Origin of the sequence: Bilifractor sp. LCP21S3_F8 (assembly GCF_052117805.1) — a bacterium.
In the GTDB taxonomy this organism is placed as follows: Bacteria; Bacillota; Clostridia; order Lachnospirales; family Lachnospiraceae; genus Bilifractor.
In genome coordinates this window covers 1-57671 of the sequence record NZ_JBQKIK010000013.1, presented here as the reverse complement: position 1 = coordinate 57671, position 57671 = coordinate 1, and the positions used below count along the sequence as shown (strand labels likewise).

At 48.7% G+C, this 57671-nt stretch carries 57 protein-coding genes, 2 pseudogenes and 1 riboswitch (1 of these 60 running past the window's edge); of the genes and pseudogenes, 52 read left to right on the top strand and 7 right to left on the bottom strand.

Annotated elements, in window-relative coordinates:
• The 33 genes and pseudogenes from rsmD to ACTQ3A_RS07665 all read left to right on the top strand — a co-directional run.
• Positions 1-347 carry the 3' portion of a 16S rRNA (guanine(966)-N(2))-methyltransferase RsmD gene (rsmD, locus tag ACTQ3A_RS07825; protein ID WP_441100345.1) on the top strand. The gene continues 217 nt to the left of window position 1, outside the view, so only the last 347 of its 564 coding nucleotides appear in the window; its start codon lies beyond the left edge, outside the window; it ends in the stop codon at positions 345-347.
• 3 nt (positions 348-350) lie between these two features.
• Entirely contained in the window at positions 351-854 is a 504-nt protein-coding gene (coaD, locus tag ACTQ3A_RS07820) for a pantetheine-phosphate adenylyltransferase (RefSeq protein WP_441100343.1), read from the top strand.
• A gap of 146 nt (positions 855-1000) precedes the next feature.
• Positions 1001-1666, top strand: a complete 666-nt coding sequence (locus ACTQ3A_RS07815) for an ATPase (protein WP_441100342.1) — start codon at positions 1001-1003, stop codon at positions 1664-1666.
• Positions 1667-1736: 70 nt separating this feature from the next.
• Positions 1737-2570 carry a GTP pyrophosphokinase gene (locus ACTQ3A_RS07810; RefSeq protein WP_441486057.1) on the top strand — a complete coding sequence of 278 codons (834 nt, stop codon included), beginning with the start codon at positions 1737-1739 and terminating at the stop codon, positions 2568-2570.
• A gap of 87 nt (positions 2571-2657) precedes the next feature.
• The gene (locus tag ACTQ3A_RS07805) at positions 2658-3230 is read left to right on the top strand and encodes a hypothetical protein (protein ID WP_441100340.1); all 573 of its coding nucleotides are present in this window, start codon (positions 2658-2660) and stop codon (positions 3228-3230) included.
• A gap of 101 nt (positions 3231-3331) precedes the next feature.
• Complete coding sequence (locus tag ACTQ3A_RS07800; RefSeq protein WP_441494493.1) at positions 3332-4477, top strand: RluA family pseudouridine synthase; 1146 nt, start codon at positions 3332-3334, stop codon at positions 4475-4477.
• A 251-nt stretch (positions 4478-4728) separates the two neighbouring features.
• Positions 4729-5481 carry a signal peptidase I gene (gene lepB, locus ACTQ3A_RS07795; protein WP_441494494.1) on the top strand — a complete coding sequence of 251 codons (753 nt, stop codon included), beginning with the start codon at positions 4729-4731 and terminating at the stop codon, positions 5479-5481.
• A 12-nt stretch (positions 5482-5493) separates the two neighbouring features.
• Positions 5494-6063, top strand: a complete 570-nt coding sequence (locus tag ACTQ3A_RS07790; protein WP_441494495.1) for a Holliday junction resolvase RecU — start codon at positions 5494-5496, stop codon at positions 6061-6063.
• 251 nt (positions 6064-6314) lie between these two features.
• Positions 6315-7583, top strand: coding sequence for an ATP phosphoribosyltransferase regulatory subunit (hisZ, locus tag ACTQ3A_RS07785; protein WP_441494496.1), 1269 nt, complete (start codon positions 6315-6317; stop codon positions 7581-7583).
• Entirely contained in the window at positions 7580-8230 is a 651-nt protein-coding gene (gene hisG, locus ACTQ3A_RS07780) for an ATP phosphoribosyltransferase (RefSeq protein WP_441494497.1), read from the top strand. The genes hisZ and hisG overlap by 4 nt, the downstream gene beginning before the upstream one ends.
• 100 nt (positions 8231-8330) lie before the next feature.
• Positions 8331-9632 carry a histidinol dehydrogenase gene (hisD, locus tag ACTQ3A_RS07775; protein ID WP_441494498.1) on the top strand — a complete coding sequence of 434 codons (1302 nt, stop codon included), beginning with the start codon at positions 8331-8333 and terminating at the stop codon, positions 9630-9632.
• Positions 9633-9635: 3 nt separating this feature from the next.
• The gene (gene hisB / locus ACTQ3A_RS07770) at positions 9636-10223 is read left to right on the top strand and encodes an imidazoleglycerol-phosphate dehydratase HisB (RefSeq protein ID WP_441494499.1); all 588 of its coding nucleotides are present in this window, start codon (positions 9636-9638) and stop codon (positions 10221-10223) included.
• A gap of 204 nt (positions 10224-10427) precedes the next feature.
• Positions 10428-10772 (top strand): annotated as a pseudogene (gene hisI, locus ACTQ3A_RS07765) (phosphoribosyl-AMP cyclohydrolase); the annotation flags it as partial.
• A 156-nt stretch (positions 10773-10928) separates the two neighbouring features.
• A riboswitch (cobalamin riboswitch) is annotated at positions 10929-11047 on the top strand.
• Between the two features lie 110 nt (positions 11048-11157).
• Complete coding sequence (gene cobI / locus ACTQ3A_RS07760; RefSeq protein WP_441494500.1) at positions 11158-11841, top strand: precorrin-2 C(20)-methyltransferase; 684 nt, start codon at positions 11158-11160, stop codon at positions 11839-11841.
• Positions 11838-13079: a hypothetical protein gene (locus ACTQ3A_RS07755; protein WP_441494501.1), complete on the top strand. Its 1242-nt coding sequence runs from the start codon at positions 11838-11840 to the stop codon at positions 13077-13079. The genes cobI and ACTQ3A_RS07755 overlap by 4 nt, the downstream gene beginning before the upstream one ends.
• A 173-nt stretch (positions 13080-13252) precedes the next feature.
• Positions 13253-14098 (top strand): ABC transporter ATP-binding protein, encoded by an 846-nt coding sequence (locus ACTQ3A_RS07750; protein ID WP_441494502.1) that lies wholly within the window; start codon positions 13253-13255, stop codon positions 14096-14098.
• A gap of 81 nt (positions 14099-14179) precedes the next feature.
• A complete protein-coding gene (locus tag ACTQ3A_RS07745) occupies positions 14180-14911 on the top strand; it encodes an ABC transporter permease (RefSeq protein WP_441100327.1) in 732 nt (243 codons plus the stop codon).
• Between the two features lie 26 nt (positions 14912-14937).
• Positions 14938-15768: a sirohydrochlorin cobaltochelatase gene (locus tag ACTQ3A_RS07740; RefSeq protein WP_441494503.1), complete on the top strand. Its 831-nt coding sequence runs from the start codon at positions 14938-14940 to the stop codon at positions 15766-15768.
• A 12-nt stretch (positions 15769-15780) separates the two neighbouring features.
• The gene (gene hemA / locus ACTQ3A_RS07735; RefSeq protein ID WP_441494504.1) at positions 15781-17028 is read left to right on the top strand and encodes a glutamyl-tRNA reductase; all 1248 of its coding nucleotides are present in this window, start codon (positions 15781-15783) and stop codon (positions 17026-17028) included.
• Positions 17025-17537, top strand: coding sequence for a precorrin-2 dehydrogenase/sirohydrochlorin ferrochelatase family protein (locus ACTQ3A_RS07730; RefSeq protein ID WP_441494505.1), 513 nt, complete (start codon positions 17025-17027; stop codon positions 17535-17537). Before hemA ends, ACTQ3A_RS07730 begins: the two co-directional genes overlap by 4 nt.
• A 249-nt stretch (positions 17538-17786) precedes the next feature.
• On the top strand, positions 17787-18773 hold the full coding sequence (gene hemC / locus ACTQ3A_RS07725; protein ID WP_441494506.1) for a hydroxymethylbilane synthase: 987 nt from the start codon (positions 17787-17789) through the stop codon (positions 18771-18773).
• A gap of 105 nt (positions 18774-18878) precedes the next feature.
• Positions 18879-20390, top strand: coding sequence for a uroporphyrinogen-III C-methyltransferase (cobA, locus tag ACTQ3A_RS07720; RefSeq protein WP_441494507.1), 1512 nt, complete (start codon positions 18879-18881; stop codon positions 20388-20390).
• 106 nt (positions 20391-20496) lie between these two features.
• Positions 20497-21480, top strand: coding sequence for a porphobilinogen synthase (gene hemB / locus ACTQ3A_RS07715; RefSeq protein ID WP_441100321.1), 984 nt, complete (start codon positions 20497-20499; stop codon positions 21478-21480).
• A gap of 81 nt (positions 21481-21561) precedes the next feature.
• The gene (gene hemL, locus ACTQ3A_RS07710; RefSeq protein WP_441494508.1) at positions 21562-22881 is read left to right on the top strand and encodes a glutamate-1-semialdehyde 2,1-aminomutase; all 1320 of its coding nucleotides are present in this window, start codon (positions 21562-21564) and stop codon (positions 22879-22881) included.
• Between the two features lie 246 nt (positions 22882-23127).
• A complete protein-coding gene (gene rnhA, locus ACTQ3A_RS07705) occupies positions 23128-23604 on the top strand; it encodes a ribonuclease HI (protein WP_441494509.1) in 477 nt (158 codons plus the stop codon).
• A gap of 347 nt (positions 23605-23951) precedes the next feature.
• Positions 23952-25178, top strand: coding sequence for an O-acetylhomoserine aminocarboxypropyltransferase/cysteine synthase family protein (locus tag ACTQ3A_RS07700; RefSeq protein WP_441494510.1), 1227 nt, complete (start codon positions 23952-23954; stop codon positions 25176-25178).
• 216 nt (positions 25179-25394) lie between these two features.
• Positions 25395-25604: a sulfur carrier protein ThiS gene (gene thiS, locus ACTQ3A_RS07695; protein ID WP_441494511.1), complete on the top strand. Its 210-nt coding sequence runs from the start codon at positions 25395-25397 to the stop codon at positions 25602-25604.
• An 18-nt stretch (positions 25605-25622) separates the two neighbouring features.
• Entirely contained in the window at positions 25623-26441 is an 819-nt protein-coding gene (gene thiF, locus ACTQ3A_RS07690) for a thiazole biosynthesis adenylyltransferase ThiF (RefSeq protein WP_441494512.1), read from the top strand.
• Positions 26442-26571: 130 nt separating this feature from the next.
• Positions 26572-26985: a M67 family metallopeptidase gene (locus tag ACTQ3A_RS07685; protein ID WP_441486080.1), complete on the top strand. Its 414-nt coding sequence runs from the start codon at positions 26572-26574 to the stop codon at positions 26983-26985.
• 120 nt (positions 26986-27105) lie between these two features.
• A complete protein-coding gene (locus tag ACTQ3A_RS07680) occupies positions 27106-28044 on the top strand; it encodes a 4Fe-4S binding protein (protein WP_441494513.1) in 939 nt (312 codons plus the stop codon).
• A gap of 60 nt (positions 28045-28104) precedes the next feature.
• Positions 28105-28362: a sulfurtransferase TusA family protein gene (locus tag ACTQ3A_RS07675; RefSeq protein WP_441100314.1), complete on the top strand. Its 258-nt coding sequence runs from the start codon at positions 28105-28107 to the stop codon at positions 28360-28362.
• A gap of 529 nt (positions 28363-28891) precedes the next feature.
• On the top strand, positions 28892-31399 hold the full coding sequence (locus ACTQ3A_RS07670; protein ID WP_441494514.1) for an excinuclease ABC subunit UvrA: 2508 nt from the start codon (positions 28892-28894) through the stop codon (positions 31397-31399).
• Positions 31400-31531: 132 nt separating this feature from the next.
• The gene (locus tag ACTQ3A_RS07665) at positions 31532-34498 is read left to right on the top strand and encodes a TOTE conflict system archaeo-eukaryotic primase domain-containing protein (RefSeq protein WP_441494515.1); all 2967 of its coding nucleotides are present in this window, start codon (positions 31532-31534) and stop codon (positions 34496-34498) included.
• A 148-nt stretch (positions 34499-34646) separates the two neighbouring features.
• Here ACTQ3A_RS07665 and ACTQ3A_RS07660 read toward each other — a convergent pair whose 3' ends face one another.
• Positions 34647-35033, bottom strand: coding sequence for a hypothetical protein (locus ACTQ3A_RS07660; RefSeq protein WP_441494516.1), 387 nt, complete (start codon positions 35031-35033; stop codon positions 34647-34649).
• A 72-nt stretch (positions 35034-35105) separates the two neighbouring features.
• On the opposite strand from ACTQ3A_RS07660, the gene tyrS reads away from it, so the two are divergent.
• Together tyrS and alaS are read left to right on the top strand one after the other, a co-directional pair.
• Positions 35106-36338, top strand: a complete 1233-nt coding sequence (tyrS, locus tag ACTQ3A_RS07655) for a tyrosine--tRNA ligase (protein WP_441494517.1) — start codon at positions 35106-35108, stop codon at positions 36336-36338.
• 249 nt (positions 36339-36587) lie between these two features.
• Positions 36588-39314, top strand: a complete 2727-nt coding sequence (gene alaS, locus ACTQ3A_RS07650; RefSeq protein ID WP_441494518.1) for an alanine--tRNA ligase — start codon at positions 36588-36590, stop codon at positions 39312-39314.
• 80 nt (positions 39315-39394) lie between these two features.
• On the opposite strand, the gene ACTQ3A_RS07645 is transcribed toward alaS, so the two are convergent.
• A complete protein-coding gene (locus ACTQ3A_RS07645; protein ID WP_441494519.1) occupies positions 39395-39625 on the bottom strand; it encodes a DUF5058 family protein in 231 nt (76 codons plus the stop codon).
• A gap of 142 nt (positions 39626-39767) precedes the next feature.
• Here ACTQ3A_RS07645 and ACTQ3A_RS07640 point away from each other — a divergent pair, with 142 nt between their 5' ends.
• Positions 39768-40250, top strand: a complete 483-nt coding sequence (locus tag ACTQ3A_RS07640; RefSeq protein WP_441494520.1) for a pyridoxamine 5'-phosphate oxidase family protein — start codon at positions 39768-39770, stop codon at positions 40248-40250.
• Positions 40251-40359: 109 nt separating this feature from the next.
• On the opposite strand, the gene ACTQ3A_RS07635 is transcribed toward ACTQ3A_RS07640, so the two are convergent.
• On the bottom strand, positions 40360-41298 hold the full coding sequence (locus tag ACTQ3A_RS07635; protein ID WP_441494521.1) for an Abi family protein: 939 nt from the start codon (positions 41296-41298) through the stop codon (positions 40360-40362).
• Positions 41299-41586: 288 nt separating this feature from the next.
• Here ACTQ3A_RS07635 and ACTQ3A_RS07630 point away from each other — a divergent pair, with 288 nt between their 5' ends.
• On the top strand, positions 41587-41916 hold the full coding sequence (locus ACTQ3A_RS07630) for a hypothetical protein (protein ID WP_441494522.1): 330 nt from the start codon (positions 41587-41589) through the stop codon (positions 41914-41916).
• A gap of 12 nt (positions 41917-41928) precedes the next feature.
• Positions 41929-42420: a phospholipase D-like domain-containing protein gene (locus tag ACTQ3A_RS07625; RefSeq protein WP_441495284.1), complete on the top strand. Its 492-nt coding sequence runs from the start codon at positions 41929-41931 to the stop codon at positions 42418-42420.
• Between the two features lie 293 nt (positions 42421-42713).
• Here ACTQ3A_RS07625 and ACTQ3A_RS07620 read toward each other — a convergent pair whose 3' ends face one another.
• On the bottom strand, positions 42714-43688 hold the full coding sequence (locus ACTQ3A_RS07620; RefSeq protein WP_441494523.1) for an Abi family protein: 975 nt from the start codon (positions 43686-43688) through the stop codon (positions 42714-42716).
• A gap of 469 nt (positions 43689-44157) precedes the next feature.
• On the opposite strand from ACTQ3A_RS07620, the gene ACTQ3A_RS07615 reads away from it, so the two are divergent.
• The gene (locus tag ACTQ3A_RS07615) at positions 44158-44574 is read left to right on the top strand and encodes a hypothetical protein (protein WP_441495283.1); all 417 of its coding nucleotides are present in this window, start codon (positions 44158-44160) and stop codon (positions 44572-44574) included.
• Positions 44575-44618: 44 nt separating this feature from the next.
• Here ACTQ3A_RS07615 and ACTQ3A_RS07610 read toward each other — a convergent pair whose 3' ends face one another.
• Entirely contained in the window at positions 44619-45020 is a 402-nt protein-coding gene (locus ACTQ3A_RS07610) for a BlaI/MecI/CopY family transcriptional regulator (RefSeq protein WP_441494524.1), read from the bottom strand.
• 141 nt (positions 45021-45161) lie between these two features.
• On the opposite strand from ACTQ3A_RS07610, the gene ACTQ3A_RS07605 reads away from it, so the two are divergent.
• The 13 genes from ACTQ3A_RS07605 (at position 45162) to ACTQ3A_RS07545 (ending at position 56783) form a co-directional block, all read left to right on the top strand.
• Entirely contained in the window at positions 45162-45296 is a 135-nt protein-coding gene (locus ACTQ3A_RS07605; protein ID WP_441494525.1) for a hypothetical protein, read from the top strand.
• Between the two features lie 304 nt (positions 45297-45600).
• Positions 45601-46815 carry a M56 family metallopeptidase gene (locus ACTQ3A_RS07600; RefSeq protein ID WP_441495282.1) on the top strand — a complete coding sequence of 405 codons (1215 nt, stop codon included), beginning with the start codon at positions 45601-45603 and terminating at the stop codon, positions 46813-46815.
• A 128-nt stretch (positions 46816-46943) separates the two neighbouring features.
• A complete protein-coding gene (locus ACTQ3A_RS07595; protein WP_441494527.1) occupies positions 46944-47777 on the top strand; it encodes a hypothetical protein in 834 nt (277 codons plus the stop codon).
• Complete coding sequence (locus ACTQ3A_RS07590; protein ID WP_441494528.1) at positions 47774-48502, top strand: hypothetical protein; 729 nt, start codon at positions 47774-47776, stop codon at positions 48500-48502. Before ACTQ3A_RS07595 ends, ACTQ3A_RS07590 begins: the two co-directional genes overlap by 4 nt.
• Positions 48499-49341: a hypothetical protein gene (locus ACTQ3A_RS07585; protein WP_441494529.1), complete on the top strand. Its 843-nt coding sequence runs from the start codon at positions 48499-48501 to the stop codon at positions 49339-49341. The genes ACTQ3A_RS07590 and ACTQ3A_RS07585 overlap by 4 nt, the downstream gene beginning before the upstream one ends.
• A gap of 200 nt (positions 49342-49541) precedes the next feature.
• Complete coding sequence (locus tag ACTQ3A_RS07580; RefSeq protein WP_441487048.1) at positions 49542-50201, top strand: ABC transporter ATP-binding protein; 660 nt, start codon at positions 49542-49544, stop codon at positions 50199-50201.
• A gap of 61 nt (positions 50202-50262) precedes the next feature.
• Positions 50263-50904: a hypothetical protein gene (locus ACTQ3A_RS07575; protein WP_441494530.1), complete on the top strand. Its 642-nt coding sequence runs from the start codon at positions 50263-50265 to the stop codon at positions 50902-50904.
• A gap of 371 nt (positions 50905-51275) precedes the next feature.
• The gene (locus ACTQ3A_RS07570) at positions 51276-52157 is read left to right on the top strand and encodes an ATP-binding cassette domain-containing protein (protein WP_441494531.1); all 882 of its coding nucleotides are present in this window, start codon (positions 51276-51278) and stop codon (positions 52155-52157) included.
• A 70-nt stretch (positions 52158-52227) separates the two neighbouring features.
• A complete protein-coding gene (locus tag ACTQ3A_RS07565; protein ID WP_441494532.1) occupies positions 52228-52848 on the top strand; it encodes a hypothetical protein in 621 nt (206 codons plus the stop codon).
• Positions 52849-52935: 87 nt separating this feature from the next.
• Positions 52936-54009: a hypothetical protein gene (locus tag ACTQ3A_RS07560; protein ID WP_441495281.1), complete on the top strand. Its 1074-nt coding sequence runs from the start codon at positions 52936-52938 to the stop codon at positions 54007-54009.
• Between the two features lie 353 nt (positions 54010-54362).
• Positions 54363-54683, top strand: a complete 321-nt coding sequence (locus ACTQ3A_RS07555) for an IS66 family transposase (protein ID WP_441494534.1) — start codon at positions 54363-54365, stop codon at positions 54681-54683.
• 1441 nt (positions 54684-56124) lie between these two features.
• Positions 56125-56280 carry an IS3 family transposase gene (locus ACTQ3A_RS07550; RefSeq protein ID WP_441494535.1) on the top strand — a complete coding sequence of 52 codons (156 nt, stop codon included), beginning with the start codon at positions 56125-56127 and terminating at the stop codon, positions 56278-56280.
• Positions 56281-56462: 182 nt separating this feature from the next.
• Entirely contained in the window at positions 56463-56783 is a 321-nt protein-coding gene (locus ACTQ3A_RS07545; RefSeq protein ID WP_441494536.1) for a hypothetical protein, read from the top strand.
• Positions 56784-56898: 115 nt separating this feature from the next.
• Here ACTQ3A_RS07545 and ACTQ3A_RS07540 read toward each other — a convergent pair whose 3' ends face one another.
• Together ACTQ3A_RS07540 and ACTQ3A_RS07535 are read right to left on the bottom strand one after the other, a co-directional pair.
• Positions 56899-57132 carry a hypothetical protein gene (locus ACTQ3A_RS07540; protein ID WP_441494537.1) on the bottom strand — a complete coding sequence of 78 codons (234 nt, stop codon included), beginning with the start codon at positions 57130-57132 and terminating at the stop codon, positions 56899-56901.
• Positions 57132-57560, bottom strand: a pseudogene (locus ACTQ3A_RS07535) (IS1634 family transposase); the annotation flags it as partial. The gene ACTQ3A_RS07540 and the pseudogene ACTQ3A_RS07535, both read right to left, overlap by 1 nt.
• Positions 57561-57671: the final 111 nt, after the last annotated feature.

Here is a 57671-nt window from a genome sequence, read left to right as displayed (position 1 = left end):
GCCGCCAGGCTGTAAGTATCATAAACGAGAATCTTCGCTTTACAAAGCTTGAGGATCAGGCAACGGTTCTTCAGATGGATGTCATGTCAGCAGTCCGTTACCTTTCCGGCCACGCGCCCTTTGACGTCGTCTTTCTGGATCCGCCGTATCTTCATGATCTGGAAAAGGAGGCACTCGAGGCGCTCCGCACCGCTTCCTGTGTGACAGGGGATACGCTTTTTGTGGTCGAGGCTTCCATCAAAAACGATTTTTCCTGGCTTGACAATTCAGGCTATACATGTATTAAATGGAAGACATACAAAACTAACGAGCACCTTTTCCTGAGGCTCGATTCAGCAGGAGAATAACAGATGGTTATCGCCGTTTATCCGGGTACCTTTGATCCTGTGACCTATGGTCACCTTGATATCATTACCCGCGCGTCAAAATTATACGACAAGCTCATCATTGGGGTTTTGCACAATTCTGCAAAAACTCCGTTGTTTTCATCAAAGGAACGTGTTAATATACTTAAGAAAGCCACGAGTGGGATCCCGAATGTCGAGGTACAGGCATTCGAAGGTCTTTCTGTCGATTTCGCGAAGACCTGTCACGCAAGCGTGATTGTACGAGGGCTGCGCCTCATCACTGATTTTGAATATGAACTTCAGATGGCACAGACAAACCGCAAGCTTGCCCCCGATGTCGATACCACTTTTCTCTATACGGCACTTCAGTACTCGTATCTGAGCTCTACAACCGTGAAGGAGGTTGCTGCGTTCGGAGGCGATATCAGCGAATTCGTGCCTCCTTTTGTGGCGGGTGAAATACACCGGAAGCTTGGTGACATCCGACGCATTCACAGCGAAGACTGAGATCTCCGCTGAATACTTTTTTTCCGGATGATGACGCGCGCGAATTCGGAGCGGCACAGCTGAGGGGCAGTTGCCGGTCATAATCGGGCGGATTATTCTTCCGGAATTCAGATGATACAGGTAAATTAAGGTAAGGAGTATAAATAATGAGCAGCAGCAGAATTGAACAGATCATTGAGGAGATAGAAGAATATGTGGAGAACTGCCGGTATCAGCCGTTATCCACTACCAAGATCATTGTAAATAAAGAAGAGCTGGAAGAGCTTCTCCGCGAGCTTCGTCTGAAGACACCGGATGAGATTAAGAGATATCAGAAGATCATCGGCAACAAGGATGCGATTCTTGCGGACGCGCAGTCAAAGGCGGACAATATTATCGCAGAGGCAGAGAAGAAGGCCCAGGAGCTGACTTCAGAGACCGAGGTCATGCAGGCAGCCTACGCGCAGGCAAATGATACCGTCAATCAGGCGAATCAGCAGGCGCAGGATATTCTGGATTCCGCCCAGAATGACGCGAACAACATCCGCTCGAGCGCGATCACTTATACTGATCAGCTTCTCGGGAATATTTCCTCGATCCTCAGCAACGCGATGGCCGAGGTCGGAGAGAAGTACAACGATTTCTCCGGTTCCCTGCAGAGCTACTATGATCTTGTAAATCAGAACAGAAGTCAGCTTGCTCCGATGGAGGACAACAGTTCCACATCCGGCAATCCGGCGGACACTGCTCAGGAGACCGGCGGACAGACAGCATATGACGATTCCGACGACGTGGATGAGGATGATGACGCCGATTACGAGGATGAAGAGTAAATTTTGAACTTATCGCAGCTCATTCCGGAAAGGGATGGGCTGTTTTTTGTTATGAAGCAAGGTGCAGAATATGGATATCATCATGTGGCATAAGGTCCTCAGCCCCTATGTAATGGCTGTGGATGAACTGATTCTGAAATTTGATTCCCTGCGGAGAGAATTTCAGGAGCAGGGGCAGTACTGCCCGATCGAGCATGTGACCGGACGCGTCAAAAGCATTTCCAGCATACTCGACAAGATGGCGAAGAAAAATATCCCGCCGGAAAAAATGGAAGAGCAGATAGAAGACATTGCGGGCATACGCATCATCTGTCAGTTTACCGAGGATATCAGCAGAGTTGCCAGCCTCATCACCAGCCGGACCGACATCGAGCTGGTCGAAATCAAGGACTATATCCGCAACCAAAAGCAGAGCGGTTACCGCAGCTATCACATGGTTGTGCATTATGAGGTGAACACCATCAACGGACCGAAGAAAATTCTGGTCGAGATCCAGATCCGGACCATGGCGATGGACTTCTGGGCTACGACGGAGCACTCTCTCCAGTACAAGTACAAAGGGCAAATCCCCGAGCGGGTCGGCAGCCGTCTGTCCAATGCCGCGGACGCCATCATTTCTCTGGACAGCGAGATGTCTTCCGTCCGCGATGAGATCATGGACGCCCAGCTTTCCTCCAAGCTCCGCTACAATCTCGTGGAAGATATCGTAAATACCATCGAGAGTCTCTACCGGATGACCTCGAAGCGCGAGGTTGAAAAAATTCAGGAAGAATTCTATCGGATCTATCAGTCCGGTGACGTGGAAGAGCTGGTCCGCTACCATCATCAGCTGGATCTTATCGCTCAGGCTTATCACGCCCAGAAAAACCGCGTCGATGAAGGCATAAAAATCAGTGAAGAATAAGGATTCCTCCGACCCTGATCGTGATACGATACGGATCCGGCGTCGATGAAGGCAAAAAATCAGTGAAGAATAAAAGGAGACAGAGGTTTGAAAATCGAAAAGGGTCAGTACGGCTACATCCGACATGAAAAGTTTAAGAGAGTTCTGAGAACCGTTATCGCGTTTGCGATTGATTTCGCCATCTTTGCTTTTGGCCTGATCATGAACAACGGCAGCCGCCGCAACATCTATTCGATTATCGCAGCGGTCGGCTGCGTTCCCGCGGCAATGTCAATGGTTGGAATGATCATGATGCTGATGAGAAAGCCGATGGATCAGGAACTCCATACGGATATCGAGACCCACGCCGGCTCTCTCCCCATGCTGTACGAACTGTACCTGACCACCCGCGACCAGAATCTCTTTATTGACGCGGCGGCCGTGTGCGGAGAGTATATCACCGCATATACCCATGAGAATGCTGCGCCCGGTGTTCTTCAGTTTATGGAAGGCCACATCCGGAAATCGGTTCTGCAGAGCGGATATAAGGTCACCGTCAAGATCTTCTCTAATCGAAAGAATTTCCTGGAGCGCATCGACCAGATGCGGGAAAAGCAGGCGGAATACCGCATGGACCGCGATGACGAGGTCGCAGCAATCCTCCGGCAGCTTGCCCTCTAATTGTTTTATTGCACTTAATTGTTTTTATCGTTTTGCATTGCTTTAATTTTTATTCGCTTTTTATGGCTTTCAGCCGCTTTCAATAATATGTAGGAAAAAGAATGATTCAAATCACCATTGACACCGAAACTGCTTCCCAGCGTCTGGATAAATTTCTCAGAAGATATCTTCCGGAGGCGGGAAGCGGTTTTCTGTATAAACAGCTGCGAAAGAAGAATATTACACTCAACGGAGCGAAGGCTTCCGGAAAGGAACTTCTGCGGGAAGGAGACGAAATCCGAATCTTCTTTTCCGATGAAACACTGCGTAAGTTTTCCGCAAAAGAGTCTCTCCCGCAAAAGAACAAACCCGAAAAGCCCGGGCCTGCCCCACTTGCCGCATCGGACATCCTCTTTGAGGACTCTCACGTGCTGATTCTGAACAAAAAGGCCGGGATTCTCTCCCAGAAGGCAGCCCCCGAGGACATCTCCCTGGTGGAAATGATCCAGTCATACCTGACCGAAAAGGGCGAGCTCACAGAAGAGAGTCTCCGCATCTTCCGTCCGTCTGTGGTCAACCGGATCGACCGGAATACAAGCGGAATTGTGCTTGCCGCAAAGACGCTCGCCGCCGCCCGGGAACTTTCCGAATGCCTGAGAGACCGGACCGTACACAAATACTATTATGCCCTGACAGAGGGCGAAATCCGGGAGCCCGCCCGCATCAGTGCATATCTCACGAAGGATCCCCGGACCAACCGGGTGACCCTTCATGACAGAGCATCCGTCCGAACATCTGTCGCAGACGCTGTGCCTTCCCGAACATCTGCAGCATCCATACCGGACAACGTTCAGATCCCTGATGCGAAGCTGGCATTCGCCGCGGAAGGTGTGCAGAATCCCGGCGAATACATCGAAACGGAATACAGCCCGGTGAAGCATTTCCGGATCACAGACCCGCACGGGCAGCCTGCTTCCTTTACCTTACTGAAGGTAAACCTGATCACCGGAAAGACTCACCAGATCCGGAGCCATCTCTCTTTTATTGGACATCCCATCATCGGTGATGTAAAATATGGTCTCAGAAACCGGAACGAAGATTTCCGCAAGCACTTCGGCCTTCGCAGACAGTTTCTCCACGCGTCGGAGCTTGTTTTTCCCCCGATGAACGGCGTTCTCTCTGATCTGTCGGGAAGAACCTTTCTGGCTCCCCTGCCCGATGACCTCAGAACCACGCTGAAAAAGCTTGAAGCAGCCAACCGGCTGTAACATCCGCCGCATGATCATACTAATCTGCGCGCTGCCCTGTTCATCGGACAGATAACGCTAACCACTATTCAGCAGCACTGTCACACAGACCTGCGCGCTGCCCTGTTCATCGGACAGATAACGCTAACCGCTATTCAGCAACACTGTCACACAGGCCTGCGTGCTGCCTGTCCGCATGGTTCCGCATCCCAAGGCTGCGGCACTGGCGGCTGCACAATAACCTCATTTTACCTGACAGGAAAGAAGAACACATGAGTAAAAAACCTGATACCAATTCTACTGATCCCCGGCCGGAAGGGCCGGATGAGAAAACACCGGTAACCACACCGGACGACCGGAAGGAGAGTATCCGTAAGGATGTTTTCGACTACGTGAAAATCATTGCGATCGTTCTGATCGTTATGTTTGTCCTTCAGAAATTCATCATTGTCAATGCACGGATTCCATCCGCATCCATGGAACCGACGATCATGACCAACGACCAGATCTTTGGAAACCGCCTGGCCTACCTGAACAGCGATCCGAAGAGATATGACATCGTCATTTTCCGCTATCCTGATGACGAATCGCGTCTGTTCATCAAACGGGTCATCGGTCTTCCGGGCGAGACCGTCGACATCCGGAACGGTGATGTCTATATCAACGGAAGCAAGACTCCTCTGGATGACAGTTTCTGCGCAACGCCGGACTCAACCGATACCGGAAATCTGACGTTCCCGCTCACCGTTCCGGCAGACAGTTACTTCATGCTGGGCGACAACCGCGTATATTCCAAGGACTCCCGATACTGGGAAAATCCCTTTGTCAAGAAGGAAAAAATCCTTGGAAAGGCCTTCTTCCGCTACTGGCCGCTGAACAAGATCTCGGTGATCAACAGCAAAGAGGCGGACTATTATGATCCGACAGCAGATACTGCCAGTGCCTCGGTCTCTGGATTTTCCGGGGCAGCAACGACATCTGCGGGATTCCCGGCGCTGAATCCTGCTTCTGTATTCGGATTCTGAGGCGGCCTCACGATGGCGACCTGGAATTCAAGAGGGCTTCGCGGTTCCACCCTCGAAGACATGATTAACCGGACAAATGACCAGTACCGGGAACAGGGACTTGCGCTGATCCAGAAAATCCCAACCCCGATTACTCCGGTCAGAATGGACAAGGAGACACGACGCATCACTCTGGCATATTTCGATCAGAAAAGCACCATTGATTACATCGGAGCAGTGCAGGGCATTCCCGTCTGCTTCGATGCCAAGGAATGCAAGACCGATACCTTTCCTCTGGCAAATATTCATCCGCATCAGATCCGTTTTATGTCCGATTTCGAGAAGCAGCAGGGGATATCCTTTCTCCTCATTTTCTATTCCTCACGGGATGAATATTATTATCTTCGCTACGAAGAACTGCTCCGGTTCTGGAATCGTATGGAAGCAGGCGGGCTGAAGCGTTTTCATTTTGATGAGCTTACGCCCGCTTTTTTTCTCCGGAAGAGAGCCGGCATTCTGGTGCCTTATCTGGACGGAATCTCGAGAGATCTCGCCCTGCGGGACGCGGATGCAGCCGAGGGTGCCGATTTTGACGGTGAATAAGCCCTCTTCCAGTCTTTCTTCGCCGTGCCCAGGAGGCAGGGGCACCTGGAAAAGAAACGCACATGAACTTCCTTTCTGATGTTCTCCGTCGTGTGCACAGGGAAGGGGAAAGAGTATGGGAGTGAAAAGCGGATCGAAAACCATTGCAATTACTCCTTGTATTTAGCGTAGTAGTATGGTAGCATACTAAAGTGACGAATAAAAAACATCTGAAGAACAATCTTAACCGTTCAAACAAACAGGAGAACGCCATGAAAAAATTAATCCACACCCCGGAGGGTGTCCGCGACATATTCGGCCGCGAATGCGACCGGAAGAGATATCTGGAGAGACAGATCGAGAAGCTCTACCGCTCTTTCGGATATCAGTCGATCGAGACCCCGGGCTTTGAATTCTTCGACGTCTTCGCAAAGGAAGTCGGTACGACTCCCTCCCACGACCTCTATAAATTCTTCGACCGCGACGGCAACACTCTGGTGCTGCGCTCGGATTTCACGCCTTCCGTTGCCCGCGCCGTTGCCATGTATTTCGGCGAAGAGGAGATGCCGCTCCGCCTTTGCTACCACGGAAGCATCTACCGCAACAACCATTCTTACCACGGAAGCCTGAATGAAAGCACTCAGATGGGTGTAGAATTTATGAACGATGACAGTGCGGAGGCCGATGCGGAGATCATTGCCCTTGTGGTATCCACCATGCGCAGGGCGGGACTGGAGAATTTTCAGGTAAGCATGGGCCACGTGGATTATTTCAATGCCCTGGCGGAAGAAGCCGGCATGAGCGAAGATTCTCTGCAGGAGCTCAGAAACCTTCTTGCCGCACAGAACCGCTTCGGCGCGGAGGAGCTGATCGATCACCTGAATATCCGGCCGGATCTGAAAAAAGCCCTGGTCGAAATGCCCGGTCTCTTCGGCAATGAGGAGGTTCTGGAACAGGCGAGAACACTGACCGGAAATCGGAGCTGCCGTGCCGCGGTCGACCGGCTGGAACGGATTTATCATTTCCTGAAGATGTACGGCTGTGAAAATTACGTTACCTTTGACTTCGGTCTGGTAACCGAATACCGGTATTACACAGGGATCATCTTCCAGGCGTATACATATGGCTCAGGTGACGCGCTGATCAAGGGAGGCCGGTACAATCGGCTTATTGAGCACTTCGGAAAGAAATGCGCTGCCGTCGGTTTTGCCACGGAGATTGACTCCCTTCTGAACGCCATAGAGCGGCAGAAGATCTCCCTTCCCGTAGAAGATATCAAGACAATGATTCTCTACCCGGCGGAGCTGGAGGAGATGGCCATTCATTATGCAGGTTCCCGGAGAGCAAATGGCCTCGATGTCGCCTGTGTAAGGTTTGAATACGGAAAGGTTCTGGACGATTACCGCAGATACGGGATGCGCAATCAGTTCGGCGGCATCATCTATTTCCGCTCGATGGATGAGGTCTACGCGATCAACCTTTCAAACGGCAGTACCGAAAGAATCTATCCCTTTGGCGGAAACGGAGGACAGGCACAATGAGATATCTTACCTTTGCGCTCACAAAAGGCCGTCTGGCGGATCAGACCATGGCCACGCTTGAAAAGCTCGGTATCAGCTGCGATGAGATGAAGGACAAGAGCACCCGCAAGCTGATCTTCACCAACGAACAGTACGGTCTGCGTTTCTTCCTGGCAAAAGGCCCGGACGTTCCCACCTATGTCGAGTACGGCGCGGCCGATATCGGCATCGTCGGCAAGGACACCATAATGGAAGAGAACCGGAAGATCTATGAAGTTCTCGATCTTGGCTACGGGAAATGCAGGATGTGTGTCTGCGGCCCGGCATCCGCAAGAGAATACCTCGATCACAACCAGCTGATCCGCGTGGCGACGAAGTATCCGAACATCGCCAAGGACTATTTTTACAATAAGAAAAATCAGAACATGGAAATCATCAAGCTGAACGGATCCATTGAACTTGCCCCCATCGTTGGACTGTCCGAGGTGATCGTAGATATCGTTGAGACCGGAACCACCCTGAGAGAAAATGGTCTTCAGGTTCTCGAAGAGGTATGCCCGCTCTCCGCGAGAATGGTCGTGAACCCGGTCAGCATGAAAATGGACAACATGCGAATCACGGACCTGATCCGCCGGATCAAGGCGGTTCGCGCGCAGGAACAGGCATGAAGAACAGGTCTGAACCGGGCATCTGAAATCATCTTTTCATTTATTTCATATGAAACACAAGGCTGTGACAGGCAGCATGAACACTGCAGGAGATAAGAAAATGAAAATCGTTGAACTCAGTGAAGAAAACAAAAAGGAAGTACAGAAAAATATCCTCCAGAGAAGTCCTTCCACCTTTGGAACACAGGAGGCCACCGTCCGCTCCATCATCGAGGACATCAAGGCGCGCGGCGACGAGGCGGTTTTTGAATACACAAAAAAATTTGACCGCGCAGAGATCACCGGCAGCAATTTCCAGGTAACAGAGGAAGAAATCCGGGCCGCATACAAGGAGGTGCCCCCGGAACTCCTCGATGTTGTCCGCAAAGCACTCGTAAATATCCGTGCCTTCCACGAGAAGCAGAAGCAGAACAGCTGGATCACGACCACGGAAAAAGGAACCATTCTCGGGCAGAAAATCACGCCCATGCAGAGAGTCGGAGTCTATGTACCCGGCGGAAAAGCAGCATATCCTTCATCCGTACTGATGAACATTGTACCCGCCAAGGTTGCGGGTGTCGAAGAGGTCATCATGACAACCCCCTGCAATGCCGAAGGAAAGGTGAATCCTGTCGTCCTTGTTGCCGCCAATGAGGCTGGAGCTGACAGGATCTTCAAGGTGGGCGGAGCACAGGCGATTGCCGCGCTTGCCTTCGGCACAGAGAGCATTCCGAAGGTAGATAAAATCGTCGGTCCAGGCAATATTTTTGTCGCACTAGCAAAGAAAGCAGTATACGGCAATGTAAGCATCGATTCTGTCGCCGGCCCCTCCGAAATCCTGGTTCTCGCAGATGAGACCGCCAATCCGAGATACGTCGCCGCAGACCTTCTGTCCCAGGCGGAACACGATGAGATGGCCTCCGCCGTTCTCGTCACCACAAGTGAAGATCTCGCTCGGAAGGTCAGCGCTGAAGTTGACGGATTTCTCAAGATCCTGTCCAGACGTGAGATTATTCAGAAATCCTTGGACAATTTCGGACGGATTCTTGTGGCGCGAAGCAGACAGGAGGCAATCGACGCGGCAAATGAATTCGCGCCGGAACATCTGGAAATCGTCATGAGAGACGCCTTCGAGGTTATGACAAAGATCCGCAACGCCGGCGCCATCTTTATTGGTGAATACAGCAGCGAACCGCTCGGCGACTATTTTGCCGGACCGAACCACATTCTTCCGACGAGCGGAACCGCCAGATTTTTCTCGCCTTTGAGTGTAGATGATTTTGTCAAGAAATCCAGCATCATCCATTATTCCAGAGAGGCCCTCAAGGAGATTCACAAGGATATTGAACAGTTTGCAAAATGTGAGCAGCTCACCGCACATGCAAATTCTATTGCGGTCCGCTTTGAAAATGACGAGGACTGAACCATGAGCAGAACAGCTACCGTAAAGCGCAATACAAAGGAAACGCAGATCACCGTCACCATCAACCTGGACGGCACCGGAAAAACAGACCTGGATACCGGCGTAGGTTTTTTCAACCATATGCTGGACGGCTTTGCACGTCACGGTCTCTTCGACCTGACCATCCACGTAAAGGGCGATCTGAATGTTGACGATCATCACACCATCGAGGATACCGGCATCGTCCTCGGCACTGCCATTCGGCAGGCTTGCGGAGAGAAGAAGGGGATCCGCCGTTTCGGAAGCTGTATCCTTCCGATGGATGAAACCCTTGTGCTCACTGCCATTGATCTTTCCGGCCGTCCCTATTTCGTGTATGACGCAGACTTCACCACAGACAAAATGGGAGACATGAGCACACAGATGGTCCGGGAATTCTTTTACGCGATTTCCTACTCTGCGGAAATGAATCTTCACATGAAGGTCATGTACGGCGAAAACGATCATCACAAGGCAGAGGCACTGTTCAAGTCCTTCGCAAAATCCCTCGATCAGGCCACCTCTCCGGATTCAAGAATCACAGACGTCCTGTCCACGAAGGGAAGCCTCTGATCCACTGCCCGTAAACCGGAAGATCGAATATCCGGCCCGGTTTTATAATAAACCTCATACGATAAGTCGTGCCACATACTGTATAAGCTACGGATTGCTCCGTGCTTCGCACTCCCGCAATCCTACAGTAACCCTAGAATCATGAATCCGCAAAATTTGGAAAGGACGCAGCTGATGATGCAAAATCAGGAAGAAAAAGCAAAGACCAATACACAGAAGTGCAGCCTTGCCTGGAAGGACTTCAAGCTCAATGAGAGCGGTCTTGTCCCCTGCATCGTGCAGGACTGCCACACCGGAGAAGTTCTCATGCTCGCTTATATGAACGAGGAGTCCTTCCAGAAGACATTGGAGAGCGGACGCATGACCTACTGGAGCCGGAGCAGGCAGGAGCTGTGGATCAAAGGACTGACATCCGGACATTTCCAGTATGTTCAGTCCCTGACCCTGGACTGTGACAACGACACTCTTCTGGCAAAGGTAGAGCAGATCGGAGCTGCCTGCCACACCGGAAGCTATTCCTGCTTCTTCAAGGAGCTTTACCGCCGCGAGGAAGCATAGTACTGTTTTCACCGCAGCGTGAAGTCATGAAATGTGAACAGTTCTCGTTTATGACGATTTCAAAATCTTTACCTCTGACGATTCAAAATCTTTGCCTTGCATATACTACTCCATTAAACTATAATAGTTGATACACACGGAAGATTTTGAAACACAAATTCTGACTGTATGTGAAGGGGGAAGCAGGTGCGAATCCTGCGCTGTCCCGCAACTGTGAGTATCGTTCTGATACAAGCCAGAGCACCCGCATACGGCACTGCAAATGACACGACGGATGGATGATTGCAGAACATAGCGATTGACTGTGCTTGTGTCCCACGCAGGTCGTTTCCCCTACCGGAAACGACTTTTATTTTTGTCTAAGGAGAAATTTATTATGTCAGGAATATTATATGGAATCGGAGTCGGACCCGGAGATCCGGAATTAATGACACTGAAGGCCTGCCGTATCCTCCGCGAAAACGAGGTCATCGCTGCTCCCGGCGAATCTGTGAAGGATACTGTCGCGTACAAAATCGCTGTGCAGGCAGTCCCGGAAATCGCGGACAAGGTGCTGCTGCCGATCTTCATGCCAATGGTCATGAACAAGGCCGAACAAATTGAGAATCACAAAAAGGGTGCCCGTCAGATCGAAAAGGTTCTTGACGAGGGAAAAAATGTCGTCTTTATCACTCTCGGGGATCCCACGATTTACTCTACTTTCTCTTATGTACAGGAAATCGTAGAGGCGGACGGATATGAGACCGCCCTCGTCAGCGGGATCACCTCGTTCTGCGCCGCTGCCGCCACCCTGAACATACCGCTCACGGAGTGGACGGAGCAGCTTCATATCATTCCCGCGGTACATAAGCTGGATGTTCCCCTCGACCAGCCCGGAACCTACGTGCTGATGAAATCTGGCAGCCATATGGACGCTGTCAAGGAAAATCTCCGTGCCTCGGGCAAAAAGGTTGAGATGGTCGAGAACTGCGGCATGCCGGGACAGAAGATCTACCGTTCTCTGGATGAGATTCCCGATGACGCGGGATATTTTTCACTGATCGTCGCAAAGGAAAAATGAACAAGCTTCCATTAAAAAACAACCTGCGAAGGGTACTTGCCGTCCTCTTTCTGGCTCTGATGACCACAGCCGCATCGTTCGGCCCCATATCTGTTTCTGCTGATCAGGAACACAGCGACGTGGCGGGAAGTGGAGAGACCGTTTCCTCCAGGCCTGTCGGCCGATACGGAATGACACCGATCAGTGGAAGCGATGTCAATGATGGCACCTACGATATCGACGTCGATGTCAGCTCACAGTTTTTCCGGATTGACTCCTGCAAACTGACAATCAAAGACGGAAAAATGACCGCAGCCATCCAGCTTGATACCTTTTCCTACTCGCTGATCTATAACGGAACCGGGAAAGAAGCCGCCAAGGCCGATGCTTCTGATTACATTGAAATCACTGAGGATAAAGAAGGCTATGCCTCCTTCACGATTCCGGTGGACGCGCTGGATAAGCAGATTTCCATTGCGTCCTTCAGCACACGGAAGAGCAAATGGTACGACCGGACAATCCTGTTTGACGCGACCTCTCTGCCAGCATCAAGCCTTCGCGTGACTCTGCCGGACTATGATGCCATCGAGGACGGCCTGAAGGCAATCGGCTACGACACGGATAAGCTTGACGCGGCCAGCGATCTCGCTAAAGCCAAACGAGACACTTCTGGCACTGCCGGTTCTTCTTCAGAGAGCACTTCCACAGACAAAGAGCCCTCCTCAGATGTTTCCGCAGACACAGGCGAAAGCCTGTCCTCAGTCTCGGCTTCCTCTGCCGGATCCCCGCCGGACGCCCCCGCCGAAAGCGGGAACGCCGTATCGGTTGACCGGAAAGACGGCGAGTATTCCATCGAGGTCAACATGACCGGCGGAAGCGGGAGAGCAAGTGTCACCTCACCCACCCTTCTGATCATCCGGAACGGAAAGGCATACGCTAAGCTTTACTGGAGCAGCACCTACTACGACTACATGATTGTTGACGGCGTCAAATACCAGAACAACACCAGAGACGGCGGAACCTCTACCTTTATCATTCCGATCACCTCCATGGACGCGCCCGTACCGGTGATTGCCGACACAACCGCCATGGGGGATCCTGTGGAAATCAGCTATCAGCTCACCTTCTATGCGGACACAATCGGAAGCAGGAATCTTGTTCCACAAATTGCAACGAGGAGGGTGCTCATTGTCGCCCTGTTTATCATCCTGGCCGGCGCTGTCCTCAGCTTCCTCACCCGGAAGACCCGGTATCGCTGAGCCGCGCGCACGGGACGGAGCCGTTGCTCTCAGCACCTAAAACAGTGTGATGCGACGCTCTCCGAGCCAAAGAGCAGTACAAAGCGACATTCTCCGCACCAAAAGCAATGTGAAACGGTACTCTCCGGACGATTTTTCAGCAGCCAGATAATCAGAAATATCGGATATACGAAATGATCGAATTACAAAATCTCACAAAAAAATTTGATGACTTCACTGCCGTGGACCATCTCAATCTGACGATAAATACCGGAGAATTTTTCGGTCTTCTCGGCTCCAACGGTGCCGGTAAGACAACGACCATCAGCATGATCTCGACGGTCCTTCTTCCTACGGAGGGAGAGATTCTGATCGACGGCGAAAAAGTCACCCGCAAATCCTCGGCGCAGAAACGAAAGCTTTCCATCGTCACCCAGGAATACTCCATGCGCCAGGACATGACCATGGATGAGGTTATGGAATATCAGGGCAGACTCTACTATATGCCCCGCAAGGTCATTCGCCGGAAAACCGATGAGCTGCTCGAATTCGCCGGTCTCATCGACTACCGCAGGCGCATTGTCCGGCATCTGTCCGGCGGCATGAAACGCAAGCTGATGATCTGCCGGGCGCTGATGACGGATCCCGGGATCATCCTTCTAGATGAGCCCACCGCAGGCATGGACGCCTTTGCGAGGCGGCAGATGTGGGAACTTCTGAGGAAGCTGCAGCGCCAGAACATCACAATTATCCTGACCACGCATTATATCGAGGAAGCAGAGGCGCTCTGCGACCGGGTTGCCTTTCTTCACAAAGGCAAACTGGACGTTGTTGACACTCCCTCAAATCTCATCCTTTCCCTTGGAAAATACGCTGTCGATGAAGCCACCGATGAGGGACAGAAGAGCCATTTCTTCTCCGACCGAAGGTCAGCAATTGATTATCTGGATGGACTCGACCCTGACGCTACGGCGTCTCTTCGCAGGACCACCCTTGAGGATGCATTTGTGGAACGCATCGGGAACCGAATTCGCAGATGATGGCAGAAGTGAACCAATGGATTTCCTTATAACACCGACAACGATAGCAAAGCGGGCGTACGAACAGACAGGAAAGAACGAATGGGAATAATTACCGTATTATGGGAAAAATGGGCGGAGTTCAAGCGGGATTTTTTCAAGATCACGCTGGCATCCATGATCTCGCCCCTGATGTATCTGATCATATTCGGCCTCGGCATACAGGCAACCTCGCACGGAGAACCGTACCTCAACTACCTGATTCCCGGCATCGTAGCCATGTCCACTATGACCGGAAGCTTCAGCGCGGTGGCCCAGAACATGAGCGTTCAGCGGCTGTATGAGAAAGCACTCGATCAGGTGATGATTTCGCCGACGCCCCTGTGGCAATTCATCGCGGGACAGATTATCGGCGGCGCACTCCGCGGGATGTACGCATCCTGCATCATCCTGCTTCTCACCATGTCGATCCGGACGGGACTGATCTTCAACTGGAAATCCTTCCTGATCATGTTCCTGAACGGCATGGTTTTTTCAACGATGGCTCTGGTTCTGTCCTTTCTGGCAAAAAGCTACTCCGACGCACCGAGATACAACGCCTACATCATCGTTCCCATGTCGTTTCTGTGCAATACCTTCTTCTCGACGGATCAGATGCCTGCCGCTTTCCGGTATTTTGTGGGATTTCTCCCGCTGTCCCAGGCGAGCAACATGATCCGGAGTATTTCAGCCGGAATCGATCCGGGCTGGGGCGGGGTTGTCATTCTGCTGATCTATCAGGCAGCCTTCACCCTGCTCTCCGTCCTGTTTATTTACAAAAAGAAAAACCTGTAAGGCGCCTTCGCCGGAAAGGAAATACAATGTCTGATAAAGCGATCCTTGTTGCAAGCTTCGGCACTCTCCAGGAAGACAGTCAGAGAAAATCGATTGGCGCTCTCGAGACAGAGGCCGCATCTTTTTTCTCTGACAGAACTCTTTACCGCGCCTGGACAAGTGCCTTTATCCGGAAACGTCTGTTATCCTCCGGCCGCACGCCGGCAGACAGCACAGAAGAGGCTATTGCGCGGATGCTTCGCGACGGAATCCGGGATGTGCTCGTACTCCCCGCATTCGTATTCGAGGGAAAGGAGTATAGAGATCTCTGCGCCCGGTTCGCGGATATTCAGAAAGGGGAAAAAACGAAAGCCGGGAATTCCTCTGCGTCCGCTAAGTTTGAAAAAGTCCGCATCGCCAGACCGCTTCTCAGTTCCGATGAGGATCTGGACGATATCATCCGCTTTCTCACGGACAGCTTCCCCTGCCGCAAAGATGATGAAGCCGTCATCCTCATGGGCCACGGTACCACCTATGGGCTCGGCGGAATCTATTCCACGCTTGATCGGGAACTTGAGAAGCGGGGGCTTCAAAACATCATGCTTGGCACCATCGATTCCCCGGAAATCGGATTTGATCATGTGCTCTCTGAACTGCAGACAGCTGCCAAAAACGGATGCCACATCCATCATCTCATCCTGATGCCCTTTCTGATGACTGCGGGAAATCATGTGATCGTCGACATGGCCGGAAACCAGCCGGATTCCTGGAAGTCCCGGCTTGAAAACGCCGGATATGAGGTCACCTGCGTCCTGCAGGGTCTCGGCGAATCAGAGGCGATTCGCCGCCTGCTGATCCTGCATGCCCTTGGTAAGTAAGTGAGGTAAGTTATGATTCAGATGGTCGGAACGGACCATACACTGGCACCCGTCAATGTCAGGTCCTTTTTCTCCTTTACAAAAGAGGAGAGTATACAATTCATGACACAGATCCAGATAGATCTGAAAGCAGACGGCGTACTGCTTTTGTCCACATGCAACCGGATGGAGCTGTGGGTCAGCACGGACCGCGAAGAGCCGGACAACCTTCTCCATGAGATCTGCCTGTTCAAGGATGTGAACGAGGAGAGATACCGCGGCTATTTTCAGGGACGCACCGATGAGGAAGCTGTGGAGCATCTCTTTGCTCTCACCTGCGGACTAAAATCCGCTATCCTCGCGGAGGACCAGATTCTCACTCAGGTCAAATCCTCCCTCTCGTTTGCCCGGGAGAACTATTTTACGGACAGCGTCATCGAAGTTCTGTTCCGGATGGCCGTGACCGCCGCAAAGAAAGTCAAGACAAACGTGACCTTCACCCATGCCGATTCCACTGCCATCGAGCAGGCCGTATCCATGCTGAAGGAACAGCGATTCAACTTCAAAGGCGCGAACTGCATGGTCATCGGAAATGGCGAATACGGAAAAATCGCCGCCAGCACTCTCGTCAAAAGCGGAGCCAATGTCACGGTAACGGTCCGCCAGTATCACCGCGGCCATGTGGAAATCCCTGCAGGATGCAGCCGCATCAATTACGGCGACCGCATGCAGTATCTTCCGGAGTGCGACCTCGTAGTCAGCGCCACAACCAGTCCCCACCTCACCATTGAATATGATGATCTTCTGGGCATGCACCCGGACCACCCGATCATTCTGATCGATTTCGCGATCCCTCAGGACATCGATCCCCGCATTTCTCATCTGAAGAGCTTCACGCTCTACAATATTGATGACTTTCATTCGGATGCGGACCCCGAAAATGAAGCCAATCGGGCTGCGTATCGGCAGGCGCGGGAAATCCTTGCCGAAGAAGAAAACGAGTTCTGGTTCTGGATGAATGACCGCGATCTTGTGCCGAGGATTCACCGGATCAAGGATCAGGCGGTGGAGGACTACAACCTCCGGATGCGAAAGATCATCCGAAAGCTTCCCCTCACCGGAGAAGAGCAGATGGTGCTTAACGGAGACATGGATCGTGCCGTCGGAAAAGTAATTGCCAAGCTGATCTTTGACCTTCAGGATCATCTGCCCGACCATGAATTCCGGGAATGCGTCGCAGGGATGGAGAAGGTTTTTGAAAAGGAGGATGATAACTCATGAGCACCCCTCAGGGAAAACCGTTTTTTCCGGTATTTCTTGATTTATCCGAAAAAAAAGTTGTCGTCGTCGGCGGCGGATCCATTGCGGAGCGCCGGATTCTTACCCTGTCCGGCTTTGTCGGCAGCATCACCGTGATAGCGCCGGAAGTCACCGATGCCATCAGCCGGATCACTTCCGGTACGCAGCAGGCACCGGTAACCTGGATTCAGAAATCCTATGAGCGCACCGATATCATGGATGCGGACCTTGTACTTGCCTGCACCGATGACCCTGATCTGAACAACGACATCTATGTCGCCTGCAAGTGTCTCGGAATCATGGTCAATGACTGCAGCGACAAGAACAAATGCGATTTTTACTTTCCAAGCGTTGTAAAAAAGGACGGCATCGTCGTCGGCATCAACGCAGGAGGCACGGACCATCACCGTGTCAAGGCTGTCCGTCAGCGGGTAGAAGAGGCCCTTCAATGCAAGACCTCCCTCTATTCCGATGACCCCACGGACCGCTAAGTCCGTTCTCCGCCAGCAAGACGAGAACCGCTATGTCCGTTCTTCCGCCACCGGCATGAAAACCGCCATGTCCGTTCTTCCGCCACCGGCATGAGAACCGCCATGTCCGTTCTTCCGCCACCGGGACGAGAACCGGTAAGTTTGTTATTTGCCAGCGGTACGAGGGCGTCGAGCAGGCGCATACTGCGCCGGCCATGTATATCCATCATATTCAAACATCTGATATCTGTCATGAAAGAGCATCCAATTATGAAGAAACGAAAATTAATAATAGGAAGCCGTGAGAGTACGCTTGCGGTGGTACAGAGCAATCTCGTTATTCAATATCTGAACAAGGCTCATCCGGAGCTGGATACCGAACTTCTGACCATGAAGACGACCGGAGATAAAATCCTCGACCGCCGTCTCGACCAGATCGGCGGAAAAGGGCTCTTCGTCAAGGAGCTCGACAAGGCTCTCCTGGAACATCGGAGCGACTACTCGGTTCACAGCCTCAAGGATCTTCCCATGGAAGTACCGGATGAGCTTCCGGTCGTCGCTTATTCCAGGCGGGAAGACCCCAGGGATGTGCTCGTCCTTCCGAAAGGTCAGACAGAGCCGGATCTCACAAAACCGATCGGGACCTCCTCGCTCCGAAGAATTCTGCAGCTGAAAAAGCTGTTCCCGGGTGCCGTCTTCCAGAGCGTGCGCGGCAATCTTCAGACCCGCCTCCGAAAGCTCGACGACGGACAGTATGGCGCCATCGTACTCGCCGCCGCAGGCATGAAACGTCTCGGTATGCAGGACCGGATCAGCCGTTATTTTTCGGTCGATGAGGTGATTCCCTCTGCCGGTCAGGCCATACTGGCTGTACAGGGCAGAAGAGGAGAGGACTCCTCTGTATTTGACGATTTTGCGGACGAGGATTCCTTCTATGCCGCAACCTGCGAGCGGGCGTTCGTCCGTTATCTGAACGGAGGCTGTTCCTCGCCCATCGCTGCTCACGCCACTGTCTACGCGAACGAAGACGCTTTTCGGAAAGCCCTCGGGGACAAGGCGCCGGAGCTTTTTCACGCCCCTGAAGCAGGCATGGATCCCGAAAAAGCCGCAAGCGGAAGTCAGAAACTGATCTACCTCCGCGGATTGTACTACAGCGAAGAGACCGGCAGGTATTCCACCGGTGCCGCTGCTGCGCGCGCCGGCGATTCAGCCGCTCTTGGCATCGCTCTCGCTCGGAAACTTCAGGCAGAGATCTGAAAACATAACGCCACGGACTTCAGGCGCAGATCCGCGAACATCACAGATCCAGGAAAATCGCAGATAAGAAAAGACACAATCGCAAGAAAGGTACGGAATCAAGAAATGAAGAAAGGTAAAGTATGGCTCGTAGGAGCCGGCCCCGGAGACCAGGGCCTGTTCACAATCAAGGGAAAAGAAGTCCTTCAGAATGCAGATGTGGTGCTGTACGACAACCTCGTAGGTCCCGGTGTGCTTGCCATGATTCCCGACACCGCGCGCACCATCAATGTCGGAAAAAGGTCCAGCCACCACACCATGCCTCAGTGGAAGATGAATGAGCTGATTCTGGAAGAAGCGCAGAAGGGGAACCGGGTGGTCCGCCTGAAGGGGGGAGATCCCTTCCTTTTCGGAAGAGGCGGAGAGGAACTGGAGCTCCTGGCCGAGAACGGCATCCCCTTTGAGGTCGTCCCCGGCATCACCTCGCCGATCGCGGTTCCCTCGTACAATGGCATTCCGGTCACGCACAGAGATTTCACCTCGTCCCTTCATATCATCACCGGACACAAAAAAGCCGGTGATGTCTATGACATCGATTTCCACGCCCTCGTACAGACAAAGGGAACCCTCGTTTTTCTCATGGGAATCGCCTCCCTCAAAGATATCTGCAAGGGACTTCTGGATGCCGGAATGGAACCGGACATGCCGGCAGCGGTTCTCCAGAAAGGTACCACGGCACGCCAGAAGAGAATCATCGCCACTGTCTCCACACTCCCGGATGAAGTAAAAAAGCAGGGTGTGGAGACACCGGCCATCATTGTGGTCGGCAGGGTCTGCACGCTGGCGGATACCTTCGAATGGTACGAGAAGCTTCCGCTCTCCGGCTTCCGGGTTCTTGTGACTCGTCCAAGAGGTCTCTCCTCCGAGATGGCCGCGAAGCTCAGAGCGCAGGGCGCTGACGTCCTTGAGGTTCCGTCCATCGCGACCGTTCCGATTGAAAACAATCTGAAGCTGATCCACGCCATCCAGAACCTTCGGGACTATCAATGGATCGCCTTTACCAGTCCCAGCGGCGTCAAAATCTTCTTCGATCAGATGCGCACCTCAGAAGTAGACATCCGGAATCTCGCCGGTCTAAAAATTGCCTCCATCGGAAAGGGCACGGCTAAGGAGCTCGGAAAATACGGACTGATCCCCGACCTGATTCCTCCGCGCTTTGACGGGGAAGCTCTCGGAGAATGGATCGCCCGCAAGGCAGATCCGGATGACCGGATTCTACTGCCGAGGGCGGAAATCGGCAGCAAGGCAATCCTTGAAAAACTGAAGGACTTTGCTGTAGACGATATTCCTACCTATCACACCGTACCCCTTAAGTCTGAGGCCGTGAACGAAACAGAACTGTTTGAGCAAGGTGAGATCGACTGTGCCGCCTTCACCAGCTCCTCCGGCGTCAAGGCGTTCCTGGCCGCGAATCCCGACCTCGACATGAGCCTTGTAAAAGCCGCCTGCATCGGAAGGCAGACACAGGCTGCCGCTGACGCCGCCGGGATGGAGACCTTCTGCGCTGATAAAGCGACCATTGACAGCCTTCTGGAACTGATCATCCGGATACACGATCACTACAGACAGAATGGCTGACACTCCGGCATTAGGGCCCATGTCCACAGAATTCTCTGACACACTGGCAACCGCTTCAGAAGCGTGCTATGATACGATTGAATAAACAAGAAAAGAGGCAATTGCAATGGAAATGATAAAGAGACCGCGCCGTCTGCGCGAAAATGCGGTCATCCGCAAAATGGTGCGTGAAACCAGACTTGACAAGTCCTCTCTGGTATATCCGATTTTTGTCATGGAAGGAGAGGGTATCACAGAAGAAATTCCTTCCATGCCCGGCCAGTACCGCTACAGTATCGACACCTTTATTGTGAAGCTGAAAGAGCTCCTCGCTCATGGTGTCTCTTCCGTCATGATCTTTGGCATTCCCGATCAGAAGGACGAAATTGGCTCCGGAGCCTATGACAGCAACGGAATTGTTCAGAGAGCCCTCCGAGCAGCGAAGAAGGCTGTACCGGATATGTATTATATCACGGACGTCTGCATGTGCGAGTACACCTCGCACGGCCACTGCGGCGTCCTGAACGGAAACGACGTGGACAATGATCCGACGCTTGAACTTCTCGCAAAAACCGCTCTTTCTCACGCGGAAGCAGGTGCGGACATGGTTGCACCATCTGACATGATGGATGGACGGGTACTGGCTATCCGCAGAAAGCTGGATGAAAACGGCTATTCCAGAGTACCGATCATGTCCTATGCGGTAAAATACGCTTCCGCCTTCTACGGTCCCTTCCGTGACGCCGCGGATTCCGCGCCGAAATTCGGAGACCGCAAGACCTATCAGATGGACTTCCACAACGTACGCGAGGGCATCAAGGAGGCTCTCACCGATGTGGAAGAGGGTGCGGACATCGTCATGGTGAAACCGGCTATGTCGTTCCTCGATGTCCTGACGAAAGTACACGACGTCGTGAATGTTCCGGTTGCCTGTTACAGTGTCAGCGGCGAGTATGCCATGGTCAAGGCAGCCGCACAGAACGGATGGATCGATGAAGACCGCATCGTCGGCGAAATGGCCGTATCCGCCTTCCGCGCCGGCGCACAGATCTACATCACCTATTATGCGGAACGGATCGCCCGTCTCATCGACGAAGGCGTCATCGGCTGATCCGCTGAATGATCGATAACCTTCTGCATGGCACCGAAAGAAGGCGCCTGCAGATTTATCAACAAGAAAGGATGAATCATCATGGCAGAACAAAAGAAGAACCGCTCCGAAGTTCTGATGGAACGGGCACAGAAAGTGATTCCCGGAGGCGTAAACTCTCCGGTACGCTCCTGGCAGAATGTCGGGATGACCCCCAGATTTATCCAGGGTTCCACCGGCCCGTATATTTTTGATGTGGATGGCAGCAAATATATCGACTACATCTGCTCCTGGGGTCCGATGATCCTCGGGCACAACAACAGCGAAGTCCTTGACGCGGTCGTCCGCACCGCGGAGAACGGCCTCAGTTTTGGCACCCCGACGGAGCTTGAGGTGGAAATCGCGGAATATATCTGTGAGCGGATTCCTCACGTTGACATGATCCGCATGGTGAACTCCGGCACAGAGGCTGTCATGAGTGCCATCCGCCTTGCCAGAGGGTACACCGGCAAAAACAAGGTCATCAAATTCGCCGGCAACTACCACGGTCACAGTGACTGTCTTCTCGTGGACGCCGGTTCCGGGCTGATGACACAGGGTATCCCCGGCAGCGCCGGTGTTCCGGAAGGCTGCACGCAGGACACCCTCAGTGCGGTCTACAATGATATCGCGAGTGTGGAAGAACTTTTCAAGGCAAACAAAGATGAGATCGCCTGTGTCATCGTCGAACCTATCGCAGCAAATATGGGCGTGGTTCCTCCGCAGCAGGGCTTTCTGCAGGGGCTCCGCGAGCTCTGCACCAAATACCATGCACTCCTGATCTTCGATGAGGTAATCACCGGATTCCGACTCGCATTCGGCGGAGCAGCAGAAGTGTTTGGAATCACCCCCGACCTCGTGACCTACGGCAAAATCATCGGAGGCGGTATGCCGGTAGGTGCATACGGCGGCAGAAGAGACATCATGGAAATGGTTGCCCCGCTCGGTCCGGTATACCAGGCAGGCACTCTTTCAGGCAACCCGGTAGCAATGGCGGCGGGACTTGCCCAGCTGAAGATTCTCTACGAAAACCGCGGGGATTATGCCGTTCTCTCCGCCAACGCAGACAAACTGTATGAAGGAATGAAGGAAATCATCCGCCGCTATGAGCTTCCGGCGACCGTAAACCATATCGGCTCACTGGGTTCTGTCTTCTTCACCGATGCGGAGGTTACCAATTATTCCATCGCCAAAACAGCAGATACCGGGGAATTTGCCCGTTACTTCCGCTTCATGCTGGAGCATGACATCAATGTGGCTCCATCTCAGTTCGAAGCTATGTTCCTCTCCCTGGCTCATACCGATGATATCATCCAGTATACACTGGACACCTTCGAGGCTTACGCGAAAACGCGCCGGGACGAGATCGATAGCGATCTGTAAAATCCGGCAGCTGCATCAAAAAGAAATACTCGCGTATCCGGCTGCGCCGATCATGTATGATCTGCGGTTTTTTCGCATACCACATACGCGCAGCCGCTGCCCCGCCGCAATGCGGGTTCACTACTACAACGTTCAGAAAATAAACAATCCAATTATATTACAAGATGGTGCCCCGTAAATTCCAACTTGAAACATCAATTGGTCCTGGCTGACAAAAAGCCCTCTGCCACAATACTGGAGGAAGATATGCACGTAGAAATATACACTGACGGTGCCGCTCGCGGAAATCCTGATGGTCCTGGCGGATACGGATGCGTTCTGCAGTACGTCGACAGTCAGGGACAGCTTCACGAGAGGGAGCTCTCCCGCGGCTACAGAAAAACAACCAATAACCGGATGGAGCTGATGGCAGCAATCGCAGGACTTGAGGCCCTCACGCGTCCCTGCGACGTAACCCTTCATTCCGATTCCCAGTATCTTGTCAATGCCTTCAATCAGCACTGGATCGACTCCTGGATCCGGAAGGGATGGAAGAGAGGGAAGAACGAACCGGTCAAGAACATCGATCTCTGGAAGCAGCTGCTCGAAGCCAAAAAGCCGCACAATGTAACCTTCGTCTGGGTCAGAGGCCATGACGGCAACGAACTGAACGAGCGCTGTGACAGACTGGCAACAGGAGCGGCAGACGGCGATGATCTGTCCGTCGATCCCGGAACGAGATAAAACACGCTGCGCGAGTTTTATCTCGTTATCGCGACGCTCGCCGCACACGAATACTTCGCATTCGGCTGCGGCTCACTGTTCGCGTAAATCAGTTAACCCGGTCCGACCGTCCCGCGGATCGGTTACCCTCTCCTCTCAAAAACCCCACTGCACGTCTTCCAATCTTATTTTTTCCCTTTCTGCATAATCCCCCCGAAAATCCTGACGAAAAATGCCAATCAACGGCTCATCAGCGGAAAATGCCAATCAGCCGTTGACATTATTCCGGAACAAGTGTAGAATTTACTCAACATATTTCATACTATATAAATAGGAATTGTAGTATAATAAAAGGACGAGGATCACTAATGGAATTTAACACCAGGCTTCTTCATGGAAAAGCTGTCCGCAAGTATCCTGACAGCGCAATCCTTCCTCCGATCTCTCAGGTAACCGCTTTCCGGTTCGACACAGCAGAAAAGCAGGCAAAGGTATTTCAGCACAAAGCCGCCGGTTTTGCATACAGCAGAGTAGGCAATCCGACAGTTGCTGCCTTTGAGCAGAGAATCAATGAGCTCGAGGGTGGCAATGCATGCATTGCCTGCTCATCCGGCATGTCCGCGATTACCCTTGCTCTGCTGAATATGCTCTGCGCGGGAGATGAGATTATCGCGGGAAGCGGCCTTTACGGAGGCTCCATCGACCTCTTTGAGGACCTTACAAAGTTCGGAATCACCACACATTTTGTCAGTCACGTCACCCCGGAAGAAATCGAACCACTGATCAACAATCACACAAAGCTGATCTACAGTGAGGTAATCGGGAACCCTGGACTTCGGGTGCTTGATATCCGTAAGGTTGCTGATTTTGCGCATGCACACGGAATCCCCCTGATGACGGATTCGACGACTGCGACTCCCTACCTGGTGAATCCGATCTCTCTTGGAGCAGACATCGTGATTCACTCATCCTCCAAATACATCAACGGATACGGGAATGCCATCAGCGGTGTCATCATAGATTCCGCAAAATTCAAATGGGATTTCGACCGTTTCCGGGCACTTGACGGCTACCGGAAATTTGGAAATCTGGCTTATACCATCCGCCTGCGCACAGATATCTGGGAAAATATGGGAAGCTGCCTGTCTCCGGCGAATGCCTTTTTGAACATCGCCGGACTCGAGACTCTGGGGCTTCGTATGGAGAGAATCTGCAGCAACGCCAGCAGGCTGGCGGAAGCTCTGAACGGCATCGATGGAATCAAGGTCAACTATCCGCTGCTTGAGAGCAGCCCTGACAGAGACCTTTGCCGCACACAGCTCAAGGGCTTCGGCGGCGGCATTCTCACCTTCCGGACAGGAAGCAGAGAACGGGCTTTCCGAATTCTCAACAGCCTGAAATACGCGGTGATCGCCAGTAATATCGGAGATATCCGCACACTGGCCATCCATCCCGATTCGACGCTCTACATCAGAAGTATAAAAGAGCAGAAGGAATCCGCCGGAGTCTTCGATGACACCATTCGCGTCAGTGTGGGAATCGAGAACATTGACGACCTGATCGACGATTTCACCGAAGCAATCCGCAATTCCTGATGTCCGACACATCCTGAAGCACACGAGGGAGTCAAAGTTTGTACAAGGTGTTTACAATATCAAATGGCTTACCGTTTACTCAGGACTTTTACACTATGCTCAACAGGGAAAACGTTTACTCAAGACATTTACACCATCAAAAGAGATTACCGTTTACTCAAGGTATCTACACGATCAAAAAGGATAAAAAATAAAGAGGATAAGGAGTACAGAAAAATGAAAATCACAGTATCCGGAGAAACCAAGGAAGTAAAGAACGGCATTACCATCTCAGAACTGATCAGCCAGGAGAACGTGGAGACACCGGAATACGTAAGTGTCTCCGTAAACGAAGAGTTTGCCCAGAAATCAGACTTCGACACCACACACCTGAAGGAGGGCGATGTCGTTGAATTCCTCTATTTCATGGGCGGCGGATGCATGTAAGACAGGAGGATAAGGAAAATGCCATTCACAAATGAGCAGCTGGAGCGTTATTCCAGACATATCATCTTAAAAGAAATCGGTGTAAAGGGCCAGAAAAAGCTTCTGAACGGAAGCGTTCTGATCATCGGTGCAGGCGGACTCGGAGCACCGGCAGCCATGTATCTCGCTGCTGCCGGTGTCGGAAAAATCGGCATCGCCGACGCCGATAATGTTGATCTCTCCAACCTTCAGAGACAGGTCATTCATACCACAAATGACATCGGAAAGCCGAAGGTGGAATCCGCAAAGGAAACCATGAATGCAATCAACCCGGACGTCGAGGTTCAGACCTACCATGACTTCATCACCAGCAAAAACATCATGGACATCATCCGCGACTACGATTTTGTCATCGACGGAACCGACAATTTTCCCGCAAAATTCCTGATCAACGATGCCTGCGTCATGGCGGATAAGCCCTTTTCTCACGCAGGAATTATCCGCTTCAAGGGGCAGCTCATGACAGTCGTTCCTCACCAGGGCCCCTGCTACCGCTGTGTATTTAAGGAGATGCCTCCGAAGTACGCCGTTCCGACCTGCAAGCAGGCCGGAGTCATCGGTGCCATGGGTGGAATCATAGGTTCCCTGCAGGCACTCGAAGCAGTAAAATATATCACAGGTGTCGGAGACCTGCTGGTCGGCAGACTTCTGACCTTTGACGGTCTGAAAGGCGAATTCCACACAATCAAGCTCCCGCCCCGCGGAGATGGATGCGCGGTATGCTCCGATCACCCGACCATCACAAAGCTCATCGATTACGAGCAGGCACAGTGCGAGTGGAAACCGGGACAGAACTGACCGCCGCGCGGAATGTCTGAGTTTTCTGGTAAATATCCGGCACGGATAATCCTATCCCGGGAAATTATGGCTTGACATGCAGGAGGTTTGCAGTTTGAAGGTTACAATCAGAAAAAGCGATTACGAGAAGATGCTTTCCCACGCGCGCTCCGTATGGCCCGAAGAGGCCTGCGGACTCATTGCCGGGATTGATCATATCGATGACACCGACCCCGACGCAAAGGTTGAGATTCGCGAGATCCGCAAGGTATACCTTCTGGAAAACCGGGATCACACAAATGTTCATTTTTCTCTGGACCCGGGAGAACATCTGAAGGCAGTCGTCGATATGCGGAAGCATCATCTGAAGCCCCTCGGCAACTGGCACTCCCACCCGGAAACGCCGTCCCGCTCATCGGCAGAGGATATCCGTCTGGCATCCTTCGACCATACAGCAAGCTACCTGATCCTGTCGCTGATGGACAATGAACATCCGGTGCTGCACAGCTTTCATGTGGAAAACGGCGTATCCACTCCAGAGGCTCTTGAAATCATTTCCGGATGATTACCGGAAAAACAGGAAACCCGCGGCCGCATATTTTATCTCACATGCGTCAGGCGGTCACAGTTCGTGTAAATAACAGCTTCCGGCACTTCGGAAAATACGAGGAGGTACAAGTCAAATATGGCTACAGATTACGCAACATTAAAAAAAGGCGGATGGATGAGGCAGAAACAGAAAAACTATTTTGCCCTCCGTATTCACGTGACCGGCGGACATCTGACAGATGAACAGATGGCAGGCGTTTCACTCGTCGCCAAAAAATACGGCCACGGATACGTCCATCTCACAGCCCGTCAGTCTCTGGAAATCCCGTGGATGAAGCTCGAGGATATTGAGGCGATCAAGGCGGAGCTCGCAAAATACGGCGTACAGCCGTCTGTCTGCGGCCCGCGTGTACGTACCACCACTGCATGCCAGGGCAGCGCAACCTGTCCCTCTGCCTGCATAGATACCTACGCCCTGGCCCAGGAAATCGACGAGAGATATTTTGCGAAGGAGCTTCCGGGAAAATTCAAGTTCGGTGTGACCGGATGTCAGAATAACTGCCTGAAAACAGAAGAAAATGATATCGGCATCAAGGGAGCCGAGCGCGTCGAATGGATCGAGGACAACTGCATCGCCTGCGGCGTATGCGTCAAGGCCTGCCACGAAAACGCAATAACACTTGCCGACGGTAAAATCACCATCGACCGTGACAAATGCACAAACTGTGGAAGATGTGCGAAGGCATGCCCTGCAGATGCCTATGAAGAGCATCCCGGATATATCATGTCCTTCGGCGGTATGTTCGGCAACCATTTTCACAAGGGAAGACAGCTTGTACCGTTCTTTGAGAGCCACGACAAGCTGATCCAGATCTGCGACACCGTCATCCGCTTCTTCCACGATAACGCGCAGCCGGGAGACCGACTTCAGTTTGCTATCGACAGATACGGTCAGGACAGATTCGACGAGTTGATCCGGGAGACCTTCGCCAAGAGCGAAGAATCCGCAAAAAAAGAAGCATCCGAGCCTCTTGAGCTCTCCGACTGGAAGCTCAGAACCGATCTTCAGAAATAATTCCGGACAATCCAAAACAGATACACAGGATCCATATTTTATCCGCAGGAGGAAAGACAAATGGCAAAGGAAATCGACGGAATTCAGGTTGACGAAACTGTAGACATCACAGATGTAGTCTGTCCGGTTACTTTTGTAAAAGCAAAAGTTGCCCTCGAGGAGCTGGACGACGGTCAGGTTCTCTCTGTTCATATGAATGACGGAGAGCCGGTGCAGAACGTGCCGAGAAGCATTAAAGAAGAAGGCCACAAGATTCTGAAGCTCATCGATAACGAAGACGGAACCTACGATCTCCTCGTCCGCAAGGTTGAAGACTGATACCTCAGATCGCAGAGCCGGAATAATGTCCCTGCCCTAAAGCCTTATTTTATACTGGCTGTAGGTAAAATAGGCAGGCAGCAGGCAAAAATATGCTGGTCGCAGGCGAAAATATGCTTGCTGCAGGCGAATGCTAATAACCGGCAGCGATTTTCCAACAAAATCTCTTATCTGAATTACTCTATATAATAAGCGCTATCTGATTTTAGCAATTGAATCAGACAGCGCTTTTTTGTACTCTTTTCCCGTTGAGTAACGGCCAAAAATCTCTGACATTGCCGGAGGCTTTTGAGATAGTATCACAAAAGATACCATGTTAGAAAAATCTGCTTACTTGATATAAAATTGAAATACAGTATGATAATGGATACAAAGAGCAACACAGCTATCAGGAACGAGATAAAACACGCTGCGCGAGTTTTATCTCGCTATCGCGACGCTCGCCGCACACGAATACTTCGCATTCGGCTGCGGCTCACTGTTCGCGTAAATAAAAATAGGGGACCAGAAAGGCAAAGAGGTCATTGTTATGTCCAGTGAAATCAAACAGAGGAAGATGCTGCCAAAGTACATCGAAATACGCGGCGCGAAGGTTCATAATCTCAAGAATATCAATGTAGATGTCCCGCTTAATGAGATCGTGGCGATTGCCGGGGTCTCCGGATCGGGAAAATCCTCGCTTGCACTTGGTGCGCTGTATGCCGAGGGATCCCGCAGGTATTTGGAATCTCTCTCTACCTATACGCGCCGGAGGATGACGCAAGCGGAAAGGGCGGATGTGGATGATGTCCGCTACGTGCCGGCGGCGCTTGCTCTGCGCCAGCGGCCCGGAGTTCCCGGTATCCGCAGTACATTCGGAACACTTTCGGAGCTGCTCAATAGTCTGCGGCTGATGTTTTCGCGGCTTGCGAGCCACCGCTGTCCAAACGGACATTACTGTCCGCCATCTCTTTCCGTTGCGGCCATGCAGGAAATCACCTGCCCGGTCTGCGGCGCGAAATTCTATGGTCCCGGAGCAGAAGAGCTTGCCTTCAACAGCACCGGCGCCTGCAAGACCTGTAGCGGAACAGGAGTCGTCCAGACGGTGAATGAGGCAGCCCTGGTGCCGGATGATTCCAAGACCATTGACGAAGGTGCGGTCGTTGTCTGGGGAACGCTCATGTGGTCGCTGATGAAGGATATCGTGCGCACGATGGGTGTCCGGACAGATGTTCCGTTCCGCGATCTGACACCGGAGGAGAAGGAGATTGTCTATCACGGCGAGCTGAAAAAACACCACATCCACTATGTCAATCCGAACACGCTGGAGCAGGCGGAGATGGATTTTAATTATTACAGTGCGGTCAATTCCGTGAAGAATTCCCTTGCCAAGGTCAAGGACGAGAAGGGAATGAAGCGGCTCGAAAAATATCTGGAAGAGGATGTCTGCCCGGATTGCCACGGAACCAGACTTTCAGAAGCCGCCCGCGCGCCCAGGCTTCGGGGGATAGGGCTGGATGAAGCCACAGCCATGACGCTCTCAGAACTGATTCCCTGGGTGAAGGGCGTTCCGGCTTCTTTGCCGGAAGAGATGCGTCCCATGGCAGAAAATATCTGTGAATCCTTCCTGGACGTCTCAAAGCGGCTGATGGATCTGGGGCTTGGCTATCTTTCTCTTGACAGAGCGGCGTCGACGCTTTCCACCGGTGAAAGACAGCGCGTGCAGCTCGCGAGGGCAGTCCGCAACCGCACGACAGGTGTGCTCTATGTTCTCGATGAGCCGTCAATCGGATTGCATCCATATAATCTCAAGGGTCTTACCGGCGTAATGGACGATTTGCGCTCGGACGGAAATTCGGTTGTCCTTGTCGATCATGACACACAGGTTCTAAAACACGCTGACTGGATGATTGAGATGGGCAGAGGAGCCGGCGCGGACGGAGGAACGGTTATTGCAGAGGGGCGCATCGAGGATGTCTCGGAAAATCCCGAATCCGTTATCGGGCCGTACCTCTCCGATCAATATGAAGCAAGAATCCGCCCGGTTACAAAGCCGGCCGCCATGTTTGAGAAAGGCATCATTCATCTGGAAACAGAAATGATTCACACCGTACATCCACTGGATGTGCGGATCCCGATGGGACGGCTCACCGTGGTGACGGGCGTCTCCGGGTCCGGAAAGACGACCATGGTGCTTGAAAGCCTGATTCCGGCACTCAGGGCAAAAATCAGCGGGCAGAAACTGCCGGTACATATAAAAAACATCGAGGCAGAGGGCATCACACAGGTCAAGCTAATCGACGCGACACCGATCGGCATTAATGTGCGCTCAACTGTGGCGACGTACGCGAATGTCCATGATGGGCTCCGAAAAGTTTACGCGAAAACAAAGGACGCAAAGGAACGCTCCTTTAAGGCAGGAGACTTTTCTTATAATACGGGGAAGCTCCGCTGTCCGACCTGTGACGGAACGGGGGAGATCTCGCTGGATGTTCAGTTCCTGCCTGACGTGAAGATTCCCTGCCCGGACTGCCGGGGCTCCCGGTACAGCAGAGAAGCTTTTGATATTCGCAGGAAGGCAAAGGACGGTAACGAATACAGTCTGCCGGAACTCATGAATATGAGTGTGGACCAGGTGCTGCATGCGCTTGGCGGGCTTAAACTCCTGCAGCAGCGCCTGCAGGTACTGCACGACTTAGGGCTCGGCTACCTGACCCTCGGAGAGGAAACACCGGGACTTTCCGGCGGCGAAGCGCAGCGTTTAAAGCTGGCCAGCGAGATGGGAAAGGGCCAGAGTGACTCTGTGTTTGTTTTTGATGAACCGACAATCGGCCTGCATCCACAGGATGTGAGGACACTGCTGCATGTTTTTCAGACGTTGATCGGCCATGGAGCAACGGTCATTGTCATAGAGCATGACCTTGATGTCATTAAGAATGCCGATTACATCATCGACATGGGGCCTGGCGGCGGAAAGGAAGGCGGCAGGATCGTTGCCTTCGGGACACCGGATGAAATCAAACAGACAGGTGAAAGCATTACCGGGCAATATATATAAAGCAGATGTAGAAAATGAGATGAAGAAACTCACATAGCCATATCAAGACAAGTTGAGTTGTGAGAGGAAATTGAAGCGCAGTAAAAATTCTTTTATTTACAGAAAACTTCGGATTTATAGGTGGTGAGTTCTATGCCAGAAGGTTCGGATAAAACAACTGATCAACGCATGAAGGCTCTGCTGGAAGAAATAACAGATCTAAAAAAAGAAAATCTGAGACTTCGTCGGTTATTGCAGGATCATGGCATACATGATGACGTATCAGAAAGCAGGGAAGCCTATGATCCGGAACAGGGAAAACGTATTCTTCCATATTCTGTAGACAAAAAGACTGCCAACCAGTTTTTCTCCAAGTTCTGGGGCAGAATGGATGTCTACAGTCAGCGTATTGTTAGCAAAACCGGAAAAGTAGGATATTATCCTCAATGTTGGAATTTCTGGAGGCAAGGATGCTTACGAAATCCACAATACAGAACCAATCAGAAGAGTGGACCGGTCTGCCTGGATTGTCCAAAGCAGGCATGGAAAAAAGTCGATCTTAACATCCTTGAACAGCATTTGACCGGAAAGATTGTGGTTGGAATTTATCCAATTCTTGAAAATGATACCTGCCGCCTGCTTGTTTTCGATTTTGATAATCATTCTTCGGAAGCAATACAACAGGATTTTGCAAATCAGGATGATGTCTGGAAACAGGAGGTGGATACAGTACGCAAGATTTGTAGGGCCAATCGGATAGATCCTTTGGTAGAACGTTCAAGATCGGGCAGAGGTGCACATATCTGGATCTTTTTTGATAAACCGATCCCTGCGGGATTAGCCCGCGATTTTGGGGAAGCATTGCTTCAAAAGGGTGCAGAGTCAGTTAACCTGAAATCCTTTCAATATTATGATCGAATGGTTCCAGGACAGAATCACCTGAAAGAAGGCGGTCTGGGAAATCTGATTGCGCTTCCGCTGCAGCCGGAAGCACTTAAGAATGGTAACAGTGCATTTATTGATGAAAGTTGGAATGCATATCCCGATCAATGGGCTGTTCTTCGATCAAAACCGAAGTTACAAGAGGAAGAGGTGAAGGACTATATACGAAAGTGGCGCTCAGAGGATCCCTTCGCAGATGCAGCAAACACAGATGGCAACAGTGCACAGCAATCAAGAGAAAAGCCGTGGAATCACACTATGACTTTTCATATTTCTGATGTTCATGGAGCGGTTCATCTTGTCGAAAGCAACCTGATCTATATTGACACGCTGAATCTACAACCAAGAATTCAAAATCAGATCCGCCGACTGGCAGCTTTCAGTAATCCGGTATTTTATAAAAATCAGGCCATGAATCTGTCAAATTTTTCTCATTCCAGATATGTTTATCTGGGAGAAGATATTGATGGATATATCGCAATTCCCAGAGGATTATTGGAGACACTCACAGAACATCTCCATGCGGCTGAAATTTCATACAGCTTGGAGGATAGGCGTCAACAGGGAAGACCAATTCGTGCATCGTTCAGCGGAAGTTTGCGTCAGAACCAACAGGATGCTGTCAATAAGATGCTTGCCTATGATCAGGGAATTCTGAGTGCAGCAACAGCATTTGGAAAAACGGTTGTATGTTGTGATTTGATTGCCTCCCGAAAGAGGAATACTCTGATCTTACTAGAATCTTCTGCACTGATTGATCAGTGGGTAACAGCAGTAAATCAATTTTTAACTATTGAAGAAGAACTTCCTGAGTATCGGACAAAAACCGGAAGAATCCGGAAAAGGAAATCTTTGATCGGTGTGCTTCAAGGCTCGAGGGACACGACGACAGGCATTATTGATATTGCTATGGTTGGCTCTGTCTTTGGAAAAAATGATTTTCATTCCAGAATGCAGGATTATGGTATGGTAATTCTGGATGAGTGTCATCATGCGGCGTCTGAAACCATACAGAAAATCCTGCGGGAAATGAAGGCAAAATATGTTTATGGCGTTACGGCGACACCCATTCGTGAAGATGGGCTTGAGAAAATCAATTATATGCTGATTGGCCCAATAAGGTTCCGGTTTTCGTCCAAAGAGCGAGCAAAACAACAGGGAATAGCACACCTTGTGTACCCAAGATTCACCAGATGTATCTGTCCACGTGATAAAAAAATTGAGATCAACGAAGCATACGAACTGATTCGCGAGGATAAATCAAGAAATGAACAAATAATAGAAGATACCAGGCGATGTCTAGATGAGGGACGATGTCCAGTCATTCTTACCAGGTACAAAGAACATGCAAAAAAATTATATGAACGATTGAATGGCTATGCGGCTCATACTTTCCTTCTTTTAGGAGAGCAGTCAGTCAGAGTGAAAAGAGAAGTGTTTTCAGAAATGAAAGCAATTCCGAAGACAGAATCAATTCTTCTGGTTGCAACCGGGAAATTGATTGGCGAAGGATTTGATTACCCGAGGCTGGATACATTGATCATGGCAACACCGATTGCGGGAAAGTCGGTAGTGGAACAATATGCCGGAAGACTAAATCGGGATTATGAAGGAAAGAGGAATGTTATCGTTTATGACTATATCGATGTACATATTCCGGTTTTCGACAGAATGTACGGTAAAAGACTGAAGGCATACAAACAGATCGGCTATCAGATTTATCAGTCCGAGCAGCCCGAACAGATAAATGAACCTGGTTTTATATTTGATATTGACAATTATCTGGAACCGTATCGTCAGGATCTCCTGGGGGCAAGAAAAGAGATTGTAATCTGCAGCCCAGGACTGCGTGCCAGAAAGATTGACTCTGTGATCAAACTGCTCAAAGAGAAGCAGCAAAACGGTGTGCGTATAACGGTTCTAACATGGAAAATGGATTTTGACAAGTTTGAAAACAGCGATGCGCGAGCTGCACTTACCGATGAGCTTAGGAGGTCTGGCTTTGATCTTCGGCTCATGGAGAATATCAATGAACATTTTACAATCATTGATAAGGAGATTGTCTGGTATGGCAGCATGAATTTTTTGGGGAAAGAGGACGTTGATGACAATCTTATGAGAATTGTTAACGCAGAAGCGGCAGAAGAATTGCTGGAGATTGCCTGCACCAAGGAATAATTTGTGAATTTTGTGATAATTTCAGTTTGTTTATTTTGATGCAGGCTAAAAATACTTAGTAAACCGGCATCGATTTGGCAATAAAATTAGGCAGAGGTTTCCTGGGCTGACCTGAATAACCAAATGTCTTGACTTTGTCCCGCGAACTCTATATACTCCAAAGCATGATCAATTTCATAACAACAGGCAATGACGGGAAGAAGTAGGAAAGAACAGAAGCCTTCAGAGAGCTGCCGGCAGGTGAGAGGCGCAGGAAGAGTTTTTTCACGAATACATCCCCGAGCTCTGCACCGAAACATTTACAGTAGGCTGCAGCGTAGTGGCGCACGTTATAAACGCCGGAGTATTTGCTTTTCATGTCCATGCATTCCATGTTCAGCTGTTTCATCTCATGATAACGGCTGATAACGGCGCACAGATACTCCAGGAGGCGGATATCGTGAGATACCCGTGAAATTAGGTGGTACCACGGAAGAATTTTAAGCTTTCGTCCTGAATAAATTACGGTTCGGGACGGGAGTTTTTTTATGCCCATCGAACGGACGGACCATCCGGTCACAGCAAGGAGAACCCCGGCAGAAAAACAAACAGAAAAGGAGCACCTCAAATGACACTTTACGAAGAACTTCAGGCGCGCGGACTGCTCGCGCAGCTCACAGACGAAAAGGAAATCGCCGATCTCATCAATCAGGGAAAAGCCACCTTCTATATCGGCTTTGATCCGACCGCTGATTCCCTGCATGTCGGCCACTTTATGGCCCTGCTGCTGATGAAGAGACTTCAGGCGGCGGGCAACAAGCCGATCGCCCTTGTCGGCGGAGGCACCGCGATGATCGGCGACCCCTCCGGCCGCACCGACATGCGGAAGATGATGACCGTTGATATGATTGATCACAACGTAGAATGCTTCAAGAAGCAGATGTCCCGCTTCATCGAATTTGGCGACGGAAAGGCACAGATCGTCAACAATGCGGACTGGCTCCGTGATCTGAACTTCCTGGATTTCATGCGTGACATCGGATCTCAGTTCAATGTAAACGAAATGCTCCGCGCGCGCTGCTATGTCAACCGCATGCAGACCGGACTTTCCTTCCTTGAATTTTCCTATATGCTGATGCAGAGCTACGACTTCTACAGACTGTACCAGGATTACGGCTGCCAGATGCAGTTCGGCGGCGATGATCAGTGGTCCAACATGCTCGGCGGCATCAACCTTATCCGCAAGAAGCTGAACAAGGACGCCTATGCCATGACCATCTCTCTGCTTCTGAAGCATGACGGAACAAAGATGGGCAAGACCGCGGGCGGCGCTGTATGGCTCGATCCGGACAAATACAAGCCTTATGATTTCTACCAGTACTGGAGAAATGTTGACGACTCTGACGTACTGAAATTTCTCCGCATGATGACCTTCCTTCCGCTGGAACAGATCGATGAGATGGATAAATGGGAGGGCAGCAAGCTGAACGAGGCAAAATCCATCCTGGCATATGAGCTTACCTCTCTGGTACACGGAGAGGACGAGGCGAAGAAGGCGCAGGCAGGAGCCGAGGCGGTCTTCAAGGGTGCCGGAAGTCTCGACACCGTTCCCTCCGTTGTCCTCACTCAGGATGACTTTAACGAAAACGATGCCATTGATATCATCAGTCTTCTTGTAAAAACCGAACAGTGCGGTTCCCGCTCCGACGCCCGCCGCGCCATCACCAAGGATCACAGCATTACCGTCGGCGAGAGCAAGATCGACGACTTTAAATACGAAGTGAAGAAGACGGATATCCCCGCAGAAGGTCTCCTGATCAAGAAGGGCAAGAAGAATATCAAGAAAGTCGTCGTCGAATAAACGACAATGCGGGAATCACTTCCAGGCTCTTTCGCGTGCGGCGTGACATGCCTGTCTGTGTTTTCGAAGAGTCCGCACTTTCCCATTTGGCCCCTGCACTTCTTGTGCAGAAGCTTGGGATTGCGATGGAGTTCATATAGTGGTAAGATTAATTCCGTACGTGCTGCCGACGGGCAGTTTCGTACGGATTTTTCACAATAAACAGTTCGTGGACAACTGCAGAGTTCACGAAAGCAGGAGGAAGCAGTTATGGCACCAAAGAAAAAATACGGAGTCAACGAACTCCGTGAGATGTTCCTTTCATTTTTTGAATCAAAGGGCTGTCTGAGGCTGAACAGTTTTTCACTCGTTCCGCACAATGACAATTCCCTTCTGATCATCAACTCCGGCATGGCTCCGATGAAGCCCTGGTTCACCGGGCAGGAGATTCCGCCGAGAAGAAGAGTTACCACCTGTCAGAAATGCATCCGTACCGGTGATCTGGAAAACGTCGGGAAAACCGCCCGTCACGGCACGTACTTCGAGATGCTTGGAAACTTTTCCTTCGGAGACTACTTCAAGAAAGAGGCGATTCCGTGGGCGTGGGAATTCCTGACCGAGGTTGTCGGTCTCGACGCGGACAGACTGTATCCCTCCGTATATGAAAAAGACGATGAGTCCTACAATATCTGGCTCAATGACATGCACATCCCTGCAGAGCGCATCTACAAATTCGGCAAGGAGGATAACTTCTGGGAGCACGGCTCCGGCCCCTGCGGTCCCTGTACAGAGATTTACTATGACAGAGGTCCCGAATTCGGAAACGGACCGGAGGATGTCATGGGCGGAGAGGGCGACCGCTTCATGGAAGTATGGAACGTCGTTTTCTCTCAGTTCAACAACGACGGACACGGCAATTACACCGACCTCGTACAGAAGAACATCGATACCGGAATGGGACTTGAGCGTCTCGCGGTTGCCGTTCAGGGCGTCGGCTCCCTGTTCGATGTCGATACTGTAAAATCACTTCGTGACCTCGTATGCACCCTTGCGGGAGGCATCGCCTACGAGCAGCCGGACACCCATGATACCGACGTATCCGTCCGCATCTGCACCGACCACGCAAGAGCCATGACCTTCATGATCTCCGATGGCATCATGCCGTCCAACAACGGCCGCGGATATGTTCTGCGCCGCATCATCCGCCGCGCGGTCCGTCACGGAAGAAAGCTTGGCATCAAGGGTTCCTTCCTGACAAAGCTCGCAGAGAATGTAATCGAGGGCTCGAAGGACGGCTATCCGGAGCTGGAGGAAAAGAGAGATTTCATTCTGAACGTCATCCAGGCAGAAGAGGATAAATTCGAGAAAACCTATGAGCAGGGCATGGACATCCTTCAGAGCATGGAGGATGAACTGGAGGCAGCCGGCAGAAAAGAGCTCTCCGGTGAGAATGCCTTCAAGCTTTACGATACCTACGGATTCCCCATTGATAATACAAAGGAAATTCTGGAAGAAAAGGGCTATACCGTTGATGAAGCGGGCTTCAATGCCGCAATGAAAAAACAGAAAGAAACCGCGCGCGAGGACCGCAAGAAATCCGGAAAATCCTCGACCTACATGGGCGCAGCGGCGACCATCTATGAGGAAATGGATCCAGCCATCAACTCCGAGTTTATCGGCTATGACAAAACACAGGCAGACAGCCGGATCGTAGCAATGGCAGCCTTCGCAGGCGAGGAAGAGGACAGTGACTCCGTCGTGGAAGCCCTCGCGGACGGACAGTCCGGCGCGATTATCACCGCTGAAACACCGTTCTACGGAACGATGGGCGGACAGGTCGGCGACATTGGAACCATCGTTCTCGGCAGCGACGACAATGAGGCTGCCGCGCTCGGAAAGGGAGCTGCCGTATTCCAGGTAACCGCGACCGAACACGTAGCCGGCAATAAGATTGCCCACATCGGCAAGGTCGTAAAGGGCATGTTCAAGCTGGGCGACACAGTCACACTGAAGGTCGATGAGAAAGAACGCATGGCGACCTGCCGCAACCACAGCGCGACACACCTTCTCCAGAAGGCGCTCCGTGAAGTGCTCGGCACCCATGTGGAGCAGGCCGGCTCCTACCAGGATGCAGACCGCACCAGATTCGATTTCAGCCATTTCCAGGCCATGACCCCGGAAGAGCTGAAGAAGGTAGAAGACCTTGTCAATGAGAAGATCCAGGCAGGACTTCCGGTTAAGACAGAAATCATGAGTCTTGACGACGCGAAGAAGAGTGGTGCTATGGCGCTCTTCGGTGAGAAATATGGCGATAAGGTACGTGTCGTTCGTATGGGCGACTTTTCAACGGAGCTCTGCGGAGGTACCCACGTATCCAATACCCTGCAGATCGGACAGTTCAAGATTCTGTCCGAGAGCGGCGTAGCTGCCGGCGTCCGCAGGATCGAGGCGCTGACCGGCGACAACGTAAGGAAATATTACGAGAAGCTGGAAGCACAGTTAAAGGATGCCGCTTCCCTCCTCAAGGCAACCCCTGACACTCTCGCGGATCATATCCGAAAACTTCAGGATGAACTCAAGGCATCCCGCAGTGAGAACGAGTCGCTGAAAGCAAAGGAAGCACAGAATGCCCTGGGTGATGTCACCGGAAACGCAAAGGACATCAACGGCGTGAAATTTGTCGCCTCCGCTCTTAAGGATGTAGATCCTGATGAGCTGAGGAATCTCGGTGACAGCCTGAAGACAAAGCTGGGAGACGGCAGCGTCATCCTTCTTCTGGCAGACAACGGCGGAAAGGTCAACCTGATGTGCATGGCAGACGACACTGCCGTTGGAAAAGGTGCACATGCAGGCAACATCATCCGTTCTGCCGCGAAGATCCTCGGTGGAGGCGGCGGCGGCCGCCCGAATATGGCACAGGCCGGCGGTAAGGATGCCACCAGAATCAACGACGCCATTGCAGATGCCGAGAATGTACTGAAAGCACAGATCCGGTAATTCTGAACCGCTTAAGAGCGCAGAACCGGATATATGCCTGTCATCTGTATGATGCTGAACGATTCGGATTCTGACTGGGATCAAACGCAATGCAGTGCTGATTCATTTATCAAAGCTGGATTGTCGAGTTTTAAAGCCAGCGCACTGTTCCCCGACGGGACTGGTGCGCTGGCTTTTTTGATATGCGTAATAGAAAGGCTTCCGATTCCCACCGCCTCTGACGCAGCTTCTGCCACCTGCGTCTCATAGTGAAGCGCCCAGATGACAGACAACCGCAGCCAGGGCCAAGGAGTGTCCAGACTTCCCGGCAAACTCCATTCGTTCTGCCTCCATTACAAATGCCGCTTTCCTGTCACTCATCCGTTTTCTTCATTACATCTTCTGAAATTTGTGTTATTTTATTTATATCTGATAAGACGAAGGAAAGACTAATCGGTGAAAGAGGAGAAAAACATGGATGAATTTAGAAAGATGCGGCGCTTTAAACAGGAAATTACAAGAGAAGAGTGTATCGAAGTCTTAAAGAAGGCTCCACGCGGTATTATGGCCTTCCACGGAGAGAATGGCTATCCATACGCAATTCCACTCAATCAGTATTACGATGAAGCGGATGGCAGGCTCTACTTCCATGGCGCAAAGGATGGTCTGAAAATCGATCTCCTGGCAAAGGATAATAAGGTCTGTTTCACCGTAATGGATGAAGGCTTTGTGAAGGAAGGCGAGTGGGCTCTGAATATCAAGAGTGTGGTCTGCCTGGGAAGACTGGAGACAGTTACCGATCATGATAAGGCAATCGAACATTGCCGTATGCTCGGCAGAAAATTCTATCCATCTCATGAAGCGGTAGAGGAAGAGATCGCGAAAGCTGGTGACAGAGTGAATGTGCTGGCTATGACGATCGATCGTATGACCGGGAAACTCGTCAATGAATCATAATTGTTCATCAAATTATTATTGACGCATAATGACGAACAATACAGAAAGTGAGAAAAAAAGTATGAAACCATTGTAGTTTGACGCATTTTAATCATATTTAACAGCGTTATTAAAGATGGTACCTGGAGATATCGTCCCAGTTTGAAGGAAATCCCATGTATGTAAGGAGGTCAGATTCGGACAAACGAGTACTTGCTTTGAGATATTTCGCAATGATGGCTTTTAATTTCCTTTTATAGGAGCGAAAGTCATCACCCCGGAGAAGATAGCGGAACATAATCACTACACCAAAGTAGTCGTTTTTGCCCATGGTATAATGCTGTCCCTTTTTCGGTATGTTCAGCTTGTGGTGCAGCCGCGTATCGGGAAAATCATGCTGCAAGAGGCGGAATGAATACAGTCTTTCGTTATGAGCACACACATTTCTGAAATATGTAAGGCAACTTAAAGCACCCGCCAATTGTTTTTCGGAAAAATGTACATAAACTCCGGCAATTGCACGCTGCTGCTGAATCTGAAGAACAGAATACATCTTAGATAGCTGACCAAAGGTCAATGCTTTTCGAAGAACCCAAAGCGGTACGTTTTGATGTACGTTTCGCTGATGAACGATGTAATTATGGTCTGTGCTGCGGTTTGCGATTCTGTCAAGAATATTGATAAGCCCCGAAACCATTTTGATATTCGAGGCCTTTTGTGAGTAATTGTTCGGGTCCAGATAAGCGGCCTGCCGCTCACCGAAATGGCTGCAGAAAGCATCAGAAATAAGCTGACCTATTTTTTGTTCAATAATATTCAGGTAGTCAAAAGTAAGAGAACGCAGGGACTTGTCAAACTGGTAAAGAGCAACCACGTCTTCAAATGTTGTTCTGGCCTCATATTTCCGTGTCATTGGATTGATAAAAGGCGTTTTATATCCGCCGATCAGTGAAAAATAGCCGATGTCTGTTAACCTTTGCGTTGCATATGGGATATCAGCAATGATCAATCCTTTGCTTTGGGAGAGCAGATTGATTTGATCCGAATAATTGAGATAGGGTTTTATCATAGCGGTTCTCCAATGCAAAATTAAAGGAGGGCCCGCAGGTCCTCCCGCGGTTCCAGTCCTCGTAGGTGTCCGGAACCTGATCACTAAAGACAATATAACCGGAATGGTGGAATTTGTCAACCTGTCTGATTTTTGCGTCAGATGTGCAAGATAACAAATGGCTGATATGGTCAGGAGGATTGTCAATGCATCCTAAACGTGTCGGCGGATAATTTCAATGTCACGGTATGTGAAAACAGCTGATCGTTTACACCCGCAGGATCAAACCTGTAAGAATGGAGACCCATCATGAAAGCGAACCATCGGCGAATTCTCACAGAATACGTTAAACAGCTTGAGAAGGGAATGTATTCTGCGTTTATTGACAGTTCTGTCAATACAAATCTCGCCTATAAGCCGGAATTCGTATCCAATAATTACCACGAAGGCAGGAAGGTCCTGTCGGCACTGGAGAATGAACTGCTTCAATGTGAAGAATTTTACATCAGTGTCGCTTTCATCACACTCGGCGGGATAACTCCTCTTCTTCAGACATTTAAGGAGTTAGAGGAGCGGGGGATTCCGGGCAAAATTCTCACCACCAATTACCTGAATTTCAGCGAACCCCGTGCCATCTAGAAGCTTCACGAGCTGTCAAATCTGGAAATACGAATGTACATGTCGGATGATGACGAGGGCTTCCATACGAAGGGATATATTTTCAAGAATAAAGATGTATATCGGATCATCGTCGGAAGCTCCAATATGACGCTGACGGCTCTCACCAAAAATAAAGAATGGAATACGAAAATCATATCCACGGAATTCGGAGAATATTCCGAGCGTATTCTCACAGAATTCCAAGATCTTTGGGCTTCGGACAAAACCAGAGAATACCATTCGTTTATCGATGAATACCGAACAGCGTTTGAGATTTCAAGAAAACAGCGTCAGATCGCCCGGGACGCAATTCAGGAGAGCGGCGCGCTGGATTTTGAGTTGTACCGACTGAAACCTAATGCGATGCAAACCGCCTTTATAACCAGCCTGAGGAATTTGATGAAAAGAGGCGAAAAGAGGGCACTTCTGATTTCTGCAACAGGGGACGGTGCAATAATACAGACAGGACGAAAAGCCGCTTAAAATAAGGCTTTTTCGGACCTGTCTTTTCTTTTGGCCGGGTGCCGGGCCAGGGTAAACGAGGCAGAATACATATATGTTCTTGAAACTGGAGATATAAAAAACTGGAAAGGGATGAGAGTACTGAGAGATCAGCGATATATAGATATGCTCAAATTTGGGCAACAAAAAAGAGAGCCACAGAGTGACTCTCCCAGTGCAGTCCGAAAACATACACCTCAATCGTGAAATCAGTATACCAAAATACAGACTTGAAGGCAAGCTTTATTTGCTCAATGTGGGGTATGAGAATAGGACTATGAGTTCAAATATGCTTCGAGTGAGGTGATTTTGGAAGCAACATTCTGCTGGATGATCATGCTATAAATCTCCGGTGTAACCGAGGATTTAAGAAGAGCATTCTGTTCCTTATACTGACGCAATAAATCCTTTGCTCGTGTGTTGTTGAAGTCAATTCGCTTAAGTAAACAACAGATGATAATTATGTAATCTACCAATGAGTAAAGCGTGATATTTTGTATTCCGGTTTCTTTCTCAACCCACCTTTTGAGAACATTACTGATGTTGCGATCTTTGAATCTGGTATCAAAAATAATGTTGTTGTGAGCAACTGCATTACGTAATGCTTTTAAGGTGAAGAGAACAGTAGAGAGCAGTTCTCGATTAGTATCGATTGAAACATCAAATAAATCAATCTGATTCAGAATATCCTCACGAGTTGCAGTATTGAGGCATTCAAAAAAACTTGCGAGATCTTTGAGGCACAAAATCTCAAAAATTGCCCATAGAGGTGCATCTTCACCTCGGTTATAAAAATGGCGTACCATTTGATTTTCTCGACGATCTTCGTCGCTGTATCTTCTGGATAACTGAGAATATACAGAGTTCCGGAGTTTTAATCGTTTGAGCTGCAATTTTGCATTGGATGGATTATCTGACATTCGTTCTTTGTAGACGTAGTCAAACGTTCCCTGTCTCAAGCCTTCTACTGATGTATTACAAACAATGTTTTTAAGTGCAGTTTCTAAAAACATCAGTGTGGGATATAGTGCAGCCTTCATATTGTTATCATATTCAATGACAGCTACAACTTCACTGAAGTCGGTATAAGGAATTTGGGCGTTCTGCTTTCTGACAAAGCGATAACCCTTATACCCATGGTAGTATCCATAACTTACAAGCTGCTTTTTTTGCTTACTTCCATTGATTTGAACATTGCAGTCATTCCGCAGGTGACGCATGAGTCCATTTATTGTTTGAGGAGATGCCATTAGCTATCCTTCTTTCTTAATATAAGATCAATATAATTTCCTTAAATGATATCAGAAAAAGCTGTTTAGCACAAGAAAGAAGGTGTTTGGATACTTAAATGATAATATGTGGTTAAAAAACAAACAAACGACAAAACCCGATTTTTGAAAAGACAGATCTGGATAACTGAAAAACTTTGCAAATCACAAGTTGATGATATGTAGAGGTTTCAGTGCGTCCGGACCTGTCTTTTTTGCGCTCATTTTTTCTTCCTGCCGCCTTTACCGCGCCGGCTTCCGGGAACGGATCTTGAGAAATACCCGGGCAATGCAAAATACATAGAAGCAATTGAAGATTTGTAGAAGCACGAAGATGAAATGTCCGGCAACCAGGAATTTAGGCAGATAATTATTCCAATCACCAAATTATATAAACCATCTGTAAGAAATGAAAAATCATATGTTGCCTGTATGAATGTAAGTTGTATTTATGATTCTGGGAATGGTTATTTTGTTTCTGCGAATCAACCCGCAGAACTTTATAGCCCACTATCTTTTCCTTTTCATGTCAATGCTGTTTGTTATAGCAGTTGATGGAATTACGTTGTTCAACTATTTCCGAACAACACAGGAGCAAAAAGAACTAAGAATGTACCATACTTATCTGCCGGTCGTTGAAAGCCTGATTTCCGACGTGCGCCAAAAACAACATAATTATGCAAACAGTCTTCAGTTGATTCGAGGGCTGGCTTTTTCCTGTAAGGATTTTGAAACTTTAAAGAATGCATTATTGCAGAATACAAGAGATGATCTGCATTCTGACTACAGGGTGGAATTGATGCGATTAAATCAGCTTCTCATTTTTTCAATATTTCCCTTAAAAACTTTTCCGTGTAATTCTCTATAACGGTCAAACCGGAAGAGCCTTTAGCGAACTGCTGCACAAACATATTACTTTTTCAGCAGTTCTTTTTTCTTTGCTTCAATCAGTTTCTCAAGCTGCTCGATTTCATGGATGTCTTCTGAATCAGACACAAACTGTCTCACAAGTTGCATAGTATTCCCGTCTCCTGCGGATTGACGATAGCAGTCAGCCCAGTATGCGTCCCGCTCTAACACGGGGACATAGGAGCGGGCGAGAACCGTGTTGCTGTAGACGATATCCGCTACTTTAATTGCATTTTTCTTCAGCAGAGTCCGCAGACAAACGGCGATGGTATTCGGGTTGACCGTGCCAAGCTGTCGGATGTCGGCCGCCGTTAAAGGACGGTCACTTTTCCATAATATTTCCATTACATCAAGTTCTTTCCCGGTCAGATGAATGGTTTTCTGTTTTTCTCTTGCATTAGTCATAGCGATGTTCCTCATTATGTTTCCTGATCAATTATCGATTCAGTAATAATTTACTGCATTTCATACAAAATGTCTATGCGCTTTCTGGTATTATCTCCAATAGATAAATAAATAATGACGATGTAAAATATTACACAAGCAATGAAACACCAGGGAAAGCTGATGCTGTTCGCAAGCCACAATCAGGAGGATATCCGGATACTGTGCGATGAGGTATATGAGTTGGAAGACGGTCATCTGTTGGAAAAAGACAGAGTGGGTAAGGAGAAAAGATGATCAATAATAATATTTACGACATAATAAAAAAAAGAGAGAATACTTTCCGCTTAATAGAGAAATTAAAAGAACAATGTTGAAATTCACTGCCATATGTGGGATTATTGTATTAACGGCATTGTCTTTCACCTGTTTTAACCGATCGGTTTTTGCGGAACAGCGTGCGATTCCGGAAAGCCGGCAGGTTATTCTGCACGCTTCAAGAATTGTCTGGAAATACAAGGTGGAAAACGGTGCATTGTGGAAACGAAAGTATAATCTGGATACCGAAAAATGGATCGGAGACTGGATCCGGGCATGATATATGGGAGTGAGCATGATGTACTGGTGGCCGCGGCTTATTTCATCCGTATTTTCTTATGGAAATTTCTGGAAGGGAATATTGTGCGGCGTGGTTCTTATTCTGGGCCTTCGGATCGTGACCAGAGATGCAGAGAATGCGAATCATCGCGCCGTTCGGCTCTGCCTGGCGTTGCTCTTTATTCGATTTGTGTTTCCTGTAACTTTTCCTTGGGAAGTTTCTGTATACAGCACGTTTCTTGGGAAAATAACCGCTCCGTTCAGGAATATTGTCACCTGGGGAGGAATGGCTTCTGTTCTGGATGTCCTTCTGCTGGTATGGCTGATTGGGACTGTTGTAAGCGGGATCGTTCTTCTGCGGCGTATTCTGTTGTTTTACAGGGTGCTTAAACATCATTATGTGGCTCGTTCGGAGAAAAATAAAGCTGTGTTTTCCTGGATGGACAGGAAATTTGGAGCGGCGTACCGAATCGCTGTTCTGCCGGGAACAAGTACGCCGGCGATATGCGGGATCCGGATGCCGGTGCTTATCATCTCTCCCCAATGGAACTGCAGCGAGGAGGAATGGAATCTGATTCTGGAGCACGAGGCAGCACATTTTATGAGCAGGCATACCTGGATCACGATGTTGCTGGCTGCATTTTCTGTGACGCAGTGGTGGAATCCGCTGATAAAATCGTTAAAGAAGAATTTCGATTACTTGATGGAGATAGATGCCGATAATCGGGTGATTAGACACGAATCCATGATGGAAAGGCTGAAATATGCCTCGCTTCTTGTGAAAACGGAAAAACAGCTGATGTATACAAAAAGTAAGACGATGGGGGTTCGAAATCTTATATCGGTTCCTTTTTTTAGTAAGGGTAGTCTGATTGGCGCCAGAGTGAAAAACATCACGAGAGAGAGAAAGAAGGAGAGTAGGAAGCATTGCTTGGGACGAACAGTGTTAAGTGTGGGAATGCTGGCATTTGCTTTTTCTGTATATGTAGTGACAATTGAACCGGATTATTTACCGGAATCAATTCGTCATCAGGAGATGGCCGATACAACTGAAACAATCATTACAAAAGACAATAGTTACCTGGTGGAATGTGGAGAAGGGTACGAGCTTTACGTAAATGGCTCCTTGTTTTTTAGCTTTTCCTCAAAGCAAAAGGTGCCTAAAGAACTGTTATGTCTGCCCAAAAAGACAAATGATAGAATAAGTGGATCAGAATGAATGAATAAATTTGCGAGTGTACTTATCGTGCTGTTGTGGTATTGGATCATACAGATATTTAACTAAAATAATGCTGGGATGTCAATTTAATATTGAGATTGGCATCCCGGTATAAAAAGGAGCTAGATATGCGTTCAATAAAGAAAGAAGAACTTCGCAGGGCTTTCGGTGGAATGGGCTTTAAGCTTGCTGTGCTTACCGGACTGGCGATTGCTTTTTCTCATATCGTGCTTGTGCAGGTGCCGCTTGCGAGGGAGAATCATATGGCAAAGCTGGGACTCTTGCTTTACCCGCTGTTGGAACCGTATTATGCTTCCTTTTACAATATCATGATGGATATTATGAATCCTGAAGGATACGTGTATTATCTGCTGCTTCCTGTGATTGCCACCATGCCGTTCAGTGCTTCTTTTTACTTGGATCGGAGAAGCGGATACAAGATGCAGGTCTGTCAGAGAACCTCGCAGAGTCAGTATCTCAACGCGAAATATCTGGCCTGTTTCCTGTCAGGAGGCGCAGCGGTTGCGATCCCGCTTGTGGTGAACTACCTGTTTGCTCTGATGATTCTTCCCAATATTATGCCTTCGGCGGCGATGGGGACAAACACGTTGTCTGCGCAGATTCTGTTTTCCAATGTGTATTTCATTCGGCCGGAACTCTATCTGCTGCTCTATCTGGCAATTGATTTTCTGATGGGCGGTCTTTACGCGTGCTTCGGTCTGTTTCTCAGTTTCTTCATCCGGAACGCTTTCGTGATCTGGAGCGCGGGATTCTTGATTCAGCTTCTGATAAACGCAGCAAGTGACAGCTCGCAAGATACCTTATATTATTCAGCAGTGCACTGGATGCGTCCGGGAATGGGGATTGCATATCCGGCCGTTACGTTGCTGTGGATTGTACTTCTCGGGGCAGTTCCCGGAGTGCTATACCGATTCTGTGCCAAAAAGAAGGAATTTCTATGATGCGACGAATGATAAGTCTGATTCTGATCGCGGCCGTCTGTGTTCTGAATGTGGTATTTCTGGCCGGGGATATCGATTTCTTCTACGTGCAGAACGGACTGCACGTATGCATGAGTGACTATCTGATGATATCAACGGTGCCGGCATACGCGGATCTTCGTGTGTTCATACCGTTTCTGATTATTCTGGTTCTTGAGGAGAAAAACAGGCAGACGTATGTTTTTGTATTCCGGTACTCTTCGAGAAAGCGGCTTGCGGGGCATATTTTGAGACGAAGTCTGTGCAGAGCAGTATTTTGTTCCGTGGCATGGACGGCTGCGGCTGGGATTGGCGGAGCACTCCGGAATCTTCCGGTCATGAACTGGTCGGAGAGCGGAAGTGTCTACGCCGGTCTGGTCCGGAGTACACTGTCATCCGGGGGAATCGTGCCGGTTGTTGCTCTTCTGTGCGTGTGGAACGGAGTGAGTAAGCTTCTGTTGTATGAGCTTTTCTACGAAATTCTTTTCCGTGTAACCCGGTATACGGCGCTTGTGTGGGTCCCGGCAGGAGTAAACGCGGGAATAGGCTACATGATGTATCTCGCGGAGCGTCACTGGTTTTACATTCTGTATGAGAGATCCTTCTGGGTGTCGGCCTTCTGGCAGTATCTGTTTTTGTCGGCAGTGTGTGTCGCCTTATATGGGATTTTATACGCGGTAATCTGCAAGGGGGATGTGCGCAAATGAGAGGAGGACGTGACGGACGTTTTTCCGGATTTGCAAATAATGAAAATCTGTACACGGCTTTTCTGTTTCTGGCCGGAACACTGTGTGATGCTGCTGCGGTCGCATTTTCAGAGAATGCTCTTTACCGGGAGTACGGACTCCTTCACGGGAAAGCATGCAGGATTTCCGCAGTTTCGCTGTGGGTGGCGCTTTTCCAGGGAACGCAGCCTGTGATCAACACAGTATCTAAGGAGACGACAGAGCCTTTCAGGATCCCTGCCTTGTGGGCGCTCTGCATGATCTGTTTCTTTCTCATGATCGGTCTGGCGGTAGAAGAAATGCGCGGCGCTGCGTATCAGCGGATCCTTCGAGAAGGAAGCCGGGCGAAATGGGCGGGACGAATATGCTGTAAAATTACAGCAAGAGTACTGTTGTGGTATGCTTGCATTTGGGGATCTGTTGTGTTTCTTGCGTTCTGTCTCGGCGGAACGTGGGCGCCTGGAGACAGAGGGGCTTTTCTATTGATAAGCGGTGTTCCGGAAGAGCTTTTGTCTCCTGTTTATCTGTGCGCCGCACTGTGGCTGAGTGTCCTCGCAATGCTGGCGATGGCGTTTTTTCAGGCGGTAATCTGCCTTCTGGTATCACCGATGATGGGAATTGTATGTTCTGTGGCAGCGCTGGCCGCCTCGGTCTTCTGGCATGCGCCTTTTCTTCCGGGTGAATACCTGCAGTTTGTGAGAATGAAGCCAGACGAGCTGCTGCCGGGAGTCTGTACAATGAGTCTGATCCTGGCAGGCAGCGTTTTTCTGATATTTGTCCGTGTGCGCAAAATGGATTTCCGGACTTTATTCCTTATCTGAACCTTTCTGAGGGTGGGTTAGTGATATATGGAATGTGCCTCGGAGTCGAAGGCTGCCGGATTCTTCACATTGCGTTAATCACACATACAATGGTTCCGGAGCCGAAAACTGCCGGATTTTTCATACCGAGCGATCCACAGGTTTTGGAGATCGGGATGCTGAATAGATAGCATACATTATAATGGGAAAGCGGGGATATCATGTATCTAGAAGTGAATCATGCGGGAAAAAAGATCGGACCCGATGAGGTCCTGAAGGATATTACATTTTCACTGGAAAGGGGAACGGTGTGCTCGCTGATGGGCGGGAACGGCGCGGGTAAATCCATGCTGATGAAGGCGATTTGCGGGCTGATTTTTCTGACGGAGGGAACGGTTTCGGTAGACGGAAAGATAATCGGAAAGGACATTTCCTTTCCGCCGGATCTGGGCGCGATGATCGAACACCCGGGTCTGATCCCGCAGGATACCGGCTGGCAGAACCTGCGTGAGCTTGCTTCAATACGCAAGCGTATCGGAGATCCGGAAATTGAAGAGGCTATGAAACGGACGGGGATCTACGAGGCGGCGGGTAAGAAGTTCCGGAAGTATTCGATGGGAATGAAGCAGCGGCTCGGGATAGCAGCGGCTATCATGGAAAAACCGTCTCTTCTCATTCTGGATGAGCCGTGCAATGCGCTGGATGAAGAGGGAAGAAACATGGTGTTCCAGATTATCCGGGAGGAAAAAGAAAGAGGAGCGCTGGTCATTTTGGCAGGGCATGAGGCGGAGGATCTGGAAAATGTATCCGACATTATGCTGATCATGAAGAACGGAAAGATTGTAGAGCGGAGGGAGTTATCGGTTCAGAACGAATCATGATGAGATATAGACATTTCGGACACTTGAAATCGTTTCCGTATCCGTTTGGCATGAGTAGAGGATGCTTGCGCTGATCGAAGCCCGGAAAGGCGAGATGCTGTCTGATAATGGGAAGACTGGTCTGGTTAATGAAAAAATGGGAGGTGGCGGATCGGTGAAGGGGAGCGGGAAAAGGAAAAAATGGATCGTGTTGCTCTGCTGTGCGGTTTTCATCGGTGTGTTCGGCTGGAGATACTGGAAAGTCAACACAGAATGGCCACAGGAAGAGGAAGTGAATATCCCCATGGGCGATACATATTGCATAGACGATCTTGAAGTGACGGTGGAAGACGCGTCCATGATGTCTCAGGAGGATTCTGAGAAGAGGGTAAGGGCGGAACATATGGGAATCGTTACCGATGAGATACACTGCCGTCTCGTGAACATTTCTCTACACGTGAAAAACACAGGGACGACGCCTCAGTCATCCGAGGCTCTTCTGGGCTATCTTGTGACGGGCGCATATCACAACGGATTTATACTTTCACAAGAGGAGTTTCAGAAATTTCCTCTCGACCCCGGCAAGGAAGTAACGGTGACGGGAAACTGCCTGCTCAGCTCCACCGGCTTCAGCAAGAGCCAATGGAAATATCTGGAAAGCCGGAAATATGCGTTGTCCTTGTCGGTATATCCAAAGGCTGTGATGATGAATATTGCTATTTAAGCTCTGCGAAAACACAGAAAGAGAATACGATACGTAAACTGAAGGATGAGATTGAGATTCTCGAAGTAGAAGGACAGGGATGCCACGATGATTGCTATATTGCCGGTCATTGGGTAAATCGGAGTAATACTGTAACGTATGGTTGTAATTGGATCGGGCCAAAACGAACGGCTTATAATAATTTCTTTTTATAATAATGTTGCATAAGATGTACTGTGACTTCATTCTGAAATATAACATTATTTGTTGTTAGGCGCTGATTTTAGTGTAAGTAATGACTGCTGTTTGAGTTTTGTCGTATCTAGAGAAGGCAATTTTATCAAGAATTGAAAATTATTTTGATAATACGATAAAGAGTAGGAGAGAGACGGATGCTTCGATTGGAGAATATCGGAAAACAATACAAAAGCAAAGTCGCACTTCAGGACGTATGTACAGAATTGGATCGGGGAGTCATTGGTTTATTAGGGCCGAATGGTGCGGGAAAGACAACACTTCTTAGAATTCTAGCTTCGGTTTTAAAGCCATCAACCGGAGAAATTTACTGGAAGGGAAAACGCATTACTGAGAAAAATTTAACAAACTATCGGGATTTGCTGGGATATATGCCGCAGGAATTGCGCTTTTACGATATGCAAACTGTGTGCAGTTATCTTACATATTACGAGGTATTAGACGGAAACACGGAAAAATCGGAGATTCGGTCAAAAATAGATGAAACGCTGGGACTATTAAATTTAACAGATCAGAAAAATGTAAAAATAAAAGGAATCTCCGGTGGAATGAAAAGACGGCTGGGTTTCGCACAGGCGATCATAAGAAGGCCTCAGATTCTGATCTTAGATGAGCCTACCGTCGGTCTGGATCCAGGTGAACGTAGAAATCTCCGCAAGGTTGTTTCGGATTATGGACGCGATCACATCGTTATTCTTTCCACGCATCTTACAGAAGATATCGAAAGTGTTTGTGACAGGATATTATTACTGGAACAAGGACGTTTGTTTGCGGATACAAACGTAGATGCAATGATTGGAAAAACACAGGGGCATATCTTTGAAAGGAAGAAGCGTCAAAACGAAGAGTCTTGTGTTCGTGGAGAAGTGATTAGCGTTCGCCATACCGGAGATTGGGAAATCGAGCGGTATATCAGCGATCAGTCAAATGAAGAAATCACCAGAGGCGCGGTATCTGTTTCTCCAAATCTGGAGGATGCATATCTGTATCATCGGTATCGATTTAAATGTAAGCATTGATTGACCCGATTCCAACTTCTTTTGGGTAGAAAGATTGATAGGGCTGTCAGAATAAGGACAAGAACAAAAAATGTGGTTTATCAGAAGAGTGCTTGAAGAAGTCAAATTGCTGTGCAGCTATGGGGTTTATCAGGTTTCGATCTTGCTTTTTGTTGCGATTGTCCTTCTTCAAAAAGATGTTTTGTCGGATGGAAAAACTATTGAAGTATTGGGAAGTTACATTGGACTTGTGGGAGTTCTGGATGTTGCTTTTCGCTTTTTTATTGAACATCGATTGATAACGGAAACACATTTACTGTTAAGAAAATACAAATCGGGAAGCGCGATGAGTATATTAATTGCGATTTGCGCTCCGACTGTTCTGATTGTCTTGGCTCTAAATGTTGGACTATCTCTTTTTGGTTGGGAAAACATGAATAATATCCCTAAAAATATCTTGTACTCTGGAATGTATTGCATTCTATTTAGTTCGATTGAGATATTTTTCGCGGCGCTGTTTCGAAATTATGTTTGTGGCATATGTTTTGCGGCGTTATATTGGCTATATTCTATTTCCATAACCTTTTCTACAGGTATAGTCAAGGCGTTTTCGCCTGCTTTGAGTATTTTGGGGTGTTTCATTTATCTTATAATTGGATTTTTGATGGCGTTTGTATCAGAGTTGCTTTTAAAAAGAGAGCACTACCGTTGATGGATTAATCGAAAATAGAAAAAATGCGTGTTTAAATTCTAGGAGAAAAATGAACGAGATTCGAGTTGCCTATAGTGGCTTTGCATGATGGGAGAGAAGAAGAGTATGCTTCGAGTTGGTTTTTCAAAAACGCAGATGGCTTTTTTGGCGTTCATGTTCTTAGCAATCAGCTGCGCTACGTATGCAACAATGGGGCAATATGTTCAATATTATACCCTACATGATGCGGCTGAGTATAACAAGGTTTATTCAAAAGGAGAAGAACAGTCTGTCAACCAGGAAATGATCAATGAAGACATGCAATTGCCCGTGACTGATCAGGAAGAACAGCGGCAGATGGCAATGAAGAATACAATCCGGGAACTGTTAAAAGATGGGATACAGGAAGAAGATATTCAAAGGATACAGAAGGAGATATCCGATAAAGGTGAAAAGACACCGGAAAAAATTGATGAGATTATTACAGAAATAACGGGTATGAGTCGTGTCTATTTGATGTTTTATGATGCGGCAAAGATACGAAAAGGAACATTAAATGAGTTTCGTGAATATGTATCAGATCAGGTCGCGGAGCGAGGACATATTCCGCTGGTCTATAAGTACGTAGAATTTTTCTTGCTGTATTCTATGTTTGCGATGATAGTATATGGAACTCTTCGGTACAAGAAGTATTGTGATCCTTATTTTACGGATAATTTGACTTATCGTGATCAGATGACTGTATCAAATCTTTTTTTGGCAGAGTTTCTTCCGATTTTGACGTTTGGTGCGGCTGCATTAATGTTGAATTCTCTTTTTTATCTCGGCTCAGTGGGAATGGATCTGAGAGATCTGAAGACTGGCCTGTTTTTTCCGCTTACAATTCTCGTACAGATTTTTTTTGTGTGTAGTCTGTGCTTATTTGTCAATTATATAACGAAGAAATGGCTTGTGTCAGATGTATTGGTTGTTCTTCTTATTTTTTACAGCAATTCTTCCGTACAGGTTTCAGAGGTTGAAACGAGTGTACCAATTAAACCGCTATCGATTTTGATACGCTATGATAAACCTTTTTTTGAAAACTTTCAAAAGGCAAATTGGGTTGCCAATGATTTGCTATTGCTTGTTGCAGGCGGTGCGATGTTGTTTGGGTGTTCCTTTTTGTTGAAAAAGCAGAAATAAAAAGACTCTTCTGGCATCCATGTGGGTAACTGTCCCTAACCTCTCCAATGTTATTTTGTAAGCGGTAAACCGCCAGTACCTGTTGTACCTAGCTAGCCTTTGCGATAATGGAGTCGAATAAATCTAAGGTTTTTTCGACTTCTCCAAAGGAGGCTTGGTATTGATGGACAAGATCACATCCGACGTTCCCCGTCAACAATGGTTTGATATCATTCAGGCCTGTAATGCTATGCTGTCGAGGAACATCACATCAAGGTCTATGCAGGAAGCGATAATCAGACAATTGTAAAAGCAAACCGTCCGGGGGATCTCCTCCGCGGCAATATCGTCATCCCCTCTCTGGAAGCGGTATTATGAACGCCAAGTATGTCAATGCCGTACCGCTGTACCAGCAAGAGCAGGAACTGAAGCGCAACGGGATCAATCTCTCCCGTCAGGTCATGGCAAACTGGACAATCCAGTGTGCGGAGCGATGTCTGGCGGTTATGTATGACTGGCTTCATAGACAGATCTACGACTATCATGTACTGCAGGCGGATGAAACACCGGTGATCGTCACAAAAGACGGACGTCATGTGGGAGCCAAAATCTACATGTGGGGTTACCGTACAGGGAAAAGCCGGAAACAGATGTACGAGGAAGAACTGGATAAATCAAAGATACAAGATCTTTAATGTTGAGAGGTGAATCCAATGGTTCATAGGTATTAATTATCAGAAGAAGGCGGCTTGAGTGAGGATGTTCCAGTTTTTAAACAACAATTGCTACCAGTGAGACATGGCACATTGATTGTTTGAGTTTGAGCATTTCCCTATATTCTCATTTCATTTTAAACTAGCATCCATTAAACAAATAATGTGCGAGGTGATTTTAATGAAAGATTCTCCATTGAAGGTTTTGGCTTTTAAAACCATAATTCTTAGCATATTGGGTTTAAATACGCTTCCGTTTCTTTCAATAATTGTCCAGTATATTGACTCAGTAACTGGCTTTAGTTTAGGAAGCGGTTATCATACTAATAATATAGATTATATCTTTGAAAGCCCTCTGGTTTATATTGGGGTTGTTCTTTGCATTAATATCGTCTTAGCAATGATTTATTTAATACATTGTTACTTAAAAAAAAAGCGAGGTGACTCAGAATGAAAAAACAATTAGCATGATATTGAGTTTTATTTTGATTTTAGGATGTTCAACGACGATCTTTGCAGCTGACAGCAATAATAATTACACATAAAATCTTCCCCATAATGGAGCTGAATATTTTGAAATAGAAGTTAGAGATGATGAAGAAAATGAAAAACGAATTTCTGATTTTATTACCGTATATGGCTATCAATATACCAAAGGTAATCTAAAAAGTGGTACATAGAGAAACGGTACAAGCGGTGGTAGTTCAGCTTCTAGTTCTACCTTATCATTAAATTACACTAACAATAACTCTTATAATATTTCCTTTACGGCTTCAGTCTCCGGAAATTATACAAACGGTGGGACTATAGGCTCTAATTTAGGCGTTACACTGGGTGCATCAAAATCGTATTCGTTAGGTAGCGGATACTCTGTAACAGTTCCAAAAGGATCTCATTATTTAATCAAGTACCGTCCAATGTATTATACACAATGTATTATACATATGAAGTAGTTGAAATTAAATATATTGAACGATATAACGAAGGATTGGGTGGCATGGAGAGATATGTAGTTGGAACAAAAACATGCTATGTAGACGTATTTTCACACTGGGATTTCACGCACGTAGCTAATTAACGACATATCATAATGATTTTTAACAAGTTGGACACCCTCCGCTAGGCAATAGCCTGGTAGATTCGGTCAATTTCCTCTTCGAAGATTTCATCCGGAGTTCTATAGCCCAGGAGTTTTCTCGGCAAGTGTTTTGGTGACCTTTTCCAGATCCGTGAGGCTGGCGAACTCTGATCCATTATCACTGTTATCCCGAATTCGGGATAATAGTGATCGTGGATGTCATTACCGATGGCCGGAATGGATCAAAATAGTTGATGATGCGGGATTTACAAGATCTATGTCGAGAAAAGGCTGTTCCCCAGACAACGCTGCCTGTGAGGGCTTCTTCCGACATCTAAAAATGAGATGTTTTATAACCGCAGTTGGGAAGGCTGTTCGATTGCTGAGTTAAAATATGAGATCGACAGTTATATTCGCTGGTATTGCACAGATAGAATTAAATCAACACTCGGAGGACTCAGTCCTCTTCAGTACAGAAAGGAGTTGGGGGTGGCTGTCTAAAAAAATGTCCGCACCCCCGGATCTTTTTTATTCAGGTGTCCAAGTTGATTTTACAATCGGCGAGCAAAGGAATTTTAAATGGCATGAGGAAATTATTATATCGCTAAATCATAAATCTGTGAGTGCTTGAAATAAGAGGTTACAGACCAGATCATCACTATTTTTAAACGAGGTGGAAATTCATGAATAACAGTATAGAATTATTGATTTTTAATATGATTTATGGTTGCATAATGCTTTTATTGGGAATATTTTTAAAAAAAACAAAGCACTCAAGTACAGTGATTATGTTTATTTCAGGAGATTATTCTGATTTAGATCCTCACAAAGTTTGTTATATTATTGGAAAGAGAATGTCCACTCTAGGTATAGTATTATTTCTAATAATTCCCTTTGATTTTTGGGAGCCTTCAATTGCTTTCTTTGCAATTTTAATCTTAACTATTTTGTGGGTGATATATGAATCTTGGGATTTTACAAAAAATAGGGGAAATTATAAATAAAACTTTCCCAACCGATGAGACTATATAACAGCCTATACGAAATGTGAACTTCCAGATATTTTGCAACTAAAACTCATATAACGGGCTTCTTTGCAGTCTCTGAATTTTACCTGTTTCATTCTTCGTCTTTCAACGGATCACCCTTGATGTACCGGAGGATGTCCTCATAGCTTCGTGAGCTTTCAGAGATTGCCTTCATCAGTTCTTCGCTCTGCTGCACTTTCTTCTTGTCCAGCAGCTCTTTCAGCTCCTTCGTCAATTGATCATACTGTTGCCTGTTCTTGCTGATTGCCGTTTCAAGCTTACTGATCTTTTGCTCCAGTACATCTCTGCTAATTGTTCTTGCCATTACTTTGTTCCCTCCTTTAGCGTACTGCTGATGCAGGCAGCCTTATATTTCACATGCGATGCATCAATTCCAAAGGCGCTCAGGATTTCTTTCTGTGTCTTCGTCACCGCATGATCCATCCTGTATACATTATCCAACTGCCTGCACATCTCGATTTTTTCAAGTTCCCGGACAGCTGCAGGTACCGTGAAATAATTCGTTTTTTTTACCATGGTGCCTGCCTTGTCTTTTAACGCGGTATAAATTCTACAGCGAATGATCAGCGCAATAAATCCGATAAAGATCTTGTTATTTGCCGCTTCTTCCGAGGCAACCCGGAGCGCTCCATTGCCAAGGTAGGACTTATCTGCGCGGAACAGTTTTTCTGACGCATCCCGGTTTTTATACAGGCTGATTGCCTGCTTTGTATTCATCTTTTCCGATGTGATTGTATATTCCGACCGAGAAGACCAGTCTCCACGGTCGATTAGCCCATCCCTAACGGATGGATAGCCCACCTGTCACGGTGGAATAGCCCACCATTCACGGAAAGGAGCCCA

Excerpts from the sequence above, each read along its gene's own strand:
- coaD (WP_441100343.1), top strand. The coding sequence starts at position 351 with ATGGTTATCGCCGTTTATCCGGGTACCTTTGATCCTGTGACCTATGGT.
- ACTQ3A_RS07815 (WP_441100342.1), top strand. The coding sequence starts at position 1,001 with ATGAGCAGCAGCAGAATTGAACAGATCATTGAGGAGATAGAAGAATAT.
- ACTQ3A_RS07810 (WP_441486057.1), top strand. The coding sequence starts at position 1,737 with ATGGATATCATCATGTGGCATAAGGTCCTCAGCCCCTATGTAATGGCT.
- ACTQ3A_RS07800 (WP_441494493.1), top strand. The coding sequence starts at position 3,332 with ATGATTCAAATCACCATTGACACCGAAACTGCTTCCCAGCGTCTGGAT.
- lepB (WP_441494494.1), top strand. The coding sequence starts at position 4,729 with ATGAGTAAAAAACCTGATACCAATTCTACTGATCCCCGGCCGGAAGGG.
- ACTQ3A_RS07790 (WP_441494495.1), top strand. The coding sequence starts at position 5,494 with ATGGCGACCTGGAATTCAAGAGGGCTTCGCGGTTCCACCCTCGAAGAC.
- hisZ (WP_441494496.1), top strand. The coding sequence starts at position 6,315 with ATGAAAAAATTAATCCACACCCCGGAGGGTGTCCGCGACATATTCGGC.
- hisG (WP_441494497.1), top strand. The coding sequence starts at position 7,580 with ATGAGATATCTTACCTTTGCGCTCACAAAAGGCCGTCTGGCGGATCAG.
- hisD (WP_441494498.1), top strand. The coding sequence starts at position 8,331 with ATGAAAATCGTTGAACTCAGTGAAGAAAACAAAAAGGAAGTACAGAAA.
- hisB (WP_441494499.1), top strand. The coding sequence starts at position 9,636 with ATGAGCAGAACAGCTACCGTAAAGCGCAATACAAAGGAAACGCAGATC.
- cobI (WP_441494500.1), top strand. The coding sequence starts at position 11,158 with ATGTCAGGAATATTATATGGAATCGGAGTCGGACCCGGAGATCCGGAA.
- ACTQ3A_RS07755 (WP_441494501.1), top strand. The coding sequence starts at position 11,838 with ATGAACAAGCTTCCATTAAAAAACAACCTGCGAAGGGTACTTGCCGTC.
- ACTQ3A_RS07750 (WP_441494502.1), top strand. The coding sequence starts at position 13,253 with ATGATCGAATTACAAAATCTCACAAAAAAATTTGATGACTTCACTGCC.
- ACTQ3A_RS07745 (WP_441100327.1), top strand. The coding sequence starts at position 14,180 with ATGGGAATAATTACCGTATTATGGGAAAAATGGGCGGAGTTCAAGCGG.
- ACTQ3A_RS07740 (WP_441494503.1), top strand. The coding sequence starts at position 14,938 with ATGTCTGATAAAGCGATCCTTGTTGCAAGCTTCGGCACTCTCCAGGAA.
- hemA (WP_441494504.1), top strand. The coding sequence starts at position 15,781 with ATGATTCAGATGGTCGGAACGGACCATACACTGGCACCCGTCAATGTC.
- ACTQ3A_RS07730 (WP_441494505.1), top strand. The coding sequence starts at position 17,025 with ATGAGCACCCCTCAGGGAAAACCGTTTTTTCCGGTATTTCTTGATTTA.
- hemC (WP_441494506.1), top strand. The coding sequence starts at position 17,787 with ATGAAGAAACGAAAATTAATAATAGGAAGCCGTGAGAGTACGCTTGCG.
- cobA (WP_441494507.1), top strand. The coding sequence starts at position 18,879 with ATGAAGAAAGGTAAAGTATGGCTCGTAGGAGCCGGCCCCGGAGACCAG.
- hemB (WP_441100321.1), top strand. The coding sequence starts at position 20,497 with ATGGAAATGATAAAGAGACCGCGCCGTCTGCGCGAAAATGCGGTCATC.
- hemL (WP_441494508.1), top strand. The coding sequence starts at position 21,562 with ATGGCAGAACAAAAGAAGAACCGCTCCGAAGTTCTGATGGAACGGGCA.
- rnhA (WP_441494509.1), top strand. The coding sequence starts at position 23,128 with ATGCACGTAGAAATATACACTGACGGTGCCGCTCGCGGAAATCCTGAT.
- ACTQ3A_RS07700 (WP_441494510.1), top strand. The coding sequence starts at position 23,952 with ATGGAATTTAACACCAGGCTTCTTCATGGAAAAGCTGTCCGCAAGTAT.
- thiS (WP_441494511.1), top strand. The coding sequence starts at position 25,395 with ATGAAAATCACAGTATCCGGAGAAACCAAGGAAGTAAAGAACGGCATT.
- thiF (WP_441494512.1), top strand. The coding sequence starts at position 25,623 with ATGCCATTCACAAATGAGCAGCTGGAGCGTTATTCCAGACATATCATC.
- ACTQ3A_RS07685 (WP_441486080.1), top strand. The coding sequence starts at position 26,572 with ATGCTTTCCCACGCGCGCTCCGTATGGCCCGAAGAGGCCTGCGGACTC.
- ACTQ3A_RS07680 (WP_441494513.1), top strand. The coding sequence starts at position 27,106 with ATGGCTACAGATTACGCAACATTAAAAAAAGGCGGATGGATGAGGCAG.
- ACTQ3A_RS07675 (WP_441100314.1), top strand. The coding sequence starts at position 28,105 with ATGGCAAAGGAAATCGACGGAATTCAGGTTGACGAAACTGTAGACATC.
- ACTQ3A_RS07670 (WP_441494514.1), top strand. The coding sequence starts at position 28,892 with ATGTCCAGTGAAATCAAACAGAGGAAGATGCTGCCAAAGTACATCGAA.
- ACTQ3A_RS07665 (WP_441494515.1), top strand. The coding sequence starts at position 31,532 with ATGCCAGAAGGTTCGGATAAAACAACTGATCAACGCATGAAGGCTCTG.
- ACTQ3A_RS07660 (WP_441494516.1), bottom strand. The coding sequence starts at position 35,033 with ATGGGCATAAAAAAACTCCCGTCCCGAACCGTAATTTATTCAGGACGA.
- tyrS (WP_441494517.1), top strand. The coding sequence starts at position 35,106 with ATGACACTTTACGAAGAACTTCAGGCGCGCGGACTGCTCGCGCAGCTC.
- alaS (WP_441494518.1), top strand. The coding sequence starts at position 36,588 with ATGGCACCAAAGAAAAAATACGGAGTCAACGAACTCCGTGAGATGTTC.
- ACTQ3A_RS07640 (WP_441494520.1), top strand. The coding sequence starts at position 39,768 with ATGGATGAATTTAGAAAGATGCGGCGCTTTAAACAGGAAATTACAAGA.
- ACTQ3A_RS07635 (WP_441494521.1), bottom strand. The coding sequence starts at position 41,298 with ATGATAAAACCCTATCTCAATTATTCGGATCAAATCAATCTGCTCTCC.
- ACTQ3A_RS07630 (WP_441494522.1), top strand. The coding sequence starts at position 41,587 with ATGAAAGCGAACCATCGGCGAATTCTCACAGAATACGTTAAACAGCTT.
- ACTQ3A_RS07620 (WP_441494523.1), bottom strand. The coding sequence starts at position 43,688 with ATGGCATCTCCTCAAACAATAAATGGACTCATGCGTCACCTGCGGAAT.
- ACTQ3A_RS07615 (WP_441495283.1), top strand. The coding sequence starts at position 44,158 with ATGATTCTGGGAATGGTTATTTTGTTTCTGCGAATCAACCCGCAGAAC.
- ACTQ3A_RS07610 (WP_441494524.1), bottom strand. The coding sequence starts at position 45,020 with ATGACTAATGCAAGAGAAAAACAGAAAACCATTCATCTGACCGGGAAA.
- ACTQ3A_RS07605 (WP_441494525.1), top strand. The coding sequence starts at position 45,162 with ATGAAACACCAGGGAAAGCTGATGCTGTTCGCAAGCCACAATCAGGAG.
- ACTQ3A_RS07600 (WP_441495282.1), top strand. The coding sequence starts at position 45,601 with ATGGGAGTGAGCATGATGTACTGGTGGCCGCGGCTTATTTCATCCGTA.
- ACTQ3A_RS07595 (WP_441494527.1), top strand. The coding sequence starts at position 46,944 with ATGCGTTCAATAAAGAAAGAAGAACTTCGCAGGGCTTTCGGTGGAATG.
- ACTQ3A_RS07590 (WP_441494528.1), top strand. The coding sequence starts at position 47,774 with ATGATGCGACGAATGATAAGTCTGATTCTGATCGCGGCCGTCTGTGTT.
- ACTQ3A_RS07585 (WP_441494529.1), top strand. The coding sequence starts at position 48,499 with ATGAGAGGAGGACGTGACGGACGTTTTTCCGGATTTGCAAATAATGAA.
- ACTQ3A_RS07580 (WP_441487048.1), top strand. The coding sequence starts at position 49,542 with ATGTATCTAGAAGTGAATCATGCGGGAAAAAAGATCGGACCCGATGAG.
- ACTQ3A_RS07575 (WP_441494530.1), top strand. The coding sequence starts at position 50,263 with ATGCTTGCGCTGATCGAAGCCCGGAAAGGCGAGATGCTGTCTGATAAT.
- ACTQ3A_RS07570 (WP_441494531.1), top strand. The coding sequence starts at position 51,276 with ATGCTTCGATTGGAGAATATCGGAAAACAATACAAAAGCAAAGTCGCA.
- ACTQ3A_RS07565 (WP_441494532.1), top strand. The coding sequence starts at position 52,228 with ATGTGGTTTATCAGAAGAGTGCTTGAAGAAGTCAAATTGCTGTGCAGC.
- ACTQ3A_RS07560 (WP_441495281.1), top strand. The coding sequence starts at position 52,936 with ATGGGAGAGAAGAAGAGTATGCTTCGAGTTGGTTTTTCAAAAACGCAG.
- ACTQ3A_RS07555 (WP_441494534.1), top strand. The coding sequence starts at position 54,363 with ATGAACGCCAAGTATGTCAATGCCGTACCGCTGTACCAGCAAGAGCAG.
- ACTQ3A_RS07550 (WP_441494535.1), top strand. The coding sequence starts at position 56,125 with ATGTTTTATAACCGCAGTTGGGAAGGCTGTTCGATTGCTGAGTTAAAA.
- ACTQ3A_RS07545 (WP_441494536.1), top strand. The coding sequence starts at position 56,463 with ATGAATAACAGTATAGAATTATTGATTTTTAATATGATTTATGGTTGC.
- ACTQ3A_RS07540 (WP_441494537.1), bottom strand. The coding sequence starts at position 57,132 with ATGGCAAGAACAATTAGCAGAGATGTACTGGAGCAAAAGATCAGTAAG.